The organism is Microcystis sp. 49638_E5, assembly GCF_021300285.1.
GTDB classification, from domain to species: Bacteria; Cyanobacteriota; Cyanobacteriia; order Cyanobacteriales; family Microcystaceae; genus Microcystis; species Microcystis aeruginosa_C.
In genome coordinates this window covers 1-53,523 of record NZ_JAJTDH010000017.1, presented here as the reverse complement: position 1 = coordinate 53,523, position 53,523 = coordinate 1, and the positions used below count along the sequence as shown (strand labels likewise).

Below are 53,523 nucleotides of genomic sequence, written 5' to 3'. Positions count from 1 at the left end.
AGAACAGAGTAAATCTGTTAAGGCAGGTGCGGAACCCCGCAAGGGAAAGAAGCAGAAACCTAAATCGTGAGGTTTGGGAATCGCCGTCCGTTTTACGGCGGCGAGGATGTCAAGCTAGGCAGGTTGCCAACAATCCTCACGAGTCAGACGAATTTGGGCAAGGGCAAAAATAGTCGGGATAATCCGGCCGTAATCAGTGGCGATCGCCTTCCAACCGAGATCAGCAATAAACCAACCCCATAGAGCCGGTCCCACCAAACTTAACACGGTTCTGACCGCTCCGTAGCGGGCCGCCGCCCGAGTCATGCCCTGTTTAGCCGTTTGTAGGGCGATTTGATTAGCAATTGCCCCACCCTGGACTAGGGCAGTCTTTGCCCCTTGATAGCGGGCAAAATGGAGAGCGAACTGCCCGGCGATATGTTTGAGCAGAATCGGTTTCAGGATAGAATTAACGGCGATGACGCTACTGCCTTTGAGGACTATATCGAGGGGATTATGTTGTAGGTGAACGGGTAAGGGTTGGAGAGTGTGGGAATCCGCGAGCGCCTTTTGAATTTGAATCGAGAGGGATTTTTGTTCCGATGGGGGGAGACGTTTCCAAGCTTTGTTAACCAGATGAAGATAGATTTCCGCTTCAATTTCCGTTGTCGGCATTTTTTGGGAGTAGGGAACCTTGAGGAAATGACAGACACGGACGAGAATTTGACGATAACTAACTTTTTCGGTTTGACCTTTTAATACTGTCACACCATCGGCAGCCAAATAACGAAAACGATCCTCGACGCTATCTAACCAACTATCCCAATCTTGACTTTGAACGGCGATTGCGTCCGGCGCTCGTAGATAATCGAGAGGGTTAAAACGACGGCAAAAGAGGATGTTAGTGATTTGCTGTAGTTCCTCCTCGGTGGCTAACTCCAAAGCTGTGCGTAGTTCGTCCAATGTGGTTTGTCCTCCTCAGCCCCAATAATCAACTTAGTTTCGCTAGTGCTGATTACTACTAATATTAACTCAAGGGTTCACAGGATTAGGAAGGCTAGTGACAAATTTTTCGATTAATGTTGGGATCATTGGTGCGGGTTTAGCCGGGTTAACCTGCGCTCGTCAGTTGTGCGATCGAGGTTATACTGTTAAGCTATTTGATAAGTCTAGAGGCATTGGTGGTCGTTTAGCCACGCGACGGGTTAATCGAGCCAATCAAGAGATGGCTGTGGATCATGGCTTGCCTTTTTTGACTATTCAGGGCGAAAAAACGGCGGCTTTAATTGATAATCTCCTGAGAGAGAATATAGTTACTTCTTGGTTTGATTCTAGCTATGTTGCTCCTTCTGGCATCAATAGCGTGGCGAAATTTTTAGCTCAAGGTTTAGAAATTGAACGAGATTTTCTGGTTACTCGTCTGGAAAATCGTCAAGGAAAATGGGTTTTAAACAATAACGGTCAAATTCGGGGGGAGTTTTCGGTGATTGTCCTGGCTATTCCCGCCCCGCAAGCAGCGTTATTGTTAGAAAACTCTCCCATAACTACTATGCCAGAATTGCGATCGATCGTTTACGATCCCTGTTTAACGGTAATGGCAGCTTATGGCGATTCTTTACCCGCAGTTGCTCCCTCCACCGATATCGCTTGGTTAGGACTTGATAGCAGTAAACGGCAATCATCCCCTGATTATGTCTTTGTTGTGCATAGTAGTGGAGATTTTGCGGTTAAATATCTCGATAGCGAGGATTTAGAAGCAGTTAAGCTAGATTTGCTCTCTCGTGCTTCTTTGCCTCTCCCCGATTGGTCACAGATTCACCGTTGGCGTTATGCTTTAGTCCGTCAGGGTTTAGCTGTACCCTGTTTAAGTGTTAATAGTCCTTTACCTCTAGTTGCCTGTGGTGATTGGTGTCAAGGAGGAGATTTATCGAGAAATTCTTCCCTAGAAACGGCCTTAACTTCTGGGATAGCGGCGGCTAATCAAGTTCAGCAGCTACTCTCTTAAGAATCTAGAGACAGGTTTAAATTCTTAGGTTAAGCATAAGTTAACAAAAGTTTAAATATATAATAATGTAGATATCCTATACTGGGGGGTCGGTAACAATGGAAAAATTCAATTCTAAAGATAACTTTCTCTACCCTAAAACCAGCTACAGGGGTTTATTCACGCCACAAAATTTAGTTTTTAACGCTAACTTGCAGGAATTCGCCCTGAGAGTCTCTTTTATCGCTGGTTTACACAGTGGGGGAAAGCTTACCTCCACGGAAGCTTACGAGAAAATTAACCAGCTTTGGCAAGAGTTGAATACCAGTCAAAAATTCCTACTAGCTAATCATTTTGAGGATCACGGAGATTGAGAGATGGGGGTTTTTCAGTGATCAGTAAACAGTAATTAGTATCTAAAGTGCCACAGTAACAAAAGTGGGTCAAGTAGTTCTTAGTTATGTCAGAGCTTTCTGACCATAGCTGGCTTTCATCTTCTAGATAAAAATGTTACCAAAAGACAAAAACGGGTAATTCTCCCGCTACAATGTAATATTGAGTTGTCAAGAGAACAGTAAAAGAACTGCCAATTGCATCTAGATGCCCCAATATACTACTAAACAAGCAACGGAAAACCCTGTTGTGTCCGACCAGTCGGCCAAGAATCCCTTTTCACTATTTGGTCAATTTTGGGAAAGCCTAAAAATTGTGGCTCAACCCTATTGGTATCCAACGGAGTTAAATGGACGTGCCTTTGGAGATGTGATCATTTCTTGGGGAATGTCAGCTTTGATTCTTTTAAGTATCTTGGCAACGGTGGGGGTAGAAGCTTTTAGTAGCTACTGGAATCGTTATGTACTCGATATTATTATTGAAGATAGAGATCTTTCTAAATATCTAAATACGCTGTGGTTATCCAGTTTGTTGATTATAGGAACAACGGGGTTATTTGCTTTTTCTCAATTTATTCGTCGCAAAGTAGCCTTAGATTGGTATAAGTGGTTAACGAAACAAACCGTCAAAAAATATCTCAATTATCGCGCTTATTATAACATTGATTTTACCTCGAACTTAAAAAATCCCGATCAAAGATTATCTCAAGAAATTGAACCAATTACGACCATGACCCTAAGGTTGTTAATCACCTTCGTGGAAAAAGGGTTACAAATGATTACTTTTGCGATTATTCTTTGGACAATTTCTCGGCAAATTGCGGTTTATCTAATAATTTATACGCTCGCAGGAAATTTAATAGCAATTTATCTAACTCAAGAATTAAACAAAATTAATCAATCTGAACTTAATAATAAAGCTGATTATAATTATGCTTTAACCCATGTGCGTAACCACGCCGAATCCATTGCTTTTTTTCAGGGAGAAGAGCAGGAAGAAAAAATCATTGAAGGCCGTTTTGAACGGGTTATTCAAAGCTCGGAAAAACTGATCAATTGGGAACGGTTTAATAATCTTTTTAATCGGGGTTATCAGTCAGCGATTAGTGTATTTTCAATGTTTATTTTGACCCCCATGTTTATTAAAAACGAAATCGATTATGGGGAAATTAGTCAAGCGAGTTTATGCTGTTTCCTTTTTTCTAATGCCTTGGGACAATTAATTACTGAATGGGGAACATCGGGTAAAGTTTCAAGTTATATTGAACGGTTAGCTACCTTAACAGATGCCTTAAAAGTTGCCAGTGAAGAGCCGAAAAACTTAAGTCGTATTATCACCCTGGAAGATAATCGTCTAGCTTTTGAAAATTTTACCCTACAAACTCCCGATTATGAAAAGGTAATTGTGGAGAATTTATCGGTTTCTGTTCCTTTGGGAGAAAGCCTACTGATTATTGGCCCCAGTGGTCGAGGAAAAAGTTCCTTGTTACGAGCAATCGCCGGTTTATGGAAAGCAGGTAGCGGCCGTTTAGTGCGTCCTCCTTTAGCTAAAATGTTATTTTTACCCCAACGTCCTTATATTATCCTTGGCACTTTACGCCAGCAATTACTTTATCCCCATACCAATGAGCAGGTGAGCGATGAAGAATTAGAAAACATCTTAAAAAAAGTCAACCTGCAACATTTATTAACTGACAAAAATACCTTAGATAAACAAGTCAATTGGGAACAGATTTTATCTCTGGGAGAACAGCAAAGATTAGCTTTTGCTCGACTATTAATCACTAAACCCACTTTTACTATCTTAGATGAAGCAACCAGCGCTTTAGATTTGGCCAATGAAGCCAGCTTATATCAGCAATTACAGGCAAGTGAAACCACTTTTATTAGTGTTGGTCATCGGGAAAGTTTATTTAATTATCATCGATGGGTCTTAGAGTTAACAGAAAATTCCCATTGGCAGCTGTCAACTGTAGAAGATTATCAGCGCAAAAAAGTTAATGACCTGGTCATGACATCAAAAAAATCAGAAAATTTCTCGGCGGTAAAAATAGAGCCTTTGTCTGAGGTTAAAACTGAGCATGATGCGGAAATTGCCGGAGTTTCTGAAATAGCCGAAGGTTTGTCCCATCAACAAATGCAGTCCCTAACTGATTATTCTTTAAGTAACGTTCGGAGTCGTGCCAGTTTAGGTAAAATTATTACTGCCAAAGATGGTTTTAATTATCGTTACGATAAAGACCCAAAAACCTTAAAATGGGTGAGAATATAGCTAATGGGGTGACAAACAGATTGAAATTGAGACAGAGTATTCAGACTTTCCCCTCTCAGGAGAACTAGAGAATCAGGTTTTTGCTGGGTAAGTTGATTAACACTGATAACTGATAACTGGTATAGGAATTTTATCAAATGAAAGCACTGGAAAAACTGGTGACGGAACGATTATATTTAGTCCCCTTAAAGCTTGAACTTCTCAAGGCCGCAATTATAGGTATCGATGAATTAGCAACAATTTTGGGGGTAAAAGTTGCAGCTGACTGGGCCGAACAAGAGTTGATTCAAGCTTTCCCTGATATTGCCAATATTTTGCTGCAATTCCCCTTACAAAATGAGTGGGGGTGGGGGAGTTTAATTATTCATCAAACAGAAAATACCCTTATTGGTCATGTGATGATCAAAATTATTCCTGATGCCACAGGTTTACCCACAGATGCTGTAGAAATTGGCTATCAAGTAGCGCCGTTATATCGACGACAAGGCTACGCATCCGAGGCGACAAAAGCAATGATGGACTGGACACTTTCTCAACCTGGTATGCAAACAGTGACCGCCGGCTGCGCTCCCGATAATATAGCTTCAAAGCGAGTTTTAGAAAAAATAGGCATGAATCTGATAGAAGCACGAGAGAAAGTCTTGGTCTGGAAATTAAGTAGGGTTTGCTGAAAAAGTTTGTTGGTGGGGTTAGGAGTCAGTTATCAGTTATCAGTTATCAGTTATCAGTTATCAGTTCACTGAGAAAACTCCCCACTTCCCACACCCTACACCCCACACTCTACACCCCACACCCTCTTTCAAGTCAGGAGTCGGGGGGGAAATCTGGAGTCAGAGCCTCGTCGATGCGATAAAATACTCTGGCTCTGTCTTTGCCAGTTTATGAGTTGACAAGGATTTCAGCGATTGCCTGGGAGATAGGAAAATAAGGAGGATAAAGTTCTAGCCAAAAAAACTCGCCAACGGGATTAATTTCTAAAAAGATATAACGTTCATCTGGTGTGACAATCATATCAATTGCGCCATAATTAAGACCGAAATATTTCACTAATTCTAGTAGTTGTTTTTCAATAGTTTTCGGTAAATCGTAGGGTTGCCATTGTTGATGGAGCGCTCTTCCCTCTTTTCGCCAATCGTAGATAGCACCGTCTAATTGTTGGGAATTAATCGCCGCCGTAAATATTTGTTCACCGACGATAGTGATGCGTAATTCCAAAGCTTTAGGAATGTTTTCCTGAAAAGTCATGGGACAAAATTGCAAACCTTCCAAATTATCTAGGTCTTCCTTAGTAACAGGACTGGTAAAAACAACCATTTCCTCTTGCTTGTCTCCATAAATAGCAAATTGAGAAAGCATTTTAGTCACAATTCCTGTCGCTTCAAACTCCTGAGCAAATTGCTTGACAGCTTCAGGATTATTAGAAGTTAAAGTCCCCGGAATTAATAAACCTAATTGTTGCGCTACTTGTAACTGCAATTGTTTATGATTGGCATGATCTACCTTAGCAATTGGGTCAAGATGAAAGCCAGATAAACTAGCAATCATTCCTCGAATACTTAACCGACATTCCTTAAGAGAAGCTTCGCGAAATTGACTATCCATCCCATCGGGTAATTTTAGTCCGTATCTCATGCGTCGATACCAGACAGAAGAAACTTCTTTTAGCTCTAATTTTTGTTCTCCATCGGTAATAATTCCGCCTTTTTGACCGCCTGAGTAAAGATCAACTTTTACCTCTGTAGGGAAGCGATCGGTATCAAAACGGAAGGCTTTTTTCCCCATCGTTTCTATGGCTTTGATTACCAGAGGAATACTTTCATTATCGTGGCTAAAAGTAACAATTAAAACGGTCATAAATCTCCTTGAAAACTTAGGATTAACAATTTTTTTTCAGTGCGAGCTTTGCCGATCAACCGAAGACTAAAAAATCGGCGATCGCATGAGAAATAGGTAAATCTAAATCCCGTTCTAACATTCCCCACTCACCACCCGGATTAACTTCTAAAAAAACGTATTCTCCCCCAGGAGTTAAGATAAAATCAAACGCCCCAAAATTCAACCCTAAATTAGCCATAAAAATCTGAAGTTGCTGCAATAGTGAATCAGGTAAAGTATGATGTTGCCAAGCACCAGGATCAATACCAGGTCTTCGCCAATCTACGGCAGAATTATTATACTGAGAAGATTCTAAAGCTCCCACAAATGTCTGTCCATTAACCACGACAATTCTCAATTCTAATTGTTTGGGAATTTCCGCTTGAAAAACCATGGGACAATAACGTAAAGATTCCGCTTCCTCAAGGTCTTCTGCTTTCACCCTACTGGTATAAAGAAAAAATTCCGGCGACTCCATACTGCGGGCGATCGCAGTTAACAATTTACTCACCATTCGTCCCTGAACCTGGGAAAAAAACTCCCGGGCAGCATCAGGATTATTGGTAACTAAAGTGGGGGGAATAATTAAGCCAACTTCTGAGGCCAAACGAAGTTGTAATAACTTATTTTTAGCCTTCTCAATTTGCGCTAAATTATCTAACCAACGCGCTGACCTTAAACTATCCCAAAAACCGGCCAAAGTCGTCTGGGATTCTCGCACACAAACCTCCCGAAACTGAGGATCTAAATCCCCTGTTAGTTCAGGTTGCCAAATACGTCTTGTCCAAACAGATTGCACCTGTTGACTATCAATAGATTGATGGTTATAGGTTAATTGATAAAAACTTTTTTTCCCATTAAATTGGGCTGCTAATTGAACCTCTAAGGGAAATTTATCGGTATCTAAGCGAAAAGGTGTGGCTCCTTTTTTTTCTATCGCCTCAGCCACGCGGTCAATCGTGAAAAAATCGCCGCTATGGGTCAACAATAAAACAACTTTAGGCGATTCTTTCATGTCAATTGCAAATCTCTATATTTTAACCCATTTTAAGGCTTTTGGGCTGGTATTTATTGGACAGAATCTCAATAAAAGGCGGCAAAAATTGCTGCTTTTGCTTAACTAATTGCAGTATTTGTTTTTTTCTTGAGTAATTACTAAATTTAGTTGACAGCACTTCTCAGGATCTCAACGTGCAGTTTTTTTGGCTGCGAGCCTTGCTTAGTGGCTCCTTTAGCTTTTTGTCTGTACGGTGTAATCAAGAAAAGTGCTGCAATTACTCAAGTAACCTGAGTTTAAAACTCTTCCCAGTCAGAAGGGTATTTGAGTGTAACATTATATTCACGCTCAGGGGAAGGAGACTTGATGGAAGATTCCTCTTTGCTTACGGACAAGAAACGAGCAAAGAAAGGAAGTGCTTTACCTTGTTGATCGTTGGGATATGCCATATTTATTCCTCTGGTAATTTCGAGTGAATAGGTTTAATCACTCAGACAAAACTAACAACCCGTACTAACCCTTGAAAGCTTTGCTGTGCATGGCTTTCAGAATTGGGATTGTGCAAATAATTTGCCTTTGTTTGGGTGATGGAAAACATCATAAGCACTAATCTGGCAAATGTCAAGCACTTAAGAAAAATTTCTGCTAAATCCGACATTCAGCACATCTTCATATACTTTTATATATTTTTACATTCCCCAAGATGTTTTAACGAAAAACCTTGATTGTAGAAACTACTATTGAGAACATTTTCAATAATTGATTTTTTCTGAGAAAAAAATTGACAATTCTTCACCTTGATCAAAATCCATCATTGTAGTTATAATTCTTACTGGCAAGGGTTTGGAAGGAATATATTAGTAAAAATCATCAATTGAATGTTAAGAAGTGCGGAAAGTGGGATTTAATACTCCACACTTAAAACTCAAATCTGATAACTGATCACTGATAACTGATAGCTGTACAACTACTTAGTACAAACGCTTACGGGGGCGATAATTAGCCACGGATTCCACTAAACCCAAGGCGATAAAATTGGTTAATAAAGATGAACGTCCATAACTTAACCAAGGTAGAGGAATCCCTGTAATCGGGGCTAATCCCACGGTCATGCTAATATTAAGAATTGCCTGAAAAGCGATCATCGAGAGAACACCGATCGCTATTAAAGAACCGAAGTTTTCTTTAGCAGTATTAGCAATGACTAACAAACGCCAACAAACTAACCAGAAAGCTATTAAAACTAGAATACTGCCGACAAAACCGAATTCTTCCCCGACTACGGAGAAGATAAAATCGGTGTGTTGTTCGGGAATAAAATTTAATTGGGTTTGGGTGCCTTGGTGTAATCCCCGTCCCAATAATTCTCCGGATCCGATGGCAATGCGGGATTGAATTAATTGATAACCTCCCCCCAAAGGATTCTTTTCTGGGTGAAGAAATAGGGTTAAACGATCTTTTTGATATTCTTTTAATAAACCCCAAAAAACCTCGCCTAATTTACCCACTGCCAGATTAGTTGCCACCACGATGAAAGTAGATAAAAAACGGTAGGGAAGGGTAAACCAAGCAAGCACAGCGATGATAATTGCTAAAACAATCCAAGCAGGAAAAAGTAAATTAAACAGAAAAACCGATGCGAGGGGAGATAACAGGATAATCATCCAAGGTAGTTTCGCATTAGCCCAGTAAATCATGCCTAGGGTAATTGCACCAAAGACTAATCCTGTCCCCAAGTCCGGCTGCGCCATAATTAACACCCAGGGGATGGCAGTGACGGCAAAAACACGAGCGATCGCAAAAAGATTATCGGCGGGACGATGATGTAGGAGGGCTGCTAGGGTGATAATTAAACCTACCTTGGCAAATTCCGACGGTTGCACGTTAAAACTGCCGATATTAATCCAACTTTGCGCCCCATTCGCCGTCACCCCTAGGACAATTACCGCAATTAGGGAGAGATTGGTAAGAAGATAGGTTAACCAGTGCCATTTCAGCAGACTTTCGTAACGACAACGGGCCAGAAATAAAGCGATCGCCACTCCCACGGACCCGAATAACCAGTGTTGCCACCAGTCGAGAGCGGTGGTGTTTCTTTCGGCACTACGAATCATTAAACCACCGAAAACGGTTAAACCCGTCACCAAAACGAACAAAAGCCGATCCATTTGGGCTATATCCCGGAAAATGAAGCTAAACTGCTCACTAAAACCGCTTAGTTTCCTACTAATAAGGGACTGTCTTCTCACCATTTCTCTCCCCAAATTTACTAACTAACTAGGGTTTGCTGAATAAATCTAAAAACATTGTTCGATAAGACTTTTAGACCTTTTTGAAATCCAAAAGCACCGGACATTGGAGTGATCGGGGGGAAAATTTAGGGACTTTTTCCCTGAAAATGGGTAAAACCCTACACCCTACACCCCACACCCTGCCCCTAGGGAAAACTTTTTGCCGCAAACCCTAACTATAGGCTGCCACGGATACTTTCGCCGCCACCTGACGAGCGATCGCTATTAGGGCTTTAGCTGAGGCCGATTCTGGTTGCCCCAAAACCACTGGTACACCAGTATCACCGCCTTCCCGGAGGGCTATCTCCAGAGGTACACATCCCAGTAAAGGAATGCCCAATTCTTGCGAGGTTTTTTCCCCACCACCGGACCCAAATAGATCATAGGAGCGATCGGGCTGATCGGGAGGGATAAAATAACTCATATTTTCCACGATACCCAAAACCCGCGCCCCTAGCTGTTGGAACATTTTTAAACCCCGACGCGCATCAATTAAAGAAACCGTCTGGGGAGTGGTGACAATCACCGCACCCGCTAGGGGGACTGATTGAATTAAAGTTAATTGTGCATCCCCGGTACCGGGAGGCATATCGACGATTAAATAGTCTAAATCGCCCCAATTGACTTGATAGAGAAACTGACGGATAATGCCGTTTAACATCGGACCGCGCCAGATTACCGGTTGATCGGGGTTGATCAAAAAGCCCATGGAAACCATTTTGATGCCATGGTTGAAAGCGGGTTCCAATATCTCGCCATTTGCGCCCTGTACGGTCACTTGTGCGTCATTTAAGCCCAACATTGTCGGGGCGTTGGGGCCGTAGATGTCCGCGTCTAATAGCCCCACTTTTGCCCCTAAATGAGCTAAGGCGACGGCGATATTGACAGCCACGGTACTTTTCCCCACACCGCCCTTACCACTGGAAACGGCGATAATATTTTTAACCCCCTCCACGCCTTGGCGATCGGGTAAAGCTTTTTGTTGCGGGGTTTCGGCAGTTACTGCCACGGCGACACTTTCCACCCCGGGCAGCTGTTTAACGGCTTTTTGGCAGTCTTCCACGATAAATTCGCGCAAAGGACAGGCAGGAGTGGTCAAAACTAGGGTAAAGCTAACTTTTCCGCCATCGATCGCCACATTGCGGATCATGTTCAATTCCACTAGGCTTTTTTGCAGTTCCGGATCTTGAACGGGACGTAATACTTCTAAAATCGAGGCGGTATCAAGGGGCATGGTTTCAGTGTCTCTAGTCAAGTATTGTTCTTATGGTTATTTATCTTAACCTTGATATTTCTACTTATGGCCTAAGAGAGATGCTCCCGTATTTTCTTAAATGTATAGTGGGATCATCTGGGAGCAAGTCACTTTTGCGAGTGCATAAATTTGACACTCGTGGGACAAGTGACTGAACACCTAAGACAAGGTTGTTGACTTCAAACAAAGGGAAAAAAGATGTTAAAAATTACTGCGGATCTATATTCTGGACGAGCGAATCCAGAGTGGATTATCAGCGATGAACAGGAAATTCGCGCTACCCTGCGGGAAATCGCTAATAATGCTAGTGTCATCGCTAAATCGGCACCAGCCAACGCTGGTCTAGGATTACGGGGATTTTTAGTAGAACCCCTCAACGATGAGGTAGGCCGCAATTACAATCTGCCAGAGAGTATTTATCTAGCGGCTGGACAGTATGCTACCAGTTCTAAAGCCAATGCTATTGCCGAAAGACTGGTCGGTTTAATCAATAGTGCTGAAATAACCACCAGAATGACCCCTGAAGAAGAAGCTCTATCTTTAGATGAAGATCTACAGGGGTTTTTGCAGGAACAATTATATGTAGGTGAGCGCTTGACGCTCCTCGATACGGAAGGATTAGAATTATCCCCCGAAGCTGTGGAAATCCCCCTCGAAACCCCCAAGGCCGCCTGCCAATACGAATTGGGAGCTTATAATCCCAATTTCTGGAACAACAACGCAACTATCCTGCGGAACAATAACTGCTACAATTACGCCAGTAACAAACGCACCGATACCTTTGCCCAACCCGGACGCGGTTGTGGTAGTATGTATCGCTCGCTCACCTGTGCGGAAGTGACCCGAGCTTCCCTGTGTGATGGCTTACATGTACGTTATAATTGTTTCCCCGCCTCCGAAGCCCCTCGCTATCTGGTGGCCCTAGTTATAGCTCCAGGACGAGATTTCCACTGGTATCGACTGAATAAAGAGGGTTTCTGGAGTCATAAACCTGGTTCCACGCCGGTCAGAAATGTTGATAATAGTAACCGGGTGATTACAAATCCCCAAACCTGTAATCGCGGAATTTATACGCAATTTTGCGGCTATTTCTATACTTGTAAGAGCCAAAAAATTCGTTAAACGTTTCAACTCAGGTCAGTTAGATGGCTAAGATAGAACCTGAGGGAAGGAGGGGAAAGGTGGCAGCAATTGTGGTGATCGCCATACCCCTCTTTTGCCTGCTCGGCCTAATAGTTTACACTCAGACAGTGGAGGCGATCGTGCAAGTAGAACTCGATATATTTAGTGGTCGTCCCAATCCCCATTGGACTCTTAACGAGCGCGATAGTCAGGAACTACTCCAACAACTGCAGCGTTTGTCCCCTACCAAAGCTGGTGAACCTAGTGGCAATTTGGGTTATCGAGGGGTGATCCTCAGTAATCCCAGAGGTGCGATCGCTGGATTCGAGTGGATCGTTTGTTCGGATGGATTAGTGGTCGGATACAAGGGAGACTCATCCCAGAAGTTTATCGATGCCAATCGTAACTTGGAACGTTGGTTAGTACAAACTGGTGAGACAACTTTGGGGACGGATATACTGCGCTCCCTCCGTCAAGAGTTCGGTGCTGATTTCTAGGCATATTTTTAGCTTTTCAAGAGTTGGTTGCCAGTATTTCCGGTTTTATTTGACTGACCTTGAAAGGGCTGCCCCTATATCTCTAGATTACGGTAATAGGATCGCCGACTTTAATTGTACCTGTCTTTTCGGGGATGACATTTTCTCCGAACATAATTCCCCCCGGGAAACTGCGAAAAGTGCTTAAGGTTTTTAAAGGTTCTTGCTGGGGATTTCTCCTACCCGTTTCTTGATCGGTGGTGGTGATAATACAGCGACTACAGGGTTTAACTAGGGCATAATTTATCTCTCCAATTGTGATCTTTTGCCAACTACTTTCGCTAAAAGCTCGATCGCTACTAATAACAATATTAGGCCGAAAACGATTCATCGGCACCGGTGCAACTAAACGCCGATTTAAGTCCTCTAAAGAAGCAGTATTAGTTAATAAAATTGGATAACCATCGGCAAAGCTGACGGGAGTATGATCGTTCCCTGCATAGCGAGGATTCGCGGGACGTGGATAATCGGGAGATTGTCGCACTAAACGACAGGGAATGTCGAGAATTTTCTCGAACCATTCGGCGATTTCATCCCCTTGATCCATGGCTATGGTTTGAGATTCCCAGATTTGAACCGCTCTTTTTTCTCCTGTGAAATTAGGACAAAAAGTTAGGGAATCTTGAGATGTTTTCAGAGAAAAGTTATCTCCTGTCATCGTGATAGAAACCCTGGCTAATTGCGGATATTCCCTTTGGGTGATAAATTTACCCTTGCCATCCACTAACATCATTTCTCGATCCCAGAGTAAACCTTTAGGAGTCACTTCAGCTTGGGATAATTGAATACCTCGACAGGATTTAATCGGGTAGATATAGAGATCAGTAACCTGCATTTTCTTTCAGTATTTCTACATATTTTTTGGCCACATCTTCCCAAGTCCAGAGATTAATTTTATTGGGGATATCTTCGGGGAACAAGCGAGGAATTGGATTGAGGATAAATTGTTCTAAACAATTGGCTAAACTGTCCGCATCTCCCCTAGGATAGAATTGCACTCTTTCGGGACAATTATATAATTCTACCTGTTCTTGAAACACTTCTAAATCGGAAGCGATAACGGGAATACCTTGTAAAATTGCTTCTGCTATTGCTAATCCAAAACCTTCGTATTTTGAGGGAAATACCACAGAGGAACAGGTTTGATAATAAAATTGCAAGGTTTCATAGTCTTGATAACCTAATCCCTTGATATGACTCTCGAAAATTTCTTGATTTTCCCGATAAAGTCGGGTACATTCTTTGAGATAATCTTGATATTCTTGAGTTTGGGACTGTTGAGATAATTGCAGATTTCCACTAACTAGATTATCGGTTTCTTTGCCGATAAAAACTATTTGAAATTTTAAACCTTTTTTAGCTAGTGTCATAGCTGCTTTGAGTAAAGTCAGATGATCTTTGTAGATACCAAAAGAGGAGGGAAAATAAAAAGTAACTAGCTCACTTTTGACTAGATCAATCTTGGGATTAGACTGCTCGATAAATCCCGCTAAGGGTACAGCTTTTAATTTACTAGCATAGGTAGCATTGGGAAAAACTTTTAAAACATCGTCTTTAGTTTTTTGGGAAATTGTGAACAGTAGATCGGCCCGATCTAACCATTCTTTTAACGCTTCATTGTAGGGTTCTTGATAGGATTCTGAGTAAGTTAAGGGAGCAAATTGCCAAAACACATCATAAATAATGCCACTTAAAGTAACCTTGACATTGGGGGGAGAAATCCGATTAGTCATCCCATACAAACAGTGATCAGCTTGGTAACGATTGATAATCTGATTAATTCTTGCTTCGATGCGTAAAAATTCAATTCTACGAGAGAAAAGACGATGAATATAATTCAGTCTTAGGGTTTTGTAAAAATTCGCTATAAGACCATAAAAATAGATTAATTTTGTCTCAAAACTCTGGGGATAAAAATCAAAATTTTCGTAGATAAGTTTATCAGAATCTGGCATTAAAGACTTAAAATATTCAATATCATTACGAGGGAGGACGATAATAATTTGTTCGACGTATTCTAATAAGCTAGGTATTAAAGAGATAATGACTCTTTCTACTCCTCCTTTGCGATAAAATAAGATCGGGATGACAATTTTCATAGATTTACTTACAGATAGATATCAATAAAAAGATTGATTTTTGACTTGAACCTATTATATGATAGGCTCGAATTGTTCTACTGAGTCGAGAAATCGAGTTAAATTCAAGGAACTAAGACTCCATCACCCATCGCCCCTATTTTCCCTCGATCTTGGAGAAAAAGAGTGTCACAAGCTACTCCATCCCTACAATCTAATCTCAAACAATGGCTAAGGGCGAGCGCACCTTCCCTATTTCAAATTAAACAGCGTTTGAGCGCCCGTCGTTGGCCGAAAAAATCGATCGTTATTTACACAGAAAAATATCGTCCCATGCGTCCGGCGGAAATTTGGCAACGCGGGGCTAGTGGCACCCAGGCATCGGTGGCTTTTTTAGCGCAGGAATGGACGAAACGCGGCTATAAAGTGACAATTTTTGGCAATTGTGAGGGTATGGAAGGGGAACAGGACGGTATTCGCTATGTTAATTATTACCAGATGAATTGGCAGGATCGCTTTGAGACATTGGTGATCTCTCGTCATCCCACCTATTGCCGTCCTGGTACCAAGGCAGAACGAATTTTTTTTGATTGGCAAGATATTAAAGTTCCGGCAGCCTCCTATACCCCCGAAATTTTGGCTAGATACGACAAAATTTTCTGTAAAAGCCAATATCAACGGGATTTACTGGATTTCTGTCCCGATCATCAATGTCCGATTGTTCCTAATGGTATTGATGCTTCTCTTTTGGCTGTAAGTGAGACGGTGCCAGAAAGCGAGCATCTTCCTTATCGTCTAGTCTATGCCTCTCGTTATTATCGAGGCCTAGAGTCAATGTTAAAGCATGGCTGGCCGATTATCAAGGCGGCAATTCCCGCAGCTGAGTTACATCTCTACTATGGTTTTACTAAACGGGATGGCTATAGCGATCGCAGAGAATGGCGCGATAATTTAATCGCTTTGATTAAAGCTAGTCCGGGGGTAGTTGATCGCGGAATGATCGGTTATCGTCAACTAATCGAGGAAAAAGCTCGCTCTGCTATTCATTACTACGGTTGCACCTATCGTGAGATCGATTGTATTTCCGTGCGCGAGTCGGCAGTGGTGGGTTGTCTGCCAGTGGTGACGGATTTTGCCGTTTTTCGAGAAAAGGACTACTGTGTGAAAGTGCCGGGGGAAGTAACCGATCCGGCTACTCAGGAAGCTATAGCCCGGAAAATCGTCGAATTACTGAAAAATCCCCAGCTTTTAGCCCAAGAGCGCGAAAGATGTCGTCAAATTGCCCTAACTGACACTTGGGAGCGATCGGCCGCCGCTTGGTTAGATGTGATTGAAAAGGAGTCTCCCAGTCAGTAGATTGTTTACTTAGACTGGAAAAATGACCTTTTCGTTTAATAAGTGCCTAAATTAGGGATTTTAAGGGGAAGTAAGCCCTTGAAATCTCACTGGTGCGGGATATCTATCAGCATTTCCTCTAAAACCCTTGCTACGCTTAGGATTAAGTCTTCGCGATCAGGAGCGGCGATGATTTGCAAACCTAAAGGTAGCCTGGATGAACGTTTAATCGGCAAAGAAAGGGCAGGTAAACCGATAAAAGAAAAAGGTTGGGTGAATCTGCCTAAATTAGGTCTAATTAATAGCTCTTGCCCGTCAATAATCATTTTTTCTACTCCTAACGGCGGCGCAATACAGGGAATCGTCGGGGTGAGGATAATATCGACTTCGGTGAAAATCTCTCGCAGACGATCGCGATACCAACGGCGAAAACGTTGAGCCTGTAAATACCAGCTAGAGGGAATTAATGCCCCTGCCAAGAAGCGATCCCGGGTTGCGGGGTCAAAATCCTCTAATCTGGTCTGTAAACGCGGTAAATGCCAATTTGCCCCCTCAGAAGCGGTAATTATATAGGCGGCTGCTCTGGCGCGGGCGGTTTCGGGAATGGTGATTTTTTGGCTCACTCCCAAACGTTCGGCGATCGCTGTCACCGCCTCGATTACTTCCGGTTTGGCTCCCTGCTGAAAATAATCGTCGGCAAGGGCTATTTTTACCCCCTCTAAGCCATTTAAAGGAGCTTTAAGGTTATTTTTGGCAAAAACACGCCAAATAGCCGCCATATCCGCCACATTGCCGCTAAAAAATCCCAGATGATCCAAACTACTAACGAACAAAAATAGGCCCTGACGGGATACGCGCCCAAAGGTGGGTTTTAGCCCCACTACGCCACAGCAAGCGGCGGGAACCCTCACCGAACCATTAGTATCGGAACCGAGGGCGAGAGGCACTAAATTAGCGGCAACGGCAGCGGCGGAACCGCCGGAGGATCCTCCCGAGACGCGACTAGGATCGAGGGGGTTGGCAGTGGCTCCATAATGGGCATTTTCGGTGACAAAACCGTAGGCGTACTCATCCATATTGGTCGCCCCCACCAAAACTGCCCCGGCCGCTTCTAGGGTTTGAATAGCGATCGCATCTTGTCCGGCGGCAGGGTGATCTCGATTGATTTTGGAACCAGCAAGGGTGACAATACCCTCGATATCAAAGAGATTTTTGACGGCGAAGGGGACTCCTGCCAAGGGGCCGACGGATTCCCCATTGGCGATCGCTTGATCGATTTTTTGGGCTTGAGCGAGCGCCCTAGGCTGTAAAATGTCGGTAAAGCAATTTAAATGGCGATTTTTCGCCTCTATCACTGCCAAAGTCTGGCTAATAACTTCTAAGGCGCTAGTTTGACGATTTTGGATCGATCGAGCTAAATCGCTCACAGAAATAGTCATGGTTCAAAGCTGAGGGCGCTTTCCCCGTCATCCTCTAAGGGAAATTCTGTCACTAAACTGGCGATTTCTTGCAAGCGTTGCCAGTTTTCAACCACAGAATTTAAATAGCGATCGGGAATGGTTAAATCTAGGATTTTCGCCATGATTATAACGTATTCTTCGGAATTATTCATAGATTTCATTCTGGCTGGGGTGAAGGGGATCAATCGACACCTAGTTAACCTGTGAAAATTGCTAGGATATAAGAGAAAATCTCCTGTAAATACAATAGCTATGCCTAGGCAGGAAGTATAACTTAAATTTGTTCTTGACCACCGACTACCTAGGATCATAACCTGAGATAGGATCCTAGAACTGTATATTGAGATATTTTCCCCTCCTTCACCCCCCGATTAAATTAAACTTATATATGACCAAAAACAAGAGGTAACAAGTCTCCCCTTTCAAGAGAATGAAAATTAAAAGCTACTGAAGACTACTGGTAGTCACTGATAACTGATAACTGATAACTGATAACTGAAATGACCATCTTACAAGACGAAAAACTACTCTTTACTCCCGCAATACCCCACAGTGATGCCCTTAGAACCATTTTTGCCTTTCCTAATCAGTATTCTGTGGGTATAACCAGTTTAGGTTATCAAATTGTTTGGGCAACTTTAGCCCTGCGATCGGATATACAAGTTAGTCGTTTATTTACGGATTTTCAAGAATCTTTACCCCGTTATCCCGAATTAGTCGGCTTTTCCTTTTCCTGGGAATTGGACTATGTTAATATCCTCTCGCTGTTAGAATCTTTAGACATTCCTTGCCACAGTCATCAACGGCAAGATCAGCAAGCGATAATTTTTGGAGGTGGACCGGTTTTAACTGCTAATCCCGAACCTTTTGCCGCTTTTTTTGATGTAATTTTATTGGGAGATGGTGAAAATTTAATTGCTGATTTTATTAATGCCTATCAAGAGGTTAGAAACGCCGCTCGCCCGACAAAACTCCGTCATTTAGCACAGGTTCCGGGGGTGTATGTTCCTAGTTTATACACCGTTAATTATGATAGTCCTGATGGCGAAATTACGGCAATTCTACCCATAGATAATAATGTTCCCGCCTTTGTTAGTAAACAAACCTATCGCAGTAATACCCTTTCTGCTTCTACGGTGGTGACAAAACAAGCGGCATGGGAGAATATTTATATGGTAGAGGTGGTGCGAAGTTGTCCAGAAATGTGCCGTTTTTGTTTAGCTAGTTATCTAACTTTACCCTTTCGTACTGCTAGTTTAGAATCCCTGATTCCCGCCATTGAAAAAGGTTTAAAAGTGACCGATCGCTTGGGTTTATTAGGTGCTTCCGTCAGCCAACATCCTGAATTTGAAACCTTACTTGATTATCTTTTTCAACCAAAATTTGAGGGAGTTAGACTCTCGATCGCTTCAGTTAGAACTAATACTGTCACGGAAAAATTAGCCAGAATTTTATCCCTAAGAGACAGCAAATCAATTACTATTGCTGTAGAAAGTGGTTCCGATCGCTTGCGGGAAATTATCAACAAAAAGTTAGCCAATGATGAAATTATCCAGGCTGCCATTAATGCTAAAGCGGGCGGTTTAAAAGGGATAAAACTCTATGGTATGGTGGGAATACCGGGAGAAGAAACCGAAGATATTGGGGCAACTGTGGAAATGTTAATAGCCTTAAAAAAAGCTGCCTCTGGACTGCGAATCTCTTTCGGTTGCAGCACCTTTGTGCCTAAATCTCATACTCCTTTTCAGTGGTTTGGAGTTAATAAAATGGCCGAAAAAAGATTAAAATATCTAGAGAAACAATTAGGTAAACAGGGCATAGAATTTCGTCCAGAAAGTTATAATTGGTCGGTGATTCAAGCCCTATTATCTAGAGGAGATCGCCGCTTAACTTCCCTGTTAGAATTAACCCGTGGCTACGGTGATTCTTTAGGCAGTTATAAACGGGCTTTTAAGGAACTAAAAGGAAAAATTCCCCCTCTAGATTATTATGTTCATCAACAATGGCGTTTAGAACAGGTTTTACCCTGGAGTCATTTACACGGTCCTTTATCCTCCAATGTTTTAATAAAACATTTAGAAGATTCCCAAAGAAAAAGGTAAAGTATCGCTAATAAGCTAAGACGCATTTAAACAATATCTTGACTATCAGACCCCAAATGAGGTATTCTATCAAGGTAGATCGGATATTGTTGCCATTCAGACTTGGATTGGCCCTATTAAAAAACCAAAAATGTTACTTTTATTAACATAAATCTCGATTAAACCATTAATTTAATCTTAGTTGATCAGCCCATGAGCCAGAAAAATGAGACCGTTACCCTCCTTTTAGCCCTGCTGATTACCCTAATATTTTTTGGGGCAGGTGGTTGGTGGTTATACAATCGTTTTCAAGGAAAAGATAACCCAACCAATCTTCCTGAACTGGGGCAAAAATCGGTATCGGCACAAGCAAGATTTAGTCAAGGGGAAAAATTATTAATAGTTGAAGGGGCTTCTTCTGACAAACAAGCCGCCATACAGGCACTCGGAAAAGGAGACTTTCAGCAAGCAGTTTACCTCCTAGAAAAATCCCTACAAACTAATCGAAATGATCCCGAAGCTCTCATCTACTTAAATAACGCCCGTATTGGTGAAGCTAAGTCCTATACTATCGCCGTTTCCGTGCCAATTGGGAGCAATGTCAACACCGCCCTAGAAGTTTTACGAGGAGTTGCCCAATCTCAAAATCAAATCAATCAAACCGGAGGAATTAATGGCACTCCTTTAAAAGTTCTCATTGCTGATGATGCTGATAATCCCGAAATTGCCGCTCAAATTGCCCAAAAATTAACGGCTGATAACAGCATTTTAGGAGTAGTAGGACACACTAGCAGTGACACCTCTTTAGCTGCGGCTGCTATCTATCAAAAAGCAGGATTAGTAATGATTTCCCCCATCAGTACCTCAGTTAAACTCTCCAATTTTGGTGACTATATCTTTCGTTCTGTTCCCAGTGATTTTGTGGCGGCACGGGCATTAGCCGAATCTAGCTTGCAAAAAAATCCTAACGTCAAGGCAGTGGTATTTTTTAACTCCCAAAGTAATTATAGTCAATCCCTAAAATCTGAATTTATCACCGCTTTAGGATTAGGAGGAGGTCAAGTGGTGAGTGAATTTGATCTATCTTCCCTCACTTTTACCCCTTCTAAAAGCCTCCAACAAGCTCAACAGGAGGGAGCAAATCTAATCGCCCTTCTTGGGGATAGTGGAACCCTAGATAAGGCTTTGCAGGTGGTTCAGATCAATGGTCAAAAATTACCGATTGTGGCGGGTGATGACGTTTATAGCCCCAAAACTCTGGATGTAGGCGGAAAAAATGCCCTGGGCATGATTGTCGCTGTCGCTTGGCATTTGGCGGCTAATCCGAACAGTCCTTTTGTGAATAATTCCCGCCAATTGTGGCAAGGAGACGTAAATTGGCGCACTGCCACCGCCTATGACGCTACCCAGGCTTTAATCGCTGGAATTAAGGGAGAATCTAGCCGCGAGGGAGTTCAACAGGCGTTAAGAAGCAGTGATTTTTCTGTTCCAGGGGCGACTAATCCAGTGCGATTTTTACCGTCTGGCGATCGCAATCAATCCGTGCAATTAGTGGTAGTTAAACCCGGTTCTCGTTCTAGTTTTGGGGTAGATTTTGTGCCAATTTCTCGATAAAATGACAACTAAATCAAGATGAATTATATGTTAGAAACTCCCCCTAAATATTCAGTTCTCGGTTTACCAGTTCATCTTCTCGATAACTACAGTCGTTGGTTAATCGATCGCCTCTATCAAGGTTTTGGTTCCCACGTTGTCACTCTTAATGCAGAAATGGCAATGTTAGGGGAAAATGATGCTAAAGTAGCCCAAGTTATTCGGGAAGCAGATTTAGTTATTCCCGACGGTGCGGGGATTGTCATTTACTTAAAATTAAGGGGCAGAAAACAAACCCGCTGCCCCGGTATTGAATTATCAGAATCCTTAATTACTGAGTTAGGAATGCAGGGAGAAAGTTCTCCTATTGCTTTTTTTGGTGGTAAACCGGGGATTACGGAAAAAGCGGCAAGTAATTGGCAAAAAAAGATACCTAATATCCGTATTCTGGCTAACCACGGTTATCTATCTTCCGAGGAAATGTCCGATTGGATCGAGGTGTTAAAAGATCAACAACCGCGGTTAATTTTAGTTGGTTTGGGAGTACCCCGACAAGAATATTGGATTAGGGAACATCGCCATCTCTGTCCCCAAGCTATCTGGGTAGGTGTGGGGGGTAGTTTTGATATCTGGTCCGGGATAAAAATCCGCGCCCCTCGCTTTTTCTGTGACAATAATTTAGAGTGGTTGTATCGACTATATCAGGAACCTTGGCGCTGGAAAAGAATGTTAGCTTTACCTAAATTTTTCTGGCGCTCTCTTTTTTATTCCTAGTAATAGTTATTATAAATTCTTTTCGATAAAGGCAATCACTCGCTCTAATCCTTCCCGTGTTTTCAAGTTGGTGAAGATAAAGGGTTTATCCCCGCGCATCTTTTTGGCATCTCTATCCATCACTCCTAAATCTGCCCCCACCATCGGGGCTAAATCTATTTTATTAATTACCAATAAATCCGATTTGGTGATACCCGGTCCCCCCTTGCGAGGAATTTTATCTCCGGCTGCCACGTCAATCACATAGATGGTTAAATCTACTAATTCGGGGCTAAAGGTTGCCGCTAAATTGTCCCCACCACTTTCCAGAAAAATTAACTTTAAGTTAGCAAATTTTCTCTCTAACTGTTCAATGGCAACTAAGTTAATTGAGGCATCCTCGCGAATAGCTGTATGGGGACATCCTCCCGTTTCTACTCCTAAAATTCTTTCCGGGGCTAAAGCTTGTGATCTCACTAAAAATTGGGCATCTTCTTGAGTATAAATGTCATTGGTGACTACGGCGATCGGATATTGATCCCGCAAATTTTTACACAGAGCATCGAGAAGGGCTGTTTTTCCTGAACCCACCGGACCGGCAATTCCCACGCGCAAGCAAGACATAGTTTTTTCGGGAAAAAGTGAAAAGGAAAGGGTTAAAAATTTTGGGGCTATCCGATAGAAAAAAGAGGGGTTCGCAGGGCGACACGGATTCCCATTATAATAAAAGGTTAACACAAATCTGAGAATTTGTCAAGCCCTTTTGTCAATAAATTTGGTGAAATTATCAGCCAAAAGATCACCAAAAGTCAGTGATTTGGTAGCCAAAATCCGTTAACATCTGCCTAAATAGGGGTAAACTTAAACCGATAACATTACTGTGACATCCCTCCAATCTTTCTACGAATAAACCCCCCTTTCCTTCTAGGGCAAAACAGCCGGCACATTTGAGGGGTTCTTCGGTGTTAACGTAGGCAATAATTGTTTGATCGCTGATATTGGCAAAGTGAACTTTAGTAATCCCACAACGAGTCAAGGTTTGATGATTAACTCGATCGATTAAAGCATGACCTGTATAGAGTGTACCCACCTGACCACGCATTTTTTGCCAACGCTTGATCGCTTCTGATTTATCCTTGGGTTTGCCATAGACTTCCCCCGCTACTTCTAAGACGGAATCGCAACCAAGAATTAATCCTAAATCAAATTGGGGGGCGATCGTTTGCGCTTTACATTGGGCTAAAGTTTGGACAAGATGGAGAGTATCATCAGCATTAATTGTCGATTCATCAAAGTTACTCACTCGCACAATTGGATCGATTCCTACCATTTGTAATAGTTTTTTACGCGCAGGAGAAGCGGAAGCAAGAATCAAGGGAATAGACATAGTTTTTTCAGTCAAAAGAGATAGGAGATAGTTAGGTAGGGTGGGTTAGGCAATGACAAATTATTAGACTTAATTATCAATTTATCTATTTGCCGTAACCCACCATCAGTTATCAGTTTTTTAGCTATTTCTGCTAGGAATTGGCAGGATTTTCGGGGGGTAAATAACGATCTAAAATCTCAACCATGCGTGATTTTCTTTCTTCAATTTTGTCAAATCGATTGTAAAAATCTGACTGAACCTCATAAAAATCTGACCTCGATCGAGTTAATTGTCCTAGCAGTTGATCAAGTCCCTGTCTGTCTTTTTCCCATTCTTTTTTAGACTGAGCAAGACTATTAGTTAACGCTTCGATCGATTTGGCGTTAGAATTAGCGATCGCTGTAGTTTCTTTTAATCCCTGATTGGTTTCCTGTAGTCCTAATCTAATCTCCTGTAATCCTGATTTAATCTCGCGTAGTTCTGTTAGGGTATTTTCAGCAAGAGATTCGAGTCTATCTAGTCTATTTTCTTCCGAGTTACTCATATTCAGTTATCAGTTATCAGTTATCAGTTATCAGTTATTAGATTTGAGTTTTAAGTGACAGTATTAAATAGAAGTTTCCTACTGTCTTTTCACTGTTTACTGATTAAGTAAGTATGTTATCTTTAATTGTAACTGGCTACCTAGTTGATCATAAGTGGTGCGTTACGACTAACGCACCCTACATTTTACTATTGCCTGTTGCCAGTTTCCCTAACTAACCGAGAAAGAATCAACGATAGTTTCAAAGAGTTCTTGAATTTGCGTCCAACGTTTTTGGGAAGTGGAAAGATTAAAAGAATAGAGTTTATTATTATTAACCGTGACGCTGGCAAGATTATGACGTTCTTGGCCGTTGGCTAATTTAACTTGATATTCGAGGATATAATAATCTTGTCCGTCGATTTGATGGGATTCTGAGCGAATTAATTCTACTTCCTTATCGAGATTGGGGTTAAGACTATTATTTTTCAGGAGACGATAGCCAACTTCCGAGGGTGTCCCTAAATCTGTTAAGGTTTTATTGTCGGGGACGGGGTTGATAATAACGCTTAAATTTTCACTCGTTTCGATCAGGTCATGAAAAACCACATCTACTCCCGCAACTTTTTTCACATCCACCTGCGTCCAACCCTTAGGATATAAAAATTGATAGCCTTGGCTGCCACTGGTGTATCCTTGCAGTCCAGCGATGGGAGTTGTACAACCGGTGAAGAGGAGGGTGGTGATTAGGAGGAAAGTCGCCAAAAGAGATTTAATCATGATATTTTGACCTGTGAGTAGGGCTGTTTAATTTTACCTTGAATTGTTTAGGTGAACGGATTATGAAAATTAAGAAAAAATTGACAATTATTATGGCTATAGCGACTTTTTTACTGACTATCTCTCCCCTAAGCGCTCAAACTACCGCTAACCCCGTCAAGGCTGTAGAATTTTATAATCGGGGGGTGGATCGTTTAACCGCAGGGGATTACTCAGGGGCGATCGCAGATTTTACTCAAGCTCTACAATTAGAACCGAAGGATGCCGATGCTTATTATAATCGCGGCTACGCGGAATTAGTTCTCGGCCAGTACGAGCGAGCGATCGCAGATTATACCCAGGCCTTGACAATCAACTCTAATTATGTTAATGCTCTCGGTAATCGTTGTTATGCCTATTATCTGACGAAAAAATACGAGGCAGCGGTGGAAGATTGCACAAAAGCGATCGCTTTAAACGGAAATTTTGCTGATTTCTTTATTTATCGCGGTAATGCTAAGGATGACTTAGGTAGACACCCAGAAGCGATCGAGGATTACACAAAAGCTTTGAGTTTACAGGGAACCAGAGGACAGGATCGCATTTTATATAATCGCGCTCTAGCCTATAACCGAGCCGGACAACAGGAAATGGCTTTAAGGGACTATGATGAGAGTCTGAAAATCAATGCTAATTTTGCCGAAGCGTACCACAACAGGGGTTTAACCCATTATAAATTGGGAAACAGGGAAAAAGCGATCGCTGATTTAGAGGCGGCGGCTCGTCTGGCGTTATCTCAGGGTAAACAGGGGACTGCGGCTAAGTCTCAGTCAGCAGTGGCATTAATTCAGGGTCAAAAGCCTTAAAATAGGGAGTAGTTGTGATATTAGCACTAAATAGGAGTGAAAGAGGCTAAATCGCAACTACGAGGGACTAAATTTTAGCCAGCTTGGGATGCGTAAAAAGCGACGGCTAACAGTCCACCCACAAGTGTGATCGCAGCAACACCCCAGAAAAGATAATTACGTTGTTGCGATTTAGTCGGGGGATCCGCTTGATAAACTTTCGGTTCGGCGGCGAAATTATTTAAGCGTCCACCTTCTTCGTTTGTATAAGGCATAATCAAAACCTCGAATATGACAATTTTTCAGGAAAAAAATCCTCTTATTACAATAGTACAACATATTAGTAACCGAGTCGGGGATGTGGGAAATTCCCACGGGGATAACAATTCTTAGTCTTGGGGTAACTGCCGGACTCTGCTACTTTTATTTGCGATCGCAATTTCAAGGATTGAAACTGCGAAAACAAGTTAAAAAAGGCTAATCATACTAAATCCGTTTTTAATACTATAATAATGAGCCTTGAATATAAGTATTGCTTCTTTCTTTTTTAAATCTTTTAAATCTCTCTGCAGCTATCTCGCAATAGTCTGGTCGAATTTCAAAACCCACAAAAATTCTTCCTAATCCCAAGGCCGCTATTCCTGTAGAACAAGAACCAGCAAAGGGATCAAGAATTATTTCTACCGGATTAGATGAAGCTTGTATAATTCTCTCGACAATTGCTAAAGGAAATTGTGCGGGATGTCCGGTTCTTTCCTTAGAACTGCGCTTTTCTCCTGTAGTGACTTTAGGAACTTCCCACACATCAGAAGGATTTTTACCGAGGGGATTACAACGATATTTACCATTTTTCTTTTGATTGGGATACTTAACGTTAGGGTCACGAATATTATCTAAGTTAAAAGTATATTCTTGGCAATTTTTGAGATAAAAAAGCCATTTTTCATTGCGAGGACTAAGACGATTTTTTGTAGAAACACCAGCCCCATATTTCCAGACAATTTCTTGTAAAAGATAAAAGGGAGACTTATCCCAAAGAAGATAGGGAATCGGAACACATAATCCCTTTTCTGGCACTTCTAAATAACCAACATTTAGCCACAAAGCACCGTTATCTTGAGTAATCTGATAAATTTGCCGCAGCCAATTAGCACACCAATCAACATAGTCATTGATTGAAAGAACTCGTTCATATTCTTTGCCAATATTATAAGGTGGTGATGTAACAGTGAGGTCAATTTTTATGTCACTATGAGATAGTTTAGACAAAAAGTTTGTGGCATCTCCTTGATAAAGAATAAAGCCATTGTCCGAGTAAAAAGGTTGACCAAGATGACTAACCAGAATTTCTTTAAGAAAATTAAATTTGTTGGCTCTATCTTTTTCTAACTCTGGAGAAAATGGCTGTAGTAAGGAGGAAGGAGCAATCTGAGTTGATTGATGATCAACAATTCCCTCTGCTAGATAAGAGTTTTGTTCCTTGCTGGCAATTGGACGAGACTCATCTTCCCTAGACGATAGTTTTTTTTGTTTCCGCTGGGACTCTACAACCATAATCTCAAAGGACAGGTAAGTATTTTGATAGTTTTAATTATGCCCTTATTTTACCAAAATATCACTGGAGTTGTGCTTAATTTAATAACTTTTGTAATCATTCTCCTTCCCTTACCCTGGATGGGGGGGGTAAAACCCCACCAAGAGTTAAAGATTGACTGATAAAGCAGCGAGTTTTCCTTGAAAAATCTCAACTGAGTAGATTGATAATTATCAGATGCACCCGAAAATTATCCCTAAAATGGTGGTAAATAACCCATGGCATTTTTGACTCGATCGAGAGTTTGATTGGCCACCGCTTCTGCTTTGAGACGACCTTGTCGTAAAACCGTGGCTAAATAATCTTTATCCTCTCTAATTTGGGCGTATTTTTCCTGAATAGGTTTCAGAGATTCTATGGTAACTTCTGTTAACATCGGTTTAAATTGTCCCCAACCTAAATCGGCACATTCTGATGCGACCACCTCTTGACTTTTTCCCGATAAAATGCTATAGAGAGTTAGTAAATTATGGCATTCGGGACGCTCCGGATCATCGAAACTTAAACCCTTAACTAGATCGGTTTTACAGCGTTTAATTTTCTTGGCAATGACATCGGGACTATCGAGAATATTAATCCGACTCATCTCGGAAGGATCGGATTTAGACATTTTATTCCGGCCATCGGTTAAGCTCATCACCCGCGCTCCTTCCTTGCGGATCATCGGATCAGGAAGTTTTAAAATTGGTTGTTTCGGTTGTCCAAAAAGATGATTAATTCTAACGGCTATATCGCGGGTTAATTCTAAATGTTGTTTTTGATCTTCTCCCACGGGTACTTTATCGGCATCGTAGAGTAGGATATCGGCGGCCATCAGTACGGGATAATCGAGTAAACCTGTGCCAACATTTTCCCCCTGTTTAATCGCTTTTTCCTTAAATTGAATCATATCGGTTAACCAATTTAAAGGGGTGATACAATTCAATAACCAAGTTAATTCCGTATGGGCCTTAACGTGGGATTGGACAAAGATAGTCGCATATTCTAAATCAATTCCGCAGGCTAAATATAAAGCGGCAATTGCTAAAGTATCCTCCGCAAGAGTGGCAGGATTATGGGGAACGGTGATCGCGTGTAAATCGACCACACAAAAGAAATTATCGTAGTCTTTTTGTCCCTCCACCCAATTGCGGATCGCACCGAGATAATTGCCTAAATGTAAATTGCCGGTTGGTTGCACACCAGATAAGATTCTTTGTTTACCCATAACTCCTGCGATCGCTTTTTTCATGATTTTATTGTATCAGTTTTTGCCGCTAATTTCATCCTAAATCCAATTGGGAAAAATCATTCTCAGATAATAATCCCGCACTGACAGGGGAATGCCTAAATAAATTGGTAGCCAATGGATAAAAGCAAAAATTATCAAAATTATCAGCGAGCGCGAGCCATTTTTATAAATAGGACTGGAACTTTCTAACCCATCGGCTAAGAGCCAAGCTAGAGCAATCCAAGTGAAGCTATAGGCAGCCATATAATGATAGAGAAAGGTACAGCGACTAATTTTTAACCAGGGCAGCAGATTGGCAATATAGTTACAGATAAGATAGGCGGAAATTACCCGCTCTTTTCGGTTAAATAATCGACTAAAAACCACTAGAATCGCTCCCGTAGAAAACCACCATAAAAACGGATTTCCCATAGCGTGAACATCATAAATTTTATCACCTAATCTCTCAAAATAATAAGCCACAGGTCGCCCCATTACTAACCAACTATACCAGGGAGAACAATAGGGATGGACATCAGATTGATTACCTTTTATTCTCTGATGAAATGACCAAATTTCCTGATGTACTTGCCAAAAATTATATTGATGGTTGACGAGAAGATGCGGTATCCACAGCAAACTATAGGTAACTAGGGGAAAGACAATTAAGGCGATAAAAATGTCCTCTAATCTCAGGTTAGTTGCCTTTGTCCAAAGATTATCTTTTGACTGCTCTTGATTCAATAATTTTATTAACCAAGCAATACCGATAAAAATAAATATTCCCAGTAAAAATCCTAAGCCATTCCATTTAATATTTGCCGCTAAACCGAAAGAAACTCCTGATAATAATAGCCAATTGAGTTTCTGATTTTTCTGGAGTGCTAATAAAAAAAATAATTGTCCAGACAAACCGAATAAAATTAAGTAAATATTATTGAGAGCATAGCGGGATTCCACCAGAAATAATCCGTCTAAACTAGCGAGAAAAGTTGTGATTAAAAATACAGTTTTTCTCTGGGTTAATTGATAAGCAATTCCCCCAATAATTAGGGGAATAAAAGAACCAGTCAAAGCATTTAACCAGCGATAACTAAAAGTTGAGCGCAGGGAACCTGTTAAATTATTAATGGTTTCAGGATCGGCAGGAAAATGGGAACCAATCCAGATACTAATAGCAATTAAATATTGACTTAACGGTGGATGAGACTGGAAAAAATCTTTACCGATTAGATATTCATTGCCGTATTTAGCATAATAAACTTCATCGAAAACAAGTGTATTAAATTGACTGAGATTCCAGAATCTTATTCCTAGAGAAAATAAAAATATCCCTAGGATAGATAGGTTAAATTTTACTTGAGAATTCATGGAAAAATAATAGTTATTATAACTGGGAATTTTCTGTTAAACGCGAGCGAAATTCTTTGACGGCAAGACGGGGATTAGGATGGTTAACATATTCGGCTAATAATTCTAAATTTAAATCTGGTAATAAAGCACTTTTAGGGATTAAAATATATTCGCCATTCTCTTGCAAAGAATAGATTTTTAACTGATTATCTTGCCAAAACCAAACCTCTTGAGTTCCCAATCTTTTATAAACTTCTAAAACTTTCAGGCTGCCACTGGTTAAGATGATTTCAATCGCCAAATCAGGAAACTCTTTTTCTGTAAATAAACAAAAACATTCATCTGGTTCTTTTCCCGCTTCTTTTTCCTGTTTTCGCAAAGTGGTGGAACCTAATCCCCAGAAATCAATTTCAGCATATTCTAAATAAACTTCTACCAATCTACCGATATTTTTTTTGCTAACTTCGTGACGACGACTAGGAGCCATAATTTCTACCATTCCATCTAAGTAAGTAATGCGATAACTGGAACTATCTTCTAAATGTTTTAAGAGGGTTTCGTACTGTTGCCAATTAACCCCAGAAATAAACATTCTTTGTTCAGGATCATTAGCTTTTAACTCGAAATCTTCTAATCCTTTTAACAGAATCGTAGTCATCATAAAATTAATTACCTCATCTATCTTACTTAATTACTCAGGAAGACTTATTTTGATTTCTTCTGGCGTTAATTTTAGCGCGTAAAATCCTCACTTTATAGGGATCAGCATCTTTTCGCCACAGTATCTGATAGCCTTTGATTGTAGCACAATTCTCCTCTAAACATTTTTGCCAACCCTGTAAACGTTCGATCGCTTTTCTATCCTCTAACAATCCCCAATCCTTTTCTAATTGAGTTAAGCGAACCAATTTATCATAGTTAGGATAATCCGCCATTACTAAAAGCTCTTTTTCGTGTAGAATTGGCGGATTAGGACTATCCCGATAATCGCGAAAACTAAAATCAGCCGAACCTAAATATACATCCATGCTAGTGGCTAAAATCGGATGAATTTCTGTATCGAAATTGGGGTAATAGAGATAGGAAATTTTGGGTTGACGAAAGGATAAACGAATGACGTTAGCATTTTCTAACCGTCCGATAGTTTGACTAGCACAACCTTCATATAAGCGTAATAACATCGGTAATTTTTCCAGAACGCTAATATGAATAGTTAGGGAATAACGGGAAAGTTTACCTAAGGAACTATTTTCACAAGTACGAGCGATCGCTGGCAAATTTCCCGCACTTATTAACACTTCTTCTGCTAAAGCGCAAGCATTGCGATAACTGCCAAATAAAGCTTTAAAATCGGCACGGGTAGCGGGGGATAATTCCCTTACTTTCGGACAGTGGCTAAATTGACTTAAAGCTAAATAAAGTAAAAGATCGGCGCGTCTTTTATCGGCAATTATCTCCCATTCTTCCGCTTCTGTTACTTGTAAAATCACTTGAAAAGCTCGTCTAAAAGTTCCAAATTCTGCCTTAATTTCCTCCTCTTGTAATAATTCTCCTGCGACGGGTAAACGTCCCTGCTGGGTGTAAAATTCCATTAGGGGAGTCAATAAATCTTCGTAATCTTCAAAGCGTTTGAGATGGGTTTTAATTTTAGGAGTGGTGGCGCGGGAACGACATCTCGATAAACGAAAAGTTTCCGCTTTTTCTTCCTCTCGAAAAACTAGATAAATTCCCAAAGTTATTGGAATAGAATCAACTCCTAAACTGCTATCAATATACTGTTTTAGTTCTTCCTGTTGATAGTATTTTTGAAAGGTATTGCGACGAGTTATAATTCCATCTTCATAAGCCATTAAACCCCGTTCACTATCATCAATTAAAATTTGTGCCGAAACAATTAAAACTTGACGGGTTAATTGCCAAGCTTTTAATAGAGCGTCTTGTCGTTCTTCGGCGGATTCAATAACATTAATTACATAGCCTAAATTAACAATATCAGATTCAATTAAAGGACTATCGGGACGATAATAAGGATCCCAGCCTTCACTTTGATAACCCTGTTCAGCTATGCGTTCTATATCACCTCCATAACCACAACCGTAATCAAAAAAAGTGGTTTCAGGAAGAAATAATCCCGCCGCTAATGCTAATCTTGTCGGACGAGAAAGGGTTTTGCGAACAAGAGCGGCTTTGTGGCGATCAATTATTATCGATTTTTCCCTTTGTCCCTCTAAATTACAAACTAAATAATCTCCTGCAAAATCAAGGTGATGCTTTCTTAAAAGCCGTTGCCATTCCTGTTTAGTACCGATGGGATAAGAACTGTTTAAAAGTCCTAAAGCACTCTCGATTTTTGTGAGATGCTCGAATTCTTGATAAAGAGGATAGTCCCTAGTAACAAAAGTTTCTTTTCGGTGTAAAATTGGCGGATTATCAGCATTTTGATAATTCCATTCACTTAAGATTAATGTCCCCAAATCTACCACTAAACTTTTAGTTAAAACTGGGTGAGGTTCCCGATCAAAATCGGGATAAAAAAGATAGGATATTTTCGGTTTATCGGTGCTAAATTTAATTATTGTTGCCTCAGATAAATGCTGATTAATTCTTGCTTGTTGTTCGTAATTCTGGAGAATAGGATCAAGTTGATGTAATGCTTCTCGATGAACATAAAGCGCCCCCGGTAATAGTTTACCGATGGGACTAACTTGACACAGTTGCACGATTAAGGTGAAATTATCAGCCATGGCAATTAATCTGTCTAATAACAAATTCTAGAGACAGAAAAAAACTAAATAAATCTAGTTAAATGAACCCGATAGCGCTCTTTTTTTGTCACAGTAACCTCCCCCACTTCTAAACGACCTTTTCCCCGAAAAGAAATCAAATCACCGGTTTTAACGTTATAACTAGATTGACTGATATCTTTCCAGTTAACTCGCACATCCCCAGCACTAATTGCCTCGGCCATTTTACTGCGAGAAATGCCAAAACCCGCCGAGGCAATCGCATCCAAACGTAAGGAAGCTTCCACAGTATTAATTTCTTTTTTTTGCGGGGGTCTAACTTTTAATTCCGTCAAAGGAATCGGGCTAGTTTTCACGGGAACCGAACGCACTTGTAGTAAATTAGCACATAAAAAATCTGCCAATTCAGGCACTACAATCGCCTGCGCTCCTCGCTCACCTAAAACGATTATATCGCCGACTTTTTCCCGGACGATCCCTGTCCCCAACATTGCCCCTAAAAAATCCCGGTGGTTAGCGGTATCAAAAAGAAAATTACCGGCAATATCAAGGGCAGATAGGGGAATATCTGTTTCTGCCAAAGGTAAATCAACTCTAGCAATACCGAGGCGCTGTCTTTCTGCTTGGGGATAACCGCCCGATTTTTGCATTGACACATCGGTTAAACGCTGAAAAACTCGTTCTACTTCCGCCAAAACTGCGGGAGAAAGAAAGTCTGTCACCGTCACTTCCCAAGTCTTAATCGCTTGTTCGGCTTTATCAATAACTTTCGCTATTTCCTCGCGGTTCTCGACACCCTTTAGTAATTCTTCTCTTGGTAACATTGTTTTCTGGTAATTAATCAAAAATTCTTAGGAAAAAATCAGATGAACCATAACTTATTCCCGATAACCGTTCACCGTTCTAGGGCGTATCCTTGCAGATTTTCGGGGTTAAATTGACGCAGGATAAGAGTCGCTTGATTTTTTAGGTTTTCCGAACCCTGCACGATAATAATATATTTTCCGGCACCGAGACGATTGCGATAGGGAAGTGCATCGCCACTGCCGGACGATAAACCCACGCCACCACCGACGAAAATACTGCCCATCGCCCCCCCAATCGCCCCGGCAATACCGCCGACGATATGATTGCCCGGTTCTCCGGCCCAATCAAAGGTATGCAATCCCGTAATCAGGTTAAAAAGGTAGCCACCGGCAAAACCGAAGGGAATTAGCCAAAAAGCCATGAGAGTGGCCCGTTTTTTGGCTTGTTGAAAGGGATCGATCAAACCGAACTCATCGGCACTTTTATAGCCGCGACCGAGAATGGTCACTTGAGATTGGGGAATTCCCGCCTTTTCCAGGGCAACGGAAGCTTCTTCTGCTTGTATGCGATCAGCTAACACGGCAATGAGATAATTCATATTCTCCAACTTTTAAGGCTATCTTCATCTCCTATTGTAAGGATTTTGGGGACTGAAAAGCTGCTCGATCGAGAAAATATTCAAGGGGATGCGTTAGTCAATCTTGGATAGGATTGATTAATGTGGAATTATTGGCAATTCAAGAAATTGCTCTATCTTGGTTATTTTTGGCACTAATTTACTATAAATAAAGATGGTTTAATTGTTATTGTTAACAAGAAGTTTTTTAGAATTATCACAATTGGTATTATACTATAAAGCTTGACTGATTCCTGTCATTATTTGAATGTTTTTATCTGCTACATCTGACACAAAAACTAAAAAATAGATTAGATTTTTGGTAATAATATCTAGTCTTAAGTAATTCACTTGTTCGCCAATTAAATTTATGATAAATAAAGAGAAATAAATAGCGCAGTTCCAGCCTTCTCTTATCGACCTAGACCAATTTAGATGCGCGGCAGCTTATTAGTTAAAATCGACTTGACTGCTGAAATAAGGAATTGATTCCCTGACCGAAGATTGACTTCTCTCTTGTGTTTAGTTGTGGCGCTGGGATTCCTAACCGTTGTATGATGGAAAAATGCGAAGACTCACAATCACTCGACCCGACGACTGGCACCTTCATCTCCGCGATGGTGCGGCACTGAAAGCGGTTCTACCCCATACGGTGCGTCAGTTTGCCCGTGCCATTGTCATGCCGAATTTAAAACCCCCAGTGCGCTCTGTGGCTGATGCCGCCTCCTACCGCGATCGCATTCTGGCAGCAGTTCCAGAGGGTCAACAGTTCGAGCCACTGATGACCCTCTATCTCACCGATAATACCAGTCCCGAAGAAATCATGGCGGCGAAAGCCTCCCAGTTTGTCAAAGCGGTGAAATACTACCCAGCCGGTGCCACAACTAATTCCGACTTGGGGGTGACGGACATTCGTAGGTGCGATCGCGTTTTTGCGGCCATGGAGCAGGTAGATATGCCGCTACTACTGCACGGAGAAGTTACCGATGGTGATATTGATGTGTTCGATCGCGAGAAAGTGTTCATTGAGAAGCACTTGCTCCCACTGATAACAAGATTTCCGAAACTGCGTGTCGTGTTTGAACACATTACCACTGCCGACGCGGTTAAGTTTGTTCTATCAGCTAACAACAACGTCGCCGCCACAATTACGCCCCAACATTTATTGTTTAGCCGAAACATTCTCTTTACCGGTGGCATTCGTCCCCATTTTTATTGCCTGCCGATTTTGAAACGAGAGGATCATCGTTTGGCACTTTTGCAAGCGGCAACATCGGGCAATCCCAAGTTTTTCCTAGGGACCGATAGTGCGCCCCATTCTCGCTACAGCAAAGAAAGTTCCTGTGGCTGCGCGGGTTGTTATTCAGCCCTGCACGCCCTAGAGTTGTACGCAGAAGCCTTTGAGAGTGTCGATGCGCTTGAGCAACTGGAAGGGTTCGCCAGCTTCCACGGGCCAGATTTTTATCAACTCCCCCGGAATACCGAACAAATCACCTTAACCAAAACCCCTTGGCGCATTCCCGATGAATTGCCATTTCCCGAATCTGGACTGGTGCCGTTACGAGCGGGTGAAGAGATAACCTGGCAGTTGGGGTAATAAAAACCGCCAGTTTTTATAGTTGCGGTCAAGAATTCACGATTAGTTATTTCCCATGACAATGAGGAGGATCGATAACATTGGCAAAAATTGCCCAAAACACCATGAGCGGCATCGGCAACAAACAGATTAGCCATTGATGACCGGTTAGGGTCGCCGTTGCAAACAGACTGTTCATCACCCCCCATTGACTAAATAAAATTTGTAGGGCAACAGCAGCCACAATCCCCAAAATTAGGATTGGTGCATTAGTAATCGAGGTTGACTGACGACGCAGGTAGTTAACTAGGCTCATCCCTAATTGGCTGATACTGAGCAGATAGATAACCCGTGCTGCCACAAGGGATTGAATTGCCATTGTGCGGGCAACGGCAATATCTCCTGTGGTCGATTTAGCCCACTCAAACATACCAAAAATCAGAATCCAGTTAAACAATGAAACAGCCAAAATTCGGCGCAATAGTTTTTTGGTGATCAAAGGTTCATTGGGATTGCGTGGTGGTGACTGCATAATGCCGGGGGATTTTGCTTCAAAGGCCAGGGGAACAGTCATCGTGACGGAGTTGATCATGTTCAACCAGAGTACTTGTAGGGAGAGAATCGGTAAATCTCGTGCCAGTAAAGTACTGATCAGAATGGTCATCGATTCGCCACCATTGACAGGTAAGAGAAAAGATATCGCTTTGCGTAAATTTTGATAAACGGTGCGTCCTTCTTCGACAGCGGCCTTGATCGAGGCAAAGTTATCATCAGTGAGGAGCATATCAGCAGATTCCCTGGCGACTTCCGTTCCCCCTTTCCCCATGGCAATGCCGATATCGGCCTGCTTGAGAGCCGGCGCATCATTGACACCATCGCCCGTCATCGCCACGATTTCTCCTTGAGACTGGAGTACTTCCACCAGTTGCAGTTTTTGGGTAGGGGCAACCCTGGCAAATACCGATCCATCGACCACCGCTTGGGCCAGTTGATGATCATCCATTTGCGCTAATTGTTTTCCCTCAAATGCTAAGACTTGTGCTGCCGTTTTAATGCCCATCCGTTCCGCAATCGCCCGCGCCGTGGCAAGATGATCACCAGTAATCATCTTGACCCGAATCCCGGCAGTTTGACAGGCATGAACGGCAGCGATCGCCTCTGGACGAGGCGGGTCAATCATGCCCTGTAATCCTAGAAACACCAAGCCTGTTTCGATATCCTCATGGTCGATAGAATGCTGATGGGTCGCGGCTGCTTTTTTGGCAAAGGCAAGCACCCGTAAACCCTGCTCTGCCATCGTTTCTACCGCTTGCTCGATCTGTTCGGCGTTCAGCGCAGTCATCTGACCATAGCGATCGATCATCTGGGAACAACGACGCATCAGCGACTCAACCGATCCCTTGACATAGATCAGACGAGGTATGCCATCATGCAGGGTTGCCATATATTGGTACTCAGATTCAAAGGGAATTGCATCCAATCGTGGGGTTGAAGACAATAGCCCCAATTGACTGAGACCTGCTTTGGCAGCGGCCGCAATCAGCGCCCCTTCCGTAGGATCCCCCACCACTGACCAATCTTCTCCCGTTTGTTTTAGCCCGGAGTCATTACAAAGCAAACCAGCTACCAGACAATCCCCCAGGGCCGGCGGTAATTCCTCTGCAAACGGGCTGCCAGGGTTGCCATCGGTAATCAGACTAATTTCGCCCTTGGGACTATAGCCACCACCACTAACGGCGTAATATTGCCCTTCAGTATAAATGGACTGTACAGTCATTTGATTTTCGGTCAGGGTTCCGGTTTTGTCAGAACAAATGACGGTCGCACTCCCCAATGCTTCCACTGCGGGCAGTTTACGAATAATCGCATGACGACGGGCCATGCGGTTGACCCCAATGGCCAAGGTAATCGTTACCACTGCCGGCAGCCCTTCTGGAATCGCACTCACTGCGAGGGCAACGGCAGCTTCAAACATATCGATCCAAGATTTCCCCCGTCCTAACCCGATGGCAAAGGTCAAGGTTGCTAGGGTCAAAATTGCGTAGAGTAGGGTGCGGCTAAATTGGGCAAATTTACGGGTCAGGGGTGTGCTAAGGCTGACTCGGCTTTCCATCGACTGGGAAATCTGCCCCACTTCGGTGGCATTGGCCGTAGAGACAACAATCCCTTTGCCCTGTCCAAAGGTAACAAAACTCCCTGCGTAGGCCATGTTTGTCCTTTCTGCTAGGGGCGTATCCCCGGGTAAGGGTTCGATCGCTTTTGACCCGGGCAAGGATTCCCCGGTCAGGGCAGACTCATCCACCTGCAAATTGCGGACTTTCAGCAGCCTCAAGTCCGCTGGCACTTTATCCCCCGATGCCAATAAAACGATATCTCCCGGCACCAAATCCCGAGATGGAATCCGGAGGGTTTGTCCCTCTCGCAACACGGTCGCTTCTGTGGTTACGGCTTTGGCCAGGGAAGCGATCGCACCTTCCGCCTTAGCTTCCTGCACATAGCCAATAATGGCATTGATCAGGGTAACTCCCCAAATCACCGAGGCATTCGTCCAAGACCCTAAAAATGCCTTAATAGTACCCGCAAGCAAGAGAATATAGAGTAGCGGCTGATGAAATTGCTGCAAAAACCTCAACCAAGCTGGTTTCCCAGGCTTAAATCGCAGTTCATTCGGGCCATATTTTTCGTAGCGACTAGCCACTTCTTCTGCTGATAAGCCCGCTGACCCATCGCTGGTCAAGCATTCAATCACTTCTGGTTGAGAAAGTTGATGATACAAGGGCAATGATAATTGAACTGGCATCATGCTCTCCAATATTTAGGGTCTGCTGAAAAAGTTTGTTGGTGGGGGCAGGGTGTGGGGTGTGGGGTGTGGGGTGTGAAAAAGTACCTGAATTTTACCCCCGATCCCTCCAATGGTCGGCACTTTTTGAGGTCAAAAAAGTCTAAAAGCCTTATCCAACAAGGTTTTTAGATTTATTCAGCAAGCCCTATTTAGCAGATGGATATTCTGATCCTATCAGTCGGATAGGTTCTTGCTCTTGCTGCACACCATTCCCCCGCGTAAATGACTAGGGATTCTAAGCGGCTGCTAGGCAACGTCGATTTATCGGGTTGCCTAGGATCTTTTTAGCCGACCAGAATCTTAATTTTTGGCTAGGAATCTGCTTCTCTGGGATTTTTAAAACCTAGAGCCAAACCCACTTAACGCCCTGAAAAAGACAATAGCTTTTATGCTCCCGTCTTATTTTGATAATAGTCGCGGGTTCCCTTGGCATCTAGGGCTTCTCCGAGACGATCAATGGCGTGGGCGTAGGCGGCGGTACGCAGAGATATATCGAATTCCTGGGCGAAAGACCAGACTTTTTCCGCTTCTGTCACCATTCTTTCTTTTAAGCGCTCATTTATCTCGTTTAATTGCCAATAAAGACCGCTGCGATTTTGCACCCATTCAAAATAACTCACCGTTACCCCACCCGCGTTAACCAGAATATCGGGGAAAACGAGAATCCCTTTTGAGTCTAAAATGCGATCGGCTTCTGAGGTAGTCGGACCATTGGCCACTTCAAAGATATATTTTGCCCGCACGCGATCGGCATTTTCGGCGGTAATTTGGTTTTCTAGGGCGGCTGGAATCAAAATATCTACATCTAGGGCTAATAATTCTTCATTACTAATCGCCTCGTGTTCTACGATATTACACACAGTACCCTCACAGTAAATAGCAGTAATTCCGCGATGTTCCTGTTTATACTCACGAATGCTGGCAATATCTAGGCCTTTTTCCCGATAAATGCCGCCCTGGGAATCACTTACCGCCACCACTTGATAACCGGCTTTGGCGAGGAGATCCGCTACTACGGCCCCAGCGTTACCGAATCCTTGGACGGCTACGGTAGTATTAGCGGGTTTTTTGTCTAATTTCGGCAAAAGAGAATGAATAACATGAAAAGCACCCGTTCCCGTCGCCGTATCGCGACCACGACTGCCTCCCATGGTTAAAGGTTTCCCCGTCACCACCGCCGGACTAATTTTACGCTGAATGATGCTGTACTGGTCCATCATCCAACCCATGATCATCTCGTTGGTATAGACATCGGGGGCAAGAATATCCACATCGGGACCAATAAAGTCGGCTATACCCTCGATATAGCCCCGGCTAAGGCGTTCTAACTCGGCTTTTGACAATTCTTTCGGATTGAGGGTAATGCCGCCCTTAGCCCCACCAAAGGGCAAATCCAGCAGGGCGCATTTAAAGGTCATCCAAAAGGCCAGGGACTGCACCTCATCAATGCTGACGTTGGGATGATAGCGCACCCCTCCTTTGCCAGGGCCGCGGGTGTCATCGTAGCGGACGCGGTAGCCTTGGAAGATTCTTAAAGTGCCGTTGTCCATACGGACGGGTATGGAGACGCTGAGACTAGCTTTGGGATATTTTAACCGCTCGATCGCATCATCGGAAATGGAGACATACTTAAGGGCCCGTTCTAGGCGACTGCTGGCATCGGTAAAGAGTGATTTCGACATGATTTTTTTCCCCCTATCTATCCCCATTAGAACATGGAAAAAAAGTATATTTGGCTACAGTTTATTTTTCTTAATTAACCATGGGCGGGAATCGCCGAGTATTGGAAATTTTAGTACAAATGCTCGAACTGCCTCTCACTGCTCCGCAGCTCCGGCACTCCCCTGCAATCTTAACGAGTGATTTAGATAATGAGATACAGGAATCAGGCATCAGCTTTTCGCTGATGCCTGAAGATAAGAAATCTGAGGCCGAAAAACAGCCAAGTTTTAGGCGACATTACCAGCTGTGTCCGTAATAATTTGACGTACTTGAGCATCGGTCAGATTCGGATTGGCACTCAACATTAGGGCCACCACTCCGGCCACATGGGGTGCTGCCATGGAGGTTCCACTCAAGAAACCATAGCCACCATTAGGGAGAGTAGAATACACTTGTACGCCTGGAGCGGTGACATACCGCATCGAAGAATTGGAGCCAGCACGATTGGAGAAGGAAGCCATCTGGTTAGAACTATTAACGGCACCTACGGCAAGACCCCAAGAGGTGGCATTGGAAGCGGGATAACCGGGTTGAGCTGCCCCCGCATTACCGGCGGCCATAACCACGATAACACCACGACTGCTGGCATACTGGAGGGCCGATTGAACTGCACTGTCAGTGCTACCACCCCCCAAACTCATATTAATCACATCGGCACCGTTGTCCACAGCGTAGCGAATTCCCTGGGCAACGCCACTATAGCTGCCACTACCGGAATCGCTCAAAACTTTCACCGGCATAATTCTGGAATTGTAGGCCACACCAGTGGCCCCGAAACCATTATTAGCAGCAGCAATGGTTCCCGCCACATGAGTACCATGGCGGTTGCCATCTAAAGTGTTATTATTGCCATTGGCAAAGTTCCAGCCATAAACGTCATCAACGTAACCGTTGCCATCGTTATCAAGGCCATCATTGGCAATTTCGCCCGCATTCGTCCAAATATTGCCCGCTAAGTCGGCATGATTGCGGTCAACTCCTGTATCTAGTACAGCAACGACGATTCCCTGTCCTGTATAACCGCTTGCCCAAGCCTCGGGAGCATTAACTAAGTTAACCCCCCAGTCATTAGCACCACCAAAAGTGGGAACATCGGCAAAAGGAGTTTGATTCAAGGCTCCAGCGACGGCTTTCGCGGCATTAACTAAACCGTATCCTGAAATGGCACTATATCCTGGTGTGACTGTGGCTGTGGTCGCCGAAACAGCGAGATTATAGTTGGTATCGCCAGTATAGGGATAGACACGAATGTAGTAGGTGCCTGCACTCAACTGACTGGTAATGCTCTCAGAAGCCGTACCACCGTTAGTAGAGGAGGCAATAACAGAACCGCTACTATTTAACAGTTGCACGTCCGCGCCGGCGGTCATTCCAGTTAGACCAAGATTAAAGTTACCAGAATTAGCGAGGGTGAAACGATAGTAATCGTTGGTATCGGTGCTTCCTACCCAATCGGTATAACTGGTGGTGCTGGAACCGACTGTAATCGCTCTGGCAGTGGCGAGGGTATTGCCAGCTAGGTCAACAGGAGCTAAAGGAGCGGCCGAAACAGCGAGATTATAGTTGGTATTGCCAGTATAGCAATAGACACGAATGTAGTAGGTGCCTGCACTCAACTGACGGGTAATCCTCTCAGGGTTGCTACCACCCCGAAGCGAACTGGCAATGACAGAACCGCTACTATTTAACAGTTGCACGTCCGCGTCGGCGGTCATTCCAGTTAGACCAAGATTAAAGTTACCAGAATTAGCGAGGGAAAAACAATAGTAATTGTTGGTATCGGTGCTTCCTACCGAATCGGTGTAACTGTTGGTGCTGGAACCGACTGCAATCGCTCTGGCAGTGGCGAGGGTATTACTGGCTAGGTCAACAGAACTGGAAAAACTCACAAAATTACTTTGACCCGTTAAAAAATCATCGCCGTTAGGCCAAGAGGAAAGGGATTGGGATGATGGCCAGCGATTTTCTTGTCCTAGCTGGTATTCTTCCACAGAATTGCTGACAAAGTCAGAATCCATGCCCTGGAGACTTTTGGGGACAACAGGGGTAATCAAGTCGGAGCGTCCTAAACCTGATTCCACCACAAGGGTTGGTAACTGGAAGATATTATCTAAAACATTGCTGTCTGATAGGTTGAAATTTTGGTCAAACATACTTTTTCTCCTTGAGTGCTTCAGATGTGGGGTCAGGGGTCGGTTACTAACTGTCGATACTTATTTCTGGGGAGTTGGGGGTTATTTCGATCTGCGCCCTCCCTTTACCGTCGTATAGTATATAAGTCAGGTGAAAACTTTGACTGAATATATACTGGGGCTGCGATCTAATCTTATGCACTTAGTGGCTATGGTGGGAAGAATTGATGACTTATTCCCCGCTAGGAATTTCTGAAAATCTGAGGAATCTAGACTATCTATACAGTTATAGAGGTCGTTGGCGGCAAAGTTATCTATCATGGTGTTCCGGTCGTTTTTTAGTGGTTAGATGGCTGAGAGAACAATCAATAAGATATTATCAGACAGACAATATTTGTCAGCTTTTGGGTAAGTCCCCAAAAGAGTAGGCCAATTAAAATGGCTCTCTTGGACATTGGGTGAAAAATGTTCACCATGTCACATTAGGGGCGCAAGCATTGCGCCCCTACCGCCGCGAGTAATGTGATTGGTAGGGGCGTATAGCATACGCCCTTTCTTCGATAAGATTTGCTTATCACCATAACTCCAAGAGAGCCATTCAAATCTGAATTGGCGCATTACTGTCCGAGTTTGTACGCCAATTCAAATCTGGATTCCACCACACTCTGATCTTATTCCAGAGAATACCTTGAATGGGGTTCGATAGTCAAGACATTTTCGAGGAAGTATGAATTACAAATTATGAATTATAAATTATAAATTATAAATTATAGTTTATAATTTATGGTTCTTCGGTTTGTGTTATGCGATGGATGGGGTTACAAGGGATGAAAACCTTATATAGAAAGACATTCGGAGATTTATGTCAATTGTTTTCGATCTAGAACTAACTAATCAATTAAGTCTCTTGCCAGATAAGGATTTGGTCGATTTATGCCCCCCGATCAAACCATACCAAGTAACGAAGAACCTAAATTATGAACTATAAAGTCGGGAGTGGGGTGATGGGATTATAAATTATGAATTATAAATTATGAATTATAAATTATGAATTATAAATTAAGTAGTCGTGCAAAATTAATTTCCTAGTGAAGATAGGCAATAGGCAAGAGGTGGTTAGATATGTGTAATTAATTTTGCTTAGGTACTTATGAGGGAGATGGGGAGATGGGGAGATGGGAGCAGGGAGAAAAAAGCTGACAGCTAACGAATGTTACGATTGTTACAACATCTTGACATTAATTCTGATACCCTGACAATGTGTCAATCTGTGCAGTAATGGGGCAGAAACTCAGGTGGTATCGATCTATATTTCTATTGTTGAGGGCAACCCGCACTTGCGATCGCTATTAGCTTGGCATCTGCAACAGGCCGGTTATTTGGTCAATCAATCGGCAACCCTGCAAAGTGCGCGTCAAGCTTTCCTTCATCGTCAACCAACCTTAGCAATTATCGATTCCGACTTGCCGGACGGGGATGGAATCGAACTCTGCCGTTGGCTTTATCAACAAAAACAGTCTTTAATACTGATTCTCTCGGCCCGCAATGGCGAAAAAGATGTGGTCAATGGTTTAAAAGCTGGGGCCGACGACTACCTGAGAAAGCCCTTTGGAATGCAAGAATTTATGGCTAGGGTAGAAGTGTTGACCCGTCGTTCACGCGGTGGGGCCGCTCCCCTACACTTGGATTATGGGGAATTAAAAATAGATTTAGCCCAACGACGGGTACAATTTCGCGGGGAATATATCGAATTAACCCCCCAAGAATTTAGCCTACTCTACGTTTTAGCCCAAGCGGAGGGAACACCCCTATCAAGAGCCGATTTACTGCGTCGCGCTTGGCCCGAGGAAATTGATAATCCCCGGACAATCGATACTCATGTTCTCTCTCTGCGGAAAAAAATCGAAACCGATCCCAGACAACCTAATTTAATTCAAACCGTCCGCAACGTCGGCTATCGTTTCAATTTAGAAATGTTGGCCCAGATGACTTCAGCTTTAGAAGCTAATATTATTGCCTCCACCAAAGGCAATCATAACGGCCATTCCATGAGTAAAATCCCCGCTCACAATGTTAGTCGTTAATTCTGGCTTTGTCCAAGCAATTAGCAGATTTTTTGCTGAAATCGTCTCCTAAGCACTTAATCGAAGCGAGGAGACGAAGGGCAAATTAAACCGTAGTCACCATTGACCGATCCGCTTGTTGCTGAAATTCCGTCAATAAACGCCGGAATTCGTCGCCGTCAATGGTTTCCTGTTCAATCAGTATATCCACCAAGCGATCGATCGCCACACGATTGTCAAGGATAAGTTTTGTTGCTAAATCGTGGCATTGCTTGACAAGTTCTCGTACTTGTGCATCAATTTTCGCCCTCATCGCGAAAGAATGGTCGGCATGATAACCAGCACCAGCACCACCGAGATAGGAATTGCCCTCCTCCTCTAGAGCAATCAATCCCAATTCCGACATTCCCAGACGCGTTACCATCTGTCGGGCCAGATAGGTAATTTTTTCAATATCATTACCGGCCCCGGTGGTCACTTCATCCTCACCGAAGACACATTCCTCCGCCACTCGTCCCCCTAATAATCCCGCAATTCGGGCTAATAACTGGGAACGACTGGTTAAACCCTGTTCTTCATCGGGAGTGAACCAAGTTAACCCCTGCGCTTGACCCCGGGGAATCAGAGTGACTTTTTCCACCTGATCGTGGCCGGGACAGAGACTAGCGACAATCGCGTGGCCGACTTCATGATAGGCGATCAAACGCTTGGCTTTACTATCCACTAAAGCGCGCCCTTCCATACCGGCCACAATCCGATCGATCGCATCGTTGACTTCCGCCATGGTAATCGCCTCTTTCCGTCTTCTAGCGGTAAAAATCGCCGCTTCGTTGAGCATATTAGCCAAATCTGCCCCAGTAAAACCGGGGGTGCGCCTGGCGATCGCCTCCAGAGCCACATCAGCAGCCACCTTTTTATCGCGAGAATGGACCTCTAAAATGCCCAAACGTCCCTTAAAATCTGGATAATCCACCACCACCTGTCGATCAAAACGACCCGGACGCAGCAGGGCCGAATCCAAAACATCGGGGCGGTTGGTGGCGGCAATGACGATAATGCCGGTATTTCCTTCAAAACCATCCATTTCCGTCAATAATTGGTTCAGGGTTTGTTCCCGTTCATCATTACCTCCCCCATAACCGACCCCTCTTTGACGACCAACGGCATCAATTTCATCGATAAAAACCAAACAAGGGGCATTTTCCTGGGCTTTTCGGAATAGATCTCGCACTCGCGACGCACCAACCCCGACAAACATCTCCACGAATTCCGACCCGGAGATGCTGAAAAAAGGCACTCCCGCCTCTCCCGCGATCGCTTTAGCCAGTAAAGTTTTCCCCGTCCCCGGAGGCCCGATTAACAGGACTCCTTTGGGGATTTTTGCGCCAATAGCCGTAAATTTTTCCGGTTGTTTGAGGAATGTCACCACTTCCTGTAAATCTTCCTTGGCCTCATCCACCCCCGCCACATCATTAAATTCTATGCCGGTTTTCGCCTCCATCTGAAACCGCGCCCTTGATTTACCGAAGTTCATCGCTTGACCGGAAGCATTGGCAGAACGACGGATAATAAACACCAATAATCCCAAGACGATAATAATCACTAACAGGTTAGTGAGAACATTGATCAGGGCCGAATTGTCAGTGCTAGGGAGAATACCGTACTCAATTTTTTCAGCATCGAGTTTCTTGATTAATTCGGGATTTTGGTCAAATAAATTGACTTCTTTCGGGGGGTCTTTATCCGTTTGACCGACGAGGGTAACTGCTGCCTGCTGCAAAGAAGGATTGATTTCCACCTTTTTTACCTTTCCTTGGTCGATCTTCTCTAACAATTCACCGTAGGTGAGGGTATTTGGGTTTTTTTGACTCCAAGCAGCAGTGACATGGCCAAAGGTTTGCAGAATCATCCAAGTGGTGACAATCCCTTTCCATACTGGCCGATGACCACGATTCTTAGCTGACTTGGCTCTAACTACGGTGAGTGGAGATTTTTGATCCATAATTGACTCTATATCTAGTTACCCTGTATTCATTGTGACAGATCGACTCGATCGTGACCACTGTTCTGTTTGCCCCCAGGCACGACCCTGGGGGCAAATAGTGATGACGGTTTTTTGCTATATTGTATTCAGCTAGGTGGTCTAACAACTGCCTATCCCAATCACTAAAAGTTTAGGGAAGTGGGTTTCGCCCGCTTTTTTTGTTGTCTAAATCATGACCCATCCGCTCATTGCCGACCTGCTGCACCTTGCCACCCCTATCGCTGAAAACTTGGGGCTAGAAGTGGTCGATATCGTTTTCCAAACCAATAAAAGGCCTCCCGTCCTGCGCGTCGATATTCGCAATCTTGCGGGAGATACCGGTTTAGAGGACTGTGAGCAGATGAGTCGGGCCTTAGAAACCGCCCTCGACAGTCAAGAAATCTTACCGGAGGCCTACGTTTTAGAAATATCTAGCCCCGGCATTTCTCGACAACTGAGCAGTGAGCGCGAATTTCAGTCTTTTAAAGGCTTTCCCGTCATCGTTACCGGCCAGGATAGCCAGGGAAAACCGAAAGAATGGCGCGGAAAACTGCAAGGTAGAGATGAGCAATCTATTTATCTTAACCAAAAAGGTCGATCCCTGAGCATCGATCGCACTACCGTCATCAGCGTCCGTTTAGATGAGCGGCGGGATCAAAAGTAAAAAAAAGGACAGGAGACGGTCGCCAGGAGACTGCTTTTATTTATTCTCTCTATTGCCCATTGCCTGTTCCTTATTGCCTATTCCAAGTTCTAACTAATAACTCAAAAGTAAGGAGAAAAATAATTATGGCTACTGTTAATTTGCCCGGTTTAAAAATAATGCTCGAAGAAATTAGCCAACGACATAATCTGCCCAAAAATGCCGTACAAGAAGCCTTGCGTGAAGCACTGCTCAAGGGGTATGAACGTTATCGACGCGCCCAAAGTTTAGAAAAAGCCGCTCAATTTCATGAAGATTATTTCAATAACTTTGATGTGGAATTAGACGTAGAAGAAGAAGGGTTTCGCATCCTTTCGACTAAAACTATTGTGGAAGAAGTGACCAATCCCGACCATCACATCGGTCTTAAAGAAGTGCAAGAAGTGGCCGACGAGGCCCAATTAGGGGATGAAGTAGTTCTGGATGTCACCCCCGACCAAAGAGAATTTGGTCGCATGGCGGCGATTCAAACTAAACAGGTTTTACTGCAAAAACTGCGGGATAACCAACGCAAAATGATTCAAGAGGAGTTCCAAGATCTAGAAGGAACCGTTTTACAGGCCCGGGTCGTCCGTTTTGAAAGACAGGCCGCTATTGTCATGGTACAAAGCACCTATGGTCAACCGGAAGTGGAAGCAGAACTACCCAAACGGGAACAGCTACCCAACGACAACTATCGCGCTAACGCCACCTTTAAAGTGCTGCTCAAAAAAGTCTTAGAAGGTTCTCACCGGGGCCCGCAATTAATCGTTTCCAGAGCGGCGGCGGGTTTGGTAGTATATCTGTTCGCCAACGAAGTTCCCGAAATCGAGGAGGAAATCGTGCGTATTGTCGCCGTCGCCCGGGAAGCCAATCCCCCCTCCCGTCACGTTGGTTCGCGGACAAAAATCGCCGTCGATACCCTAGAAAGAGACGTGGATCCGGTTGGGGCCTGTATTGGGGCCAGAGGTTCGCGGATTCAAGCTGTGGTGAACGAATTGCGGGGGGAAAAAATCGACGTAATTCGCTGGTCTCCAGATCCCGCCACCTACATCGCCAATGCCCTTAGTCCCGCCCGTATCGACCAAGTTTTGTTCACTAATGCCGAAGAAAGACAAGCACTGGTACTGGTGGCACAGGATCAATTAAGTTTAGCGATTGGCAAAGAAGGGCAGAACGTGCGTTTAGCCGCCCGTCTGACGGGCTGGAAAATCGATATTAAGGATATCGCCCTCTATAAAGGCGAACAGGAATTAAAAACCGATGAAAACGACTCAGAAGCGCAGGATTTAGACCAAGAATGAACCCCTTCCTCAATTATCGACGCTGTATTAGCTGTCGTCTCTTCGCTCCGAAAGAATCCTTTTGGCGAATTGTCCGACTACACCCGTCCGGACAGATACAATTAGATCAAGGAATGGGAAGAGCTGCCTATATCTGTCCGCAACCTAACTGCCTGCAATTAGCCAGGCAAAAAAATCGTCTCGGACGCGCCCTAAAAGCCAACATTCCCGAAACGCTCTATGAATCCTTGCAAGAGCGCCTCGGGACTGCCAAGCAAGGTCGTCCAAATCAGGATTAAAATTGACGATCATAGCCACAAAATCGTTAGCATGGAAAGGGGCAGTCCTGACAGGATCAAAAAATCAGCCAACTTATAGGATCACTAACACTTTAGCCGGGGGATAATGGATGAGTAACGCGAAAGTCAGAATTTACGATTTATCAAAAGAATTGAATCTAGACAACAAAGACATTTTGGATATCTGTGACCAGTTGAACATCGAGTACAAGAGCCACAGTAGCACGATCAGCGAAGAGGATGCCCAACGCATCAAAGCGATTGCGGCAAAGGGAGTTATTTCGAGTACCAGTAAAAATAGCACGGGTCAGCGAGAATCGGCTAGTCCTGCCGAAGAAAAAAAACAAAAGATTTTAGCCCTGCATAAACATAACCGCCCCGAAACCGGCGAAGAGGGGCTCAGCCATCTCGGTCAGGCTGGTTCCTCAGCCAAACCGACTTTAATCAGTCCCCCCCGTCCCCCGGTTAAACCCCTCGTCGCTCCCCCAGGGCGGGACGGTGCGGCCGAAAAAACTCCCGCCACGGAGGAGAAGAACGCGGCTACCCCCACCGATGCAGAGATGCTATCTCAGCTCCCCAGTGTTAAAGGAACCCCGACCGAAACCCCGCTAGTCCAGGAAGCAGCCTCCACCTTAATCGCCCCACCTAATCGACCCTCCCTCACCCCGAAACCGCGCCCTGAAACCACCTCGGGCCGTCCAGAACCCCGATCTAAAAATGCCCCTGGCAGTAACGACAGGCCCCGGGGGGAAAAACGCGAGCGCGGCGAGAGCGAAAACGCCCCTAGTCCTGAGCGCAGGGCTGGCTTGGCTAAACCCGAAAAACCGACCCTCAACCGCAAAACCGACGGAAAAAGCCCGAAACTGGGGGAACCAGCCAGAGAAGTGCGGGAGACGGTGGAATTGAAGCGCCCAGTTCGCCCCGGTTTGCCCGCCAAAATCTCGGCTACCGGCGAGGAAGAAACCGATACCACCAAGAAATCTGGTGTTGATGGCACAGAAATCGATACGGATACCGGATTGCTGGGAGCAGACGGGCCCAAAAAACTCAAACGACCGACCATGCCCCCTCGCATGGCCAAAAAATCTACCTGGGAAGAAGAAGAAGAAGAAGAGAAAAAAGCGGCCAAAACCGCCAAAACTGCCGGCAAAAACAAACGCCGCACCCAGGCTCTCTTTGAAGATGACGATGATCTAGAATCGGAACTATCCGGGTTAATCAATACCCCCAGTTTTACCCTTTCCACCGCTCGTCCCCCCAAACCGCCCAGCGCTAAAGCAACCACCCCCGGCGGCCCAACAGCAGTCAAAGTTAAGCGGCCTAGTAAACCAACCGCCCACACCGGCAGTCCGAAAAGCGAGCGCCAAGAACCTCAAGAGGAAAAACGCCCGGAAAGCATCGTCGTCACCGGCAGTCTCACCGTGCGCGACCTCTCGGAATTGATGAAAGTCCCCGAAACCGAGATCATCAGAACCCTATTTTTTAAAGGGATGGCGGTTAATATCACCCAAACTCTCGACGTGGACACGATCGAAATGATCGCCAGGGACTTCGATATGGCCGTGGAAACCCCCAGCACCCAGTCGGCGGCGATCAAAACCACGGAAATGATCGATGTCTCCGACTGGGAAAGTCTCCAGCGTCGTCCCCCCGTCGTCACCATTATGGGTCACGTTGACCACGGTAAAACCACCCTCCTCGACTCGATCCGCAAAACCAAAGTCGCCCAGGGGGAAGCCGGCGGCATCACCCAGCACATCGGTGCTTACCACGTCGATGTGGAACATAACGGCAAACCGGAACAGATTGTCTTCTTAGATACCCCCGGCCACGAAGCTTTTACCGCCATGCGGGCCCGTGGGGCGAGAGTCACCGATATAGCGGTGCTGGTGGTAGCCGCCGATGATGGCGTACAACCCCAAACGAAAGAGGCAATTAGTCACGCCAGGGCCGCGGAAGTCCCCATCGTGGTGGCGATTAACAAAGTCGATAAACCCTCGGCTAACCCCGACCGGATTAAACAGGAATTGACCGAACAGGGACTGGTGGCCGAAGATTGGGGCGGTGAGACGATCATGGTTCCCGTTAGCGCCCTGCGGGGTGAAAATCTCGATAATCTGCTGGAAATGATTCTCTTGGTGGCAGAAGTGGAGGAATTGGTCGCTAACCCCGATCGCTTGGCCAAGGGAACCGTCATCGAAGCTAACCTCGACCGCACCAAAGGCCCCGTGGCTACCCTGCTCGTCCAGAATGGTACTCTCCGCGTCGGTGATAGCATCGTCGCCGGTTCCGTTTTCGGCAAAATTCGGGCCATGATCGATGATCGCGGTCAAAAAGTCGAAGCAGCCACCCCCTCCTTTGCCGTGGAAATCCTCGGTCTCAGTGATGTGCCGGCCGCTGGCGATGAGTTCGATGTCTATGAAAGTGAGAAAGAGGCCCGATCAATCGCTGATCAACGGGCGATCGAACAACGCAACACCCGTTTACAACAGGCCCTCTCCTCCCGTCGCGTTAGCCTTAGCACCCTCTCTATCCAAGCTCAAGAAGGACAACTCAAGGAACTTAATCTCATCCTCAAGGCAGATGTGCAAGGTTCCGTCGAGGCCATCCTCGGTGCGCTCAAACAGTTACCCCAAAACGAAGTGCAGATTCGGGTTCTCCTCGCCTCTCCGGGGGAAATCACCGAAACCGATGTGGATCTGGCCGCCGCTAGTGGTGCGGTGGTGGTGGGCTTTAATACCACCCTGGCCAGTGGTGCGCGCGCATCCGCTGATCGGGAAGGGGTCGATATCCGCGATTACAATATCATCTACAAGCTTCTCGATGATATTCAAGGGGCGATGGAAGGTCTTCTTGACCCCGAAGAAGTGGAAGAACACCTCGGTTTTGCCGAAGTGCGCGCCGTCTTCACCGTCGGTCGTGGGGCTGTGGCGGGCTGTTATGTCCAATCAGGTAAACTGGTGCGGAATCGCTTCCTGCGCGTGCGTCGCGGCAAGGAAATTGTTTATCAGGGAGTTCTCGATTCCCTCAAACGGATGAAGGAAGATGCCCGGGAAGTGGCCACCGGTTTCGAGTGCGGTGTCGGTGTTTCTAAATTCAATGACTGGAAAGAAGGCGACATTATCGAGGCCTACGAAATGGTCATGAAACGCCGCACTTTATCCAGTTAATTACACTTGAACCGTCGGGAGTCAGTTATCAGTTATCAGTTATCAGTTATCAGTTATCAGTTATCAGTCATAATTCCCCCACTCCCCCACTCCCCCATCTCCCCACTTCATAATTCATAATTCATAATTCATAATTCCCCCACTCCCCCATCTCCCCACTTCATAATTCATAATTTATAATTTATAATTCTCATTTCCCTCTATGAAATCAGAACCTTTTTTGTGGATTCATCTGGCAGGGTTAGCGGCTTTGCCAATCTTTTTACAAATCGCTTGGATTGGTTTAGCTGTGGGCGATCCCTTGCCTTTTCTTTGGCTAGAATGGCTATTTCTGGGAGCGATCGCCATCGTCCCCGTTTTTTGGATGCAGTGGACAAAACCTTTTGATATCTTTAGTCTTTTGTTGGTTGCTCTAAAACCGAGTCAACTCACCCCCGAACAGTTAAAAATTCTCTCTCTTTTTAAACGTCCTCGCCATCGTCTTCTTACTCTTTTGGGAGTCGTCCTCTTAATTCTCATCGCTTGGCCCATCTATAATTTTGCCCCTCTAGCGGCTGCCGTGGCCGCCTATCTCCCCCAATGGCGGCTTTTAGGTTTAGTCATCGCTGCGATCGCTCTCCTCTTAAGTCACCTATTTCTACAGGTTCCTCTGAGTGTTCTTGGGGTTTTAGCCACGAAGGAAAGTGACTGGACAGCCACCGAAGCTTTAGTTATTGAGCGCATTCCTGAGTTATTTACCATTGTTGGTCTAAAAGTTAATAAAATTATCTAAATTAGCCAAAATGCCGACAATTTCGACTAGGAATGCAGGATCGAGCGCCCGTTTAAGGGTTGAATATTCCTGGCATTACTCGGAAAAATCGCGGCCAATTGTTGCAGTTGTTGGGGAGAAATTTTGATCGCATTTTGCCAGACTAACCAGAGAACATCCTCGCTACAGGGGGGAGTGGACAAAGACCCCCGATACTCATAAAAATCGCTATTTTCTGGCAGTAAAAGCCAGGCATTGACCCAAGTATCGGGGATAATCATTTCAGGAGAAGGTTCTTGGGGCAAATAATCCCAAATGGTTTGTAAATAGGGATTAAAAGCGCCGATTTCGGCTAAAATGCCCAAAACTGCTAAATTTCCCTTCCCATTTCGATGCACTAAATGAATTTCTAGAGGGAAAGACTGACCTTTAATCTGATGTTCGCTGGGGTGATGAAAATGAAACTGCAATAAATCCCATTTTTCGCCGTGAAAACTCATGTTTCCACCTTTTTCGGTCTGAACTAAGATTGTACGACCGTTATGGCGAATTTTTAGGGGTACAGGAAGATAATTAAAGGTGGGGTGGTATAGCTCTTTTTCAGACACTATACTCAGATCGATCGGTGTTTGTTGCTTTCCCGTAGTGCAGAGGCGATAATTCCTTGATAATTCGCCCCAATGGTCAATATTTTGATAATTCCAAGTAAATTCTGGATTAATAGCCCCAATAAGAGCCTGAGAGCCTATAAATTGCAGTAATTCTCGTCTATACATGGGATTAAATTTAGCAAACCCTAATTAGAAATTTTCTTGGGGATTTATGCCCAATTCCCGCAGTTTAGCCGCTAATTTTGCGGATTTCTGCCTTTCCTGTTGGACTTGATTTTCTGCTTCTACAGCCCGATTTTCTGCCTGTTGTGCCGCTTCTGCGGGAGTGGGTACTAATTCCCCTTCGGGGGTAAAATAGCGCAATTTATTGGCAGCTAAACCCAAATATAAGCCTAATTGTTGACTCCAGAGCCGTCCCTGAGCATTGGGGGTAATCGGTTGATATTGACCGCTAATTAGAGTAAATCCTTCAAATTCTAGGCTTTCTGGGTCAAACCAAAAATAATCGGGAGTGCGAAATATATCTTGATAAATTTGTTTTTTCTC

General features: G+C 43.9%; 46 protein-coding genes. 18 read left to right on the top strand and 28 right to left on the bottom strand.

The features are described 5' to 3' along the window. Positions 1-114: 114 nt before the first annotated feature. Complete coding sequence (locus LW728_RS07550) at positions 115-942, bottom strand: YaaW family protein (protein WP_287766067.1); 828 nt, start codon at positions 940-942, stop codon at positions 115-117. A gap of 97 nt (positions 943-1,039) precedes the next feature. On the opposite strand from LW728_RS07550, the gene LW728_RS07545 reads away from it, so the two are divergent. The 4 genes from LW728_RS07545 (at position 1,040) to LW728_RS07530 (ending at position 5,298) form a co-directional block, all read left to right on the top strand. Further along, positions 1,040-1,984 carry an NAD(P)/FAD-dependent oxidoreductase gene (locus tag LW728_RS07545; protein ID WP_287766065.1) on the top strand — a complete coding sequence of 315 codons (945 nt, stop codon included), beginning with the start codon at positions 1,040-1,042 and terminating at the stop codon, positions 1,982-1,984. 98 nt (positions 1,985-2,082) lie between these two features. Continuing rightward, positions 2,083-2,337, top strand: a complete 255-nt coding sequence (locus tag LW728_RS07540; protein WP_002740468.1) for a DUF7219 family protein — start codon at positions 2,083-2,085, stop codon at positions 2,335-2,337. A gap of 226 nt (positions 2,338-2,563) precedes the next feature. Beyond that, positions 2,564-4,627, top strand: coding sequence for an ABC transporter ATP-binding protein/permease (locus LW728_RS07535; RefSeq protein ID WP_002801146.1), 2,064 nt, complete (start codon positions 2,564-2,566; stop codon positions 4,625-4,627). 137 nt (positions 4,628-4,764) lie between these two features. Further along, the gene (locus LW728_RS07530; RefSeq protein WP_287670503.1) at positions 4,765-5,298 is read left to right on the top strand and encodes a GNAT family N-acetyltransferase; all 534 of its coding nucleotides are present in this window, start codon (positions 4,765-4,767) and stop codon (positions 5,296-5,298) included. 208 nt (positions 5,299-5,506) lie between these two features. Here LW728_RS07530 and LW728_RS07525 read toward each other — a convergent pair whose 3' ends face one another. The 5 genes from LW728_RS07525 to LW728_RS07505 all read right to left on the bottom strand — a co-directional run bounded on the left by LW728_RS07525 (position 5,507) and on the right by LW728_RS07505 (position 11,024). Continuing rightward, the gene (locus LW728_RS07525; RefSeq protein WP_002801149.1) at positions 5,507-6,481 is read right to left on the bottom strand and encodes an MvdD family ATP-grasp ribosomal peptide maturase; all 975 of its coding nucleotides are present in this window, start codon (positions 6,479-6,481) and stop codon (positions 5,507-5,509) included. 55 nt (positions 6,482-6,536) lie between these two features. Next, a complete protein-coding gene (locus tag LW728_RS07520; RefSeq protein ID WP_287670499.1) occupies positions 6,537-7,517 on the bottom strand; it encodes an MvdC family ATP-grasp ribosomal peptide maturase in 981 nt (326 codons plus the stop codon). A gap of 278 nt (positions 7,518-7,795) precedes the next feature. Further along, complete coding sequence (locus LW728_RS07515; RefSeq protein WP_008201950.1) at positions 7,796-7,948, bottom strand: microviridin/marinostatin family tricyclic proteinase inhibitor; 153 nt, start codon at positions 7,946-7,948, stop codon at positions 7,796-7,798. A 522-nt stretch (positions 7,949-8,470) separates the two neighbouring features. Then, on the bottom strand, positions 8,471-9,751 hold the full coding sequence (rodA, locus tag LW728_RS07510) for a rod shape-determining protein RodA (RefSeq protein WP_287766061.1): 1,281 nt from the start codon (positions 9,749-9,751) through the stop codon (positions 8,471-8,473). 211 nt (positions 9,752-9,962) lie between these two features. Then, positions 9,963-11,024, bottom strand: a complete 1,062-nt coding sequence (locus LW728_RS07505) for an Mrp/NBP35 family ATP-binding protein (protein ID WP_002758983.1) — start codon at positions 11,022-11,024, stop codon at positions 9,963-9,965. A 219-nt stretch (positions 11,025-11,243) separates the two neighbouring features. Here LW728_RS07505 and LW728_RS07500 point away from each other — a divergent pair, with 219 nt between their 5' ends. After that, positions 11,244-12,167, top strand: coding sequence for a hypothetical protein (locus LW728_RS07500; protein ID WP_079207924.1), 924 nt, complete (start codon positions 11,244-11,246; stop codon positions 12,165-12,167). 59 nt (positions 12,168-12,226) lie between these two features. Then, a complete protein-coding gene (locus tag LW728_RS07495; protein WP_287766059.1) occupies positions 12,227-12,664 on the top strand; it encodes a hypothetical protein in 438 nt (145 codons plus the stop codon). An 82-nt stretch (positions 12,665-12,746) separates the two neighbouring features. Here LW728_RS07495 and LW728_RS07490 read toward each other — a convergent pair whose 3' ends face one another. Next, complete coding sequence (locus LW728_RS07490; RefSeq protein WP_287766057.1) at positions 12,747-13,538, bottom strand: MOSC domain-containing protein; 792 nt, start codon at positions 13,536-13,538, stop codon at positions 12,747-12,749. Then, the gene (locus LW728_RS07485; RefSeq protein WP_287766054.1) at positions 13,525-14,802 is read right to left on the bottom strand and encodes a glycosyltransferase; all 1,278 of its coding nucleotides are present in this window, start codon (positions 14,800-14,802) and stop codon (positions 13,525-13,527) included. Before LW728_RS07485 ends, LW728_RS07490 begins: the two co-directional genes overlap by 14 nt. A gap of 165 nt (positions 14,803-14,967) precedes the next feature. Between LW728_RS07485 and LW728_RS07480 the strand changes: the two genes are divergently transcribed. Beyond that, positions 14,968-16,137, top strand: coding sequence for a glycosyltransferase family protein (locus LW728_RS07480; RefSeq protein WP_287766051.1), 1,170 nt, complete (start codon positions 14,968-14,970; stop codon positions 16,135-16,137). Positions 16,138-16,223: 86 nt separating this feature from the next. On the opposite strand, the gene LW728_RS07475 is transcribed toward LW728_RS07480, so the two are convergent. Further along, the gene (locus tag LW728_RS07475) at positions 16,224-17,555 is read right to left on the bottom strand and encodes an AtzE family amidohydrolase (protein WP_287670480.1); all 1,332 of its coding nucleotides are present in this window, start codon (positions 17,553-17,555) and stop codon (positions 16,224-16,226) included. Next, positions 17,552-17,728, bottom strand: a complete 177-nt coding sequence (locus tag LW728_RS07470) for a DUF4089 domain-containing protein (RefSeq protein WP_069474623.1) — start codon at positions 17,726-17,728, stop codon at positions 17,552-17,554. The genes LW728_RS07475 and LW728_RS07470 overlap by 4 nt, the downstream gene beginning before the upstream one ends. 348 nt (positions 17,729-18,076) lie before the next feature. Between LW728_RS07470 and LW728_RS07465 the strand changes: the two genes are divergently transcribed. The 3 genes from LW728_RS07465 to LW728_RS07455 all read left to right on the top strand — a co-directional run bounded on the left by LW728_RS07465 (position 18,077) and on the right by LW728_RS07455 (position 22,024). Further along, positions 18,077-19,678, top strand: coding sequence for a B12-binding domain-containing radical SAM protein (locus LW728_RS07465; protein ID WP_287766048.1), 1,602 nt, complete (start codon positions 18,077-18,079; stop codon positions 19,676-19,678). A gap of 192 nt (positions 19,679-19,870) precedes the next feature. Beyond that, positions 19,871-21,271, top strand: a complete 1,401-nt coding sequence (locus tag LW728_RS07460; RefSeq protein WP_287670475.1) for an ABC transporter substrate-binding protein — start codon at positions 19,871-19,873, stop codon at positions 21,269-21,271. Between the two features lie 27 nt (positions 21,272-21,298). After that, complete coding sequence (locus tag LW728_RS07455; RefSeq protein WP_046662779.1) at positions 21,299-22,024, top strand: WecB/TagA/CpsF family glycosyltransferase; 726 nt, start codon at positions 21,299-21,301, stop codon at positions 22,022-22,024. Between the two features lie 9 nt (positions 22,025-22,033). On the opposite strand, the gene ureG is transcribed toward LW728_RS07455, so the two are convergent. From ureG to psbP, 4 genes are all read right to left on the bottom strand, one after another. Then, complete coding sequence (gene ureG, locus LW728_RS07450) at positions 22,034-22,627, bottom strand: urease accessory protein UreG (protein ID WP_002792251.1); 594 nt, start codon at positions 22,625-22,627, stop codon at positions 22,034-22,036. A 175-nt stretch (positions 22,628-22,802) separates the two neighbouring features. Continuing rightward, entirely contained in the window at positions 22,803-23,390 is a 588-nt protein-coding gene (locus LW728_RS07445; protein WP_287766046.1) for a Maf family protein, read from the bottom strand. Positions 23,391-23,523: 133 nt separating this feature from the next. Beyond that, a complete protein-coding gene (locus tag LW728_RS07440; RefSeq protein WP_287766043.1) occupies positions 23,524-23,916 on the bottom strand; it encodes a hypothetical protein in 393 nt (130 codons plus the stop codon). A 210-nt stretch (positions 23,917-24,126) separates the two neighbouring features. Next, positions 24,127-24,675, bottom strand: coding sequence for a photosystem II reaction center PsbP (psbP, locus tag LW728_RS07435; RefSeq protein WP_002801162.1), 549 nt, complete (start codon positions 24,673-24,675; stop codon positions 24,127-24,129). Positions 24,676-24,737: 62 nt separating this feature from the next. On the opposite strand from psbP, the gene LW728_RS07430 reads away from it, so the two are divergent. Further along, positions 24,738-25,520 carry a tetratricopeptide repeat protein gene (locus tag LW728_RS07430; RefSeq protein ID WP_002801164.1) on the top strand — a complete coding sequence of 261 codons (783 nt, stop codon included), beginning with the start codon at positions 24,738-24,740 and terminating at the stop codon, positions 25,518-25,520. 74 nt (positions 25,521-25,594) lie between these two features. Here the strand turns inward: LW728_RS07430 and psb34 are convergent, their stop codons facing one another. From psb34 to LW728_RS07390, 8 genes are all read right to left on the bottom strand, one after another. Then, complete coding sequence (psb34, locus tag LW728_RS07425; protein ID WP_002732326.1) at positions 25,595-25,774, bottom strand: photosystem II assembly protein Psb34; 180 nt, start codon at positions 25,772-25,774, stop codon at positions 25,595-25,597. Positions 25,775-26,003: 229 nt separating this feature from the next. Further along, complete coding sequence (locus LW728_RS07420) at positions 26,004-27,053, bottom strand: DNA-methyltransferase (RefSeq protein ID WP_002780337.1); 1,050 nt, start codon at positions 27,051-27,053, stop codon at positions 26,004-26,006. Positions 27,054-27,289: 236 nt separating this feature from the next. Further along, complete coding sequence (trpS, locus tag LW728_RS07415) at positions 27,290-28,300, bottom strand: tryptophan--tRNA ligase (RefSeq protein WP_287670513.1); 1,011 nt, start codon at positions 28,298-28,300, stop codon at positions 27,290-27,292. A gap of 60 nt (positions 28,301-28,360) precedes the next feature. Next, positions 28,361-29,674 (bottom strand): dolichyl-phosphate-mannose--protein mannosyltransferase, encoded by a 1,314-nt coding sequence (locus LW728_RS07410; RefSeq protein ID WP_287766041.1) that lies wholly within the window; start codon positions 29,672-29,674, stop codon positions 28,361-28,363. A gap of 16 nt (positions 29,675-29,690) precedes the next feature. Beyond that, positions 29,691-30,317, bottom strand: coding sequence for a Uma2 family endonuclease (locus LW728_RS07405; RefSeq protein ID WP_287670462.1), 627 nt, complete (start codon positions 30,315-30,317; stop codon positions 29,691-29,693). A 34-nt stretch (positions 30,318-30,351) separates the two neighbouring features. Further along, positions 30,352-32,400, bottom strand: a complete 2,049-nt coding sequence (locus LW728_RS07400) for a DNA phosphorothioation-associated putative methyltransferase (protein WP_287766039.1) — start codon at positions 32,398-32,400, stop codon at positions 30,352-30,354. A 44-nt stretch (positions 32,401-32,444) separates the two neighbouring features. Continuing rightward, the gene (locus LW728_RS07395; protein WP_287670458.1) at positions 32,445-33,224 is read right to left on the bottom strand and encodes a photosystem II electron transport protein, Sll1252 family; all 780 of its coding nucleotides are present in this window, start codon (positions 33,222-33,224) and stop codon (positions 32,445-32,447) included. 71 nt (positions 33,225-33,295) lie between these two features. Beyond that, positions 33,296-33,805: a hypothetical protein gene (locus LW728_RS07390; protein ID WP_002789175.1), complete on the bottom strand. Its 510-nt coding sequence runs from the start codon at positions 33,803-33,805 to the stop codon at positions 33,296-33,298. Between the two features lie 583 nt (positions 33,806-34,388). Here LW728_RS07390 and pyrC point away from each other — a divergent pair. Further along, the gene (pyrC, locus tag LW728_RS07385) at positions 34,389-35,420 is read left to right on the top strand and encodes a dihydroorotase (protein ID WP_287766037.1); all 1,032 of its coding nucleotides are present in this window, start codon (positions 34,389-34,391) and stop codon (positions 35,418-35,420) included. Between the two features lie 46 nt (positions 35,421-35,466). On the opposite strand, the gene LW728_RS07380 is transcribed toward pyrC, so the two are convergent. From LW728_RS07380 to LW728_RS07370, 3 genes are all read right to left on the bottom strand, one after another. Beyond that, complete coding sequence (locus tag LW728_RS07380) at positions 35,467-38,199, bottom strand: cation-transporting P-type ATPase (RefSeq protein ID WP_287766068.1); 2,733 nt, start codon at positions 38,197-38,199, stop codon at positions 35,467-35,469. 428 nt (positions 38,200-38,627) lie between these two features. Next, positions 38,628-39,923 carry a Glu/Leu/Phe/Val family dehydrogenase gene (locus tag LW728_RS07375; RefSeq protein ID WP_287766035.1) on the bottom strand — a complete coding sequence of 432 codons (1,296 nt, stop codon included), beginning with the start codon at positions 39,921-39,923 and terminating at the stop codon, positions 38,628-38,630. A 267-nt stretch (positions 39,924-40,190) separates the two neighbouring features. Continuing rightward, a complete protein-coding gene (locus LW728_RS07370; RefSeq protein ID WP_287766033.1) occupies positions 40,191-42,116 on the bottom strand; it encodes a S8 family serine peptidase in 1,926 nt (641 codons plus the stop codon). A gap of 1,274 nt (positions 42,117-43,390) precedes the next feature. Between LW728_RS07370 and LW728_RS07365 the strand changes: the two genes are divergently transcribed. Further along, positions 43,391-44,179, top strand: a complete 789-nt coding sequence (locus LW728_RS07365; protein WP_287664776.1) for a response regulator transcription factor — start codon at positions 43,391-43,393, stop codon at positions 44,177-44,179. 85 nt (positions 44,180-44,264) lie between these two features. Here the strand turns inward: LW728_RS07365 and ftsH are convergent, their stop codons facing one another. Further along, on the bottom strand, positions 44,265-46,160 hold the full coding sequence (gene ftsH, locus LW728_RS07360; RefSeq protein ID WP_287664773.1) for an ATP-dependent zinc metalloprotease FtsH: 1,896 nt from the start codon (positions 46,158-46,160) through the stop codon (positions 44,265-44,267). A gap of 214 nt (positions 46,161-46,374) precedes the next feature. On the opposite strand from ftsH, the gene rimP reads away from it, so the two are divergent. The 5 genes from rimP to LW728_RS07335 all read left to right on the top strand — a co-directional run bounded on the left by rimP (position 46,375) and on the right by LW728_RS07335 (position 52,387). Beyond that, complete coding sequence (gene rimP / locus LW728_RS07355) at positions 46,375-46,845, top strand: ribosome maturation factor RimP (RefSeq protein WP_002801172.1); 471 nt, start codon at positions 46,375-46,377, stop codon at positions 46,843-46,845. A gap of 125 nt (positions 46,846-46,970) precedes the next feature. Then, positions 46,971-48,167, top strand: coding sequence for a transcription termination factor NusA (gene nusA, locus LW728_RS07350; protein WP_287766030.1), 1,197 nt, complete (start codon positions 46,971-46,973; stop codon positions 48,165-48,167). Further along, positions 48,164-48,445, top strand: coding sequence for a YlxR family protein (locus tag LW728_RS07345; RefSeq protein WP_150976468.1), 282 nt, complete (start codon positions 48,164-48,166; stop codon positions 48,443-48,445). The genes nusA and LW728_RS07345 overlap by 4 nt, the downstream gene beginning before the upstream one ends. A 110-nt stretch (positions 48,446-48,555) precedes the next feature. Further along, on the top strand, positions 48,556-51,615 hold the full coding sequence (infB, locus tag LW728_RS07340; protein ID WP_287766024.1) for a translation initiation factor IF-2: 3,060 nt from the start codon (positions 48,556-48,558) through the stop codon (positions 51,613-51,615). 202 nt (positions 51,616-51,817) lie between these two features. Then, a complete protein-coding gene (locus tag LW728_RS07335) occupies positions 51,818-52,387 on the top strand; it encodes a low-complexity tail membrane protein (protein ID WP_287664765.1) in 570 nt (189 codons plus the stop codon). 26 nt (positions 52,388-52,413) lie between these two features. On the opposite strand, the gene LW728_RS07330 is transcribed toward LW728_RS07335, so the two are convergent. Both LW728_RS07330 and LW728_RS07325 read right to left on the bottom strand, forming a co-directional pair. Next, positions 52,414-53,142: a carbonic anhydrase gene (locus LW728_RS07330; protein WP_002801182.1), complete on the bottom strand. Its 729-nt coding sequence runs from the start codon at positions 53,140-53,142 to the stop codon at positions 52,414-52,416. Positions 53,143-53,166: 24 nt separating this feature from the next. Further along, on the bottom strand, positions 53,167-53,523 hold a 357-nt coding region (locus LW728_RS07325; RefSeq protein WP_287766022.1), incomplete at its 5' end, for a Uma2 family endonuclease.

Bases quoted from the DNA above. Each gene is read 5' to 3' on its own strand.
- LW728_RS07540 (WP_002740468.1), top strand. From the start codon at position 2,083: ATGGAAAAATTCAATTCTAAAGATAACTTTCTCTACCCTAAAACCAGC.
- LW728_RS07535 (WP_002801146.1), top strand. From the start codon at position 2,564: ATGCCCCAATATACTACTAAACAAGCAACGGAAAACCCTGTTGTGTCC.
- LW728_RS07530 (WP_287670503.1), top strand. From the start codon at position 4,765: ATGAAAGCACTGGAAAAACTGGTGACGGAACGATTATATTTAGTCCCC.
- LW728_RS07525 (WP_002801149.1), bottom strand. From the start codon at position 6,481: ATGACCGTTTTAATTGTTACTTTTAGCCACGATAATGAAAGTATTCCT.
- LW728_RS07520 (WP_287670499.1), bottom strand. From the start codon at position 7,517: ATGAAAGAATCGCCTAAAGTTGTTTTATTGTTGACCCATAGCGGCGAT.
- LW728_RS07515 (WP_008201950.1), bottom strand. From the start codon at position 7,948: ATGGCATATCCCAACGATCAACAAGGTAAAGCACTTCCTTTCTTTGCT.
- rodA (WP_287766061.1), bottom strand. From the start codon at position 9,751: ATGGTGAGAAGACAGTCCCTTATTAGTAGGAAACTAAGCGGTTTTAGT.
- LW728_RS07505 (WP_002758983.1), bottom strand. From the start codon at position 11,024: ATGCCCCTTGATACCGCCTCGATTTTAGAAGTATTACGTCCCGTTCAA.
- LW728_RS07500 (WP_079207924.1), top strand. From the start codon at position 11,244: ATGTTAAAAATTACTGCGGATCTATATTCTGGACGAGCGAATCCAGAG.
- LW728_RS07490 (WP_287766057.1), bottom strand. From the start codon at position 13,538: ATGCAGGTTACTGATCTCTATATCTACCCGATTAAATCCTGTCGAGGT.
- LW728_RS07485 (WP_287766054.1), bottom strand. From the start codon at position 14,802: ATGAAAATTGTCATCCCGATCTTATTTTATCGCAAAGGAGGAGTAGAA.
- LW728_RS07475 (WP_287670480.1), bottom strand. From the start codon at position 17,555: ATGACTATTTCTGTGAGCGATTTAGCTCGATCGATCCAAAATCGTCAA.
- LW728_RS07470 (WP_069474623.1), bottom strand. From the start codon at position 17,728: ATGAATAATTCCGAAGAATACGTTATAATCATGGCGAAAATCCTAGAT.
- LW728_RS07465 (WP_287766048.1), top strand. From the start codon at position 18,077: ATGACCATCTTACAAGACGAAAAACTACTCTTTACTCCCGCAATACCC.
- LW728_RS07460 (WP_287670475.1), top strand. From the start codon at position 19,871: ATGAGCCAGAAAAATGAGACCGTTACCCTCCTTTTAGCCCTGCTGATT.
- LW728_RS07455 (WP_046662779.1), top strand. From the start codon at position 21,299: ATGTTAGAAACTCCCCCTAAATATTCAGTTCTCGGTTTACCAGTTCAT.
- ureG (WP_002792251.1), bottom strand. From the start codon at position 22,627: ATGTCTTGCTTGCGCGTGGGAATTGCCGGTCCGGTGGGTTCAGGAAAA.
- LW728_RS07445 (WP_287766046.1), bottom strand. From the start codon at position 23,390: ATGTCTATTCCCTTGATTCTTGCTTCCGCTTCTCCTGCGCGTAAAAAA.
- LW728_RS07440 (WP_287766043.1), bottom strand. From the start codon at position 23,916: ATGAGTAACTCGGAAGAAAATAGACTAGATAGACTCGAATCTCTTGCT.
- psbP (WP_002801162.1), bottom strand. From the start codon at position 24,675: ATGATTAAATCTCTTTTGGCGACTTTCCTCCTAATCACCACCCTCCTC.
- LW728_RS07430 (WP_002801164.1), top strand. From the start codon at position 24,738: ATGAAAATTAAGAAAAAATTGACAATTATTATGGCTATAGCGACTTTT.
- psb34 (WP_002732326.1), bottom strand. From the start codon at position 25,774: ATGCCTTATACAAACGAAGAAGGTGGACGCTTAAATAATTTCGCCGCC.
- LW728_RS07420 (WP_002780337.1), bottom strand. From the start codon at position 27,053: ATGGTTGTAGAGTCCCAGCGGAAACAAAAAAAACTATCGTCTAGGGAA.
- trpS (WP_287670513.1), bottom strand. From the start codon at position 28,300: ATGGGTAAACAAAGAATCTTATCTGGTGTGCAACCAACCGGCAATTTA.
- LW728_RS07410 (WP_287766041.1), bottom strand. From the start codon at position 29,674: ATGAATTCTCAAGTAAAATTTAACCTATCTATCCTAGGGATATTTTTA.
- LW728_RS07405 (WP_287670462.1), bottom strand. From the start codon at position 30,317: ATGATGACTACGATTCTGTTAAAAGGATTAGAAGATTTCGAGTTAAAA.
- LW728_RS07400 (WP_287766039.1), bottom strand. From the start codon at position 32,400: ATGGCTGATAATTTCACCTTAATCGTGCAACTGTGTCAAGTTAGTCCC.
- LW728_RS07395 (WP_287670458.1), bottom strand. From the start codon at position 33,224: ATGTTACCAAGAGAAGAATTACTAAAGGGTGTCGAGAACCGCGAGGAA.
- LW728_RS07390 (WP_002789175.1), bottom strand. From the start codon at position 33,805: ATGAATTATCTCATTGCCGTGTTAGCTGATCGCATACAAGCAGAAGAA.
- pyrC (WP_287766037.1), top strand. From the start codon at position 34,389: ATGCGAAGACTCACAATCACTCGACCCGACGACTGGCACCTTCATCTC.
- LW728_RS07380 (WP_287766068.1), bottom strand. From the start codon at position 38,199: ATGCCAGTTCAATTATCATTGCCCTTGTATCATCAACTTTCTCAACCA.
- LW728_RS07375 (WP_287766035.1), bottom strand. From the start codon at position 39,923: ATGTCGAAATCACTCTTTACCGATGCCAGCAGTCGCCTAGAACGGGCC.
- LW728_RS07370 (WP_287766033.1), bottom strand. From the start codon at position 42,116: ATGTTTGACCAAAATTTCAACCTATCAGACAGCAATGTTTTAGATAAT.
- ftsH (WP_287664773.1), bottom strand. From the start codon at position 46,160: ATGGATCAAAAATCTCCACTCACCGTAGTTAGAGCCAAGTCAGCTAAG.
- rimP (WP_002801172.1), top strand. From the start codon at position 46,375: ATGACCCATCCGCTCATTGCCGACCTGCTGCACCTTGCCACCCCTATC.
- nusA (WP_287766030.1), top strand. From the start codon at position 46,971: ATGGCTACTGTTAATTTGCCCGGTTTAAAAATAATGCTCGAAGAAATT.
- LW728_RS07345 (WP_150976468.1), top strand. From the start codon at position 48,164: ATGAACCCCTTCCTCAATTATCGACGCTGTATTAGCTGTCGTCTCTTC.
- infB (WP_287766024.1), top strand. From the start codon at position 48,556: ATGAGTAACGCGAAAGTCAGAATTTACGATTTATCAAAAGAATTGAAT.
- LW728_RS07335 (WP_287664765.1), top strand. From the start codon at position 51,818: ATGAAATCAGAACCTTTTTTGTGGATTCATCTGGCAGGGTTAGCGGCT.
- LW728_RS07330 (WP_002801182.1), bottom strand. From the start codon at position 53,142: ATGTATAGACGAGAATTACTGCAATTTATAGGCTCTCAGGCTCTTATT.